Annotated in this window: 42 protein-coding genes and 1 tRNA gene (2 of these 43 running past the window's edge); 24 read left to right on the top strand and 19 right to left on the bottom strand. The window is 42.3% G+C overall.

Features of this window, described 5'->3' with window-relative positions:
- The 4 genes in view from J4E06_RS05280 to J4E06_RS05265 are tightly spaced (at most 53 nt apart) and all read left to right on the top strand, a layout consistent with a single transcriptional unit that may run on beyond the window.
- Positions 1 to 147 carry the end of a LemA family protein gene (locus J4E06_RS05280; RefSeq protein WP_349522990.1) on the top strand. It extends 453 nt beyond the left edge of the window, so 147 of the gene's 600 nt are visible here — the last part of the coding sequence; its start codon lies off the left edge, out of view; the stop codon is at positions 145 to 147.
- Positions 148 to 150: 3 nt separating this feature from the next.
- A complete protein-coding gene (locus J4E06_RS05275; RefSeq protein WP_349522989.1) occupies positions 151 to 588 on the top strand; it encodes a TPM domain-containing protein in 438 nt (145 codons plus the stop codon).
- The gene (locus J4E06_RS05270) at positions 569 to 1,357 is read left to right on the top strand and encodes a TPM domain-containing protein (RefSeq protein ID WP_349522988.1); all 789 of its coding nucleotides are present in this window, start codon (positions 569 to 571) and stop codon (positions 1,355 to 1,357) included. The genes J4E06_RS05275 and J4E06_RS05270 overlap by 20 nt, the downstream gene beginning before the upstream one ends.
- Before the next feature lie 53 nt (positions 1,358 to 1,410).
- A complete protein-coding gene (locus J4E06_RS05265) occupies positions 1,411 to 1,890 on the top strand; it encodes a hypothetical protein (protein WP_349522987.1) in 480 nt (159 codons plus the stop codon).
- Here the strand turns inward: J4E06_RS05265 and J4E06_RS05260 are convergent, their stop codons facing one another.
- Positions 1,891 to 4,674, bottom strand: coding sequence for an outer membrane beta-barrel protein (locus tag J4E06_RS05260; RefSeq protein ID WP_349522986.1), 2,784 nt, complete (start codon positions 4,672 to 4,674; stop codon positions 1,891 to 1,893).
- Between the two features lie 247 nt (positions 4,675 to 4,921).
- On the opposite strand from J4E06_RS05260, the gene J4E06_RS05255 reads away from it, so the two are divergent.
- Both J4E06_RS05255 and pbpC read left to right on the top strand, forming a co-directional pair.
- The gene (locus tag J4E06_RS05255; protein ID WP_349522985.1) at positions 4,922 to 10,480 is read left to right on the top strand and encodes an alpha-2-macroglobulin family protein; all 5,559 of its coding nucleotides are present in this window, start codon (positions 4,922 to 4,924) and stop codon (positions 10,478 to 10,480) included.
- Positions 10,481 to 10,490: 10 nt separating this feature from the next.
- On the top strand, positions 10,491 to 12,863 hold the full coding sequence (gene pbpC, locus J4E06_RS05250) for a penicillin-binding protein 1C (RefSeq protein ID WP_349522984.1): 2,373 nt from the start codon (positions 10,491 to 10,493) through the stop codon (positions 12,861 to 12,863).
- Between the two features lie 324 nt (positions 12,864 to 13,187).
- Here the strand turns inward: pbpC and der are convergent, their stop codons facing one another.
- Entirely contained in the window at positions 13,188 to 14,489 is a 1,302-nt protein-coding gene (gene der, locus J4E06_RS05245) for a ribosome biogenesis GTPase Der (RefSeq protein ID WP_349522983.1), read from the bottom strand.
- A 70-nt stretch (positions 14,490 to 14,559) separates the two neighbouring features.
- Here der and J4E06_RS05240 point away from each other — a divergent pair, with 70 nt between their 5' ends.
- Positions 14,560 to 15,081, top strand: coding sequence for a GTP-binding protein (locus tag J4E06_RS05240; protein WP_349522982.1), 522 nt, complete (start codon positions 14,560 to 14,562; stop codon positions 15,079 to 15,081).
- Here the strand turns inward: J4E06_RS05240 and era are convergent.
- Complete coding sequence (era, locus tag J4E06_RS05235; RefSeq protein WP_349523035.1) at positions 15,078 to 15,959, bottom strand: GTPase Era; 882 nt, start codon at positions 15,957 to 15,959, stop codon at positions 15,078 to 15,080. The genes J4E06_RS05240 and era overlap by 4 nt on opposite strands.
- Complete coding sequence (locus J4E06_RS05230) at positions 15,949 to 17,313, bottom strand: alanine/glycine:cation symporter family protein (RefSeq protein WP_349522981.1); 1,365 nt, start codon at positions 17,311 to 17,313, stop codon at positions 15,949 to 15,951. Before J4E06_RS05230 ends, era begins: the two co-directional genes overlap by 11 nt.
- Positions 17,314 to 17,532: 219 nt before the next feature.
- On the opposite strand from J4E06_RS05230, the gene J4E06_RS05225 reads away from it, so the two are divergent.
- The 6 genes from J4E06_RS05225 to J4E06_RS05200 all read left to right on the top strand — a co-directional run bounded on the left by J4E06_RS05225 (position 17,533) and on the right by J4E06_RS05200 (position 26,165).
- A tRNA-Met gene (locus J4E06_RS05225) sits at positions 17,533 to 17,605 on the top strand.
- Between the two features lie 295 nt (positions 17,606 to 17,900).
- Positions 17,901 to 19,421, top strand: a complete 1,521-nt coding sequence (locus J4E06_RS05220) for a helix-turn-helix domain-containing protein (protein WP_349522980.1) — start codon at positions 17,901 to 17,903, stop codon at positions 19,419 to 19,421.
- Between the two features lie 73 nt (positions 19,422 to 19,494).
- Positions 19,495 to 19,977, top strand: a complete 483-nt coding sequence (locus J4E06_RS05215; protein WP_349522979.1) for a helix-turn-helix domain-containing protein — start codon at positions 19,495 to 19,497, stop codon at positions 19,975 to 19,977.
- 375 nt (positions 19,978 to 20,352) lie between these two features.
- Positions 20,353 to 23,595, top strand: a complete 3,243-nt coding sequence (locus tag J4E06_RS05210) for a SusC/RagA family TonB-linked outer membrane protein (RefSeq protein WP_349522978.1) — start codon at positions 20,353 to 20,355, stop codon at positions 23,593 to 23,595.
- Positions 23,596 to 23,625: 30 nt separating this feature from the next.
- Complete coding sequence (locus J4E06_RS05205; RefSeq protein ID WP_349522977.1) at positions 23,626 to 25,341, top strand: SusD/RagB family nutrient-binding outer membrane lipoprotein; 1,716 nt, start codon at positions 23,626 to 23,628, stop codon at positions 25,339 to 25,341.
- A 23-nt stretch (positions 25,342 to 25,364) separates the two neighbouring features.
- Positions 25,365 to 26,165: a hypothetical protein gene (locus J4E06_RS05200; protein ID WP_349522976.1), complete on the top strand. Its 801-nt coding sequence runs from the start codon at positions 25,365 to 25,367 to the stop codon at positions 26,163 to 26,165.
- Positions 26,166 to 26,168: 3 nt separating this feature from the next.
- On the opposite strand, the gene J4E06_RS05195 is transcribed toward J4E06_RS05200, so the two are convergent.
- The gene (locus J4E06_RS05195) at positions 26,169 to 26,303 is read right to left on the bottom strand and encodes a hypothetical protein (protein WP_349522975.1); all 135 of its coding nucleotides are present in this window, start codon (positions 26,301 to 26,303) and stop codon (positions 26,169 to 26,171) included.
- Positions 26,304 to 26,501: 198 nt separating this feature from the next.
- Here J4E06_RS05195 and J4E06_RS05190 point away from each other — a divergent pair, with 198 nt between their 5' ends.
- Both J4E06_RS05190 and J4E06_RS05185 read left to right on the top strand, forming a co-directional pair.
- Positions 26,502 to 27,704 (top strand): MFS transporter, encoded by a 1,203-nt coding sequence (locus J4E06_RS05190; RefSeq protein ID WP_349522974.1) that lies wholly within the window; start codon positions 26,502 to 26,504, stop codon positions 27,702 to 27,704.
- Between the two features lie 91 nt (positions 27,705 to 27,795).
- Complete coding sequence (locus J4E06_RS05185; protein ID WP_349522973.1) at positions 27,796 to 28,623, top strand: glycoside hydrolase family 16 protein; 828 nt, start codon at positions 27,796 to 27,798, stop codon at positions 28,621 to 28,623.
- 9 nt (positions 28,624 to 28,632) lie between these two features.
- On the opposite strand, the gene J4E06_RS05180 is transcribed toward J4E06_RS05185, so the two are convergent.
- The 6 genes from J4E06_RS05180 to J4E06_RS05155 form a co-directional block, all read right to left on the bottom strand.
- Positions 28,633 to 28,815, bottom strand: coding sequence for a CPXCG motif-containing cysteine-rich protein (locus J4E06_RS05180; RefSeq protein ID WP_349522972.1), 183 nt, complete (start codon positions 28,813 to 28,815; stop codon positions 28,633 to 28,635).
- Positions 28,816 to 28,818: 3 nt separating this feature from the next.
- A complete protein-coding gene (locus J4E06_RS05175) occupies positions 28,819 to 30,144 on the bottom strand; it encodes a TolC family protein (protein ID WP_349522971.1) in 1,326 nt (441 codons plus the stop codon).
- A complete protein-coding gene (locus J4E06_RS05170) occupies positions 30,144 to 33,440 on the bottom strand; it encodes an efflux RND transporter permease subunit (RefSeq protein ID WP_349522970.1) in 3,297 nt (1,098 codons plus the stop codon). Before J4E06_RS05170 ends, J4E06_RS05175 begins: the two co-directional genes overlap by 1 nt.
- Before the next feature lie 12 nt (positions 33,441 to 33,452).
- Positions 33,453 to 34,574, bottom strand: a complete 1,122-nt coding sequence (locus J4E06_RS05165) for an efflux RND transporter periplasmic adaptor subunit (protein ID WP_349522969.1) — start codon at positions 34,572 to 34,574, stop codon at positions 33,453 to 33,455.
- Positions 34,575 to 34,722: 148 nt separating this feature from the next.
- The gene (locus tag J4E06_RS05160) at positions 34,723 to 35,610 is read right to left on the bottom strand and encodes a leucine-rich repeat domain-containing protein (protein WP_349522968.1); all 888 of its coding nucleotides are present in this window, start codon (positions 35,608 to 35,610) and stop codon (positions 34,723 to 34,725) included.
- Between the two features lie 135 nt (positions 35,611 to 35,745).
- Positions 35,746 to 37,662: an ABC-F family ATP-binding cassette domain-containing protein gene (locus J4E06_RS05155; protein WP_349522967.1), complete on the bottom strand. Its 1,917-nt coding sequence runs from the start codon at positions 37,660 to 37,662 to the stop codon at positions 35,746 to 35,748.
- A gap of 66 nt (positions 37,663 to 37,728) precedes the next feature.
- On the opposite strand from J4E06_RS05155, the gene J4E06_RS05150 reads away from it, so the two are divergent.
- Positions 37,729 to 38,115, top strand: a complete 387-nt coding sequence (locus tag J4E06_RS05150; RefSeq protein WP_349522966.1) for a DUF983 domain-containing protein — start codon at positions 37,729 to 37,731, stop codon at positions 38,113 to 38,115.
- 11 nt (positions 38,116 to 38,126) lie between these two features.
- Here the strand turns inward: J4E06_RS05150 and J4E06_RS05145 are convergent, their stop codons facing one another.
- The 7 genes from J4E06_RS05145 to topA all read right to left on the bottom strand — a co-directional run bounded on the left by J4E06_RS05145 (position 38,127) and on the right by topA (position 47,830).
- Entirely contained in the window at positions 38,127 to 39,182 is a 1,056-nt protein-coding gene (locus tag J4E06_RS05145) for an NAD(P)/FAD-dependent oxidoreductase (RefSeq protein WP_349522965.1), read from the bottom strand.
- A 190-nt stretch (positions 39,183 to 39,372) separates the two neighbouring features.
- Positions 39,373 to 40,275, bottom strand: coding sequence for a type IX secretion system ring subunit PorN/GldN (gene porN, locus J4E06_RS05140; RefSeq protein WP_349522964.1), 903 nt, complete (start codon positions 40,273 to 40,275; stop codon positions 39,373 to 39,375).
- 25 nt (positions 40,276 to 40,300) lie between these two features.
- Positions 40,301 to 41,881, bottom strand: a complete 1,581-nt coding sequence (porM, locus tag J4E06_RS05135; protein WP_349522963.1) for a type IX secretion system motor protein PorM/GldM — start codon at positions 41,879 to 41,881, stop codon at positions 40,301 to 40,303.
- A gap of 67 nt (positions 41,882 to 41,948) precedes the next feature.
- Entirely contained in the window at positions 41,949 to 42,605 is a 657-nt protein-coding gene (gene porL / locus J4E06_RS05130) for a type IX secretion system motor protein PorL/GldL (RefSeq protein WP_349522962.1), read from the bottom strand.
- A gap of 85 nt (positions 42,606 to 42,690) precedes the next feature.
- A complete protein-coding gene (gene porK, locus J4E06_RS05125) occupies positions 42,691 to 44,067 on the bottom strand; it encodes a T9SS ring complex lipoprotein PorK/GldK (protein WP_349522961.1) in 1,377 nt (458 codons plus the stop codon).
- A gap of 123 nt (positions 44,068 to 44,190) precedes the next feature.
- Positions 44,191 to 45,348 (bottom strand): formimidoylglutamase, encoded by a 1,158-nt coding sequence (locus tag J4E06_RS05120; RefSeq protein ID WP_349522960.1) that lies wholly within the window; start codon positions 45,346 to 45,348, stop codon positions 44,191 to 44,193.
- A gap of 1 nt (position 45,349) precedes the next feature.
- Positions 45,350 to 47,830: a type I DNA topoisomerase gene (gene topA / locus J4E06_RS05115; RefSeq protein WP_349522959.1), complete on the bottom strand. Its 2,481-nt coding sequence runs from the start codon at positions 47,828 to 47,830 to the stop codon at positions 45,350 to 45,352.
- 189 nt (positions 47,831 to 48,019) lie between these two features.
- Between topA and J4E06_RS05110 the strand changes: the two genes are divergently transcribed.
- Positions 48,020 to 51,157, top strand: a complete 3,138-nt coding sequence (locus tag J4E06_RS05110; protein ID WP_349522958.1) for a WD40/YVTN/BNR-like repeat-containing protein — start codon at positions 48,020 to 48,022, stop codon at positions 51,155 to 51,157.
- A 63-nt stretch (positions 51,158 to 51,220) separates the two neighbouring features.
- Here J4E06_RS05110 and J4E06_RS05105 read toward each other — a convergent pair whose 3' ends face one another.
- Entirely contained in the window at positions 51,221 to 51,949 is a 729-nt protein-coding gene (locus J4E06_RS05105) for a hypothetical protein (RefSeq protein ID WP_100816339.1), read from the bottom strand.
- Between the two features lie 131 nt (positions 51,950 to 52,080).
- On the opposite strand from J4E06_RS05105, the gene miaB reads away from it, so the two are divergent.
- The 7 genes from miaB to groL form a co-directional block, all read left to right on the top strand.
- Positions 52,081 to 53,544: a tRNA (N6-isopentenyl adenosine(37)-C2)-methylthiotransferase MiaB gene (miaB, locus tag J4E06_RS05100; RefSeq protein ID WP_349522957.1), complete on the top strand. Its 1,464-nt coding sequence runs from the start codon at positions 52,081 to 52,083 to the stop codon at positions 53,542 to 53,544.
- 98 nt (positions 53,545 to 53,642) lie between these two features.
- Positions 53,643 to 54,923 carry a sigma-54 interaction domain-containing protein gene (locus J4E06_RS05095; protein ID WP_349522956.1) on the top strand — a complete coding sequence of 427 codons (1,281 nt, stop codon included), beginning with the start codon at positions 53,643 to 53,645 and terminating at the stop codon, positions 54,921 to 54,923.
- A 24-nt stretch (positions 54,924 to 54,947) separates the two neighbouring features.
- On the top strand, positions 54,948 to 55,478 hold the full coding sequence (locus J4E06_RS05090) for an LptE family protein (RefSeq protein WP_349522955.1): 531 nt from the start codon (positions 54,948 to 54,950) through the stop codon (positions 55,476 to 55,478).
- Positions 55,479 to 55,484: 6 nt separating this feature from the next.
- A complete protein-coding gene (locus J4E06_RS05085) occupies positions 55,485 to 56,402 on the top strand; it encodes a DUF8458 domain-containing protein (protein WP_349522954.1) in 918 nt (305 codons plus the stop codon).
- Positions 56,399 to 56,761: a preprotein translocase subunit SecG gene (gene secG / locus J4E06_RS05080; protein ID WP_014032183.1), complete on the top strand. Its 363-nt coding sequence runs from the start codon at positions 56,399 to 56,401 to the stop codon at positions 56,759 to 56,761. The genes J4E06_RS05085 and secG overlap by 4 nt, the downstream gene beginning before the upstream one ends.
- Positions 56,762 to 56,905: 144 nt before the next feature.
- The gene (locus J4E06_RS05075; protein WP_014032184.1) at positions 56,906 to 57,184 is read left to right on the top strand and encodes a co-chaperone GroES; all 279 of its coding nucleotides are present in this window, start codon (positions 56,906 to 56,908) and stop codon (positions 57,182 to 57,184) included.
- A 122-nt stretch (positions 57,185 to 57,306) separates the two neighbouring features.
- Positions 57,307 to 57,671, top strand: the 5' portion of a protein-coding gene (gene groL, locus J4E06_RS05070) for a chaperonin GroEL (protein ID WP_349522953.1). The gene runs 1,270 nt beyond the window's last position; the window shows 365 of its 1,635 coding nt (coding positions 1-365); it begins with the start codon at positions 57,307 to 57,309; its stop codon lies beyond the right edge, outside the window.

Genomic DNA, 57,671 nt, shown 5'->3' with positions numbered 1-57,671 from the left:
AACGAATCTGTAAACATTTATGATGTTCACATCTCAAAATTCCCGAACAAAATACTTGCCGGCTGGTTTGGTTTTGAGGAAATGCCCAGATACTCAGCTGATCCAGGTTCCGAAAATGCTCCTGATGTGAACTTCGAATTTGATTAAATTATGTCGCACGTAGAAGAGTTTTTGACTGCAGAGGAAGAAACTGATATTGTAAATGCCATTGTCGAAGCCGAAAACAATACTTCCGGTGAAATACGGGTTCATATTGAAGGGACCTCAAAAATAGATCACTTTAGCAGGGCACAACAGGTGTTCCACTTCCTTAAGATGGACAACACCAAAGAAGGCAATGGCGTATTGCTTTACGTGGCCGTGGATGACAAAAAATTTGTAATCTATGGCGGCGAAGGGATTGACAAGGCGGTACCCAAAGGGTTTTGGGACACTACCAAAGATGTAATCGCCTCCCACTTTAAAAAAGGAAATTTTAAACAAGGTATCGTTGATGGTATCCTGATTGCGGGCAAGGAATTGCAAGCCCACTTTCCCTGGGACCACGAGGACACCAATGAACTTAACGATGCGATATCCAAAGGGTAGTTTTTTACTATTTTTTTTATGTGCTTCCCTTGCTTGGGGACAATTCACCATACCCGACAAACCGCAAAAAGAGACCAGTGTTTACGATTATGTAAACTTGTTGTCTCCATCGCAGAGCAATGCCTTGGAACAAAAACTGGTTCGGTATTCCGATAGTACTTCAACACAAATAGTGGTTGCCATTATTAGCTCCACCGAAGGTGAACAGATCAACTATTTGGGGGCACAATGGGGACAAAAATGGGGCATTGGACAAGCTGATGAAGACAATGGTGTTCTTATTCTACTGGCCAGGGACGACCGTAGAATTGCCATCAACACTGGCTATGGCGTAGAAGGCAGTCTCACCGATTTGATGTCAAGACGAATTATCGAAACCGTGATCATTCCAGAATTTAAAAAAGGTGATTATTATAGTGGTCTGGACAAGGGTTCCGATGCCATTTTTAAAGTACTTACGGGTGAGTTTACCGAAGACCGTACCTTTGGTAATGGTAAAAAATTCCCTCTTGACGCCCTTTTTCCCATCATCATTTTTATTGTCATTATCATTATTTTATGGAGCCGTAAGAACAAGGGCGGCAGAGGTCCAGGTGGTCGCAGGGGCGGCGGACTTGACATTTGGGATATGATCATCCTCAGCAATATGGGTCGCAGCTCAGGTTCTTCCGGAGGATTTGGAAGCGGAGGAAGCTTTGGCGGTGGCGGTTTTGGTGGCGGCTTCGGCGGAGGTGGCTTTGGCGGAGGCGGTGCTTCTGGTGGGTGGTAATCCAATAAAAAGCAACTAAAGCAGTATTTTTCCATCCGTATAAAAAAGACTTTATGCCTAAAAAACTGCTTGTTTTATTTATTTCCGTATTCGTTTTATCGTGCAATTCAGATGACAACTCAATAGATTGTTCTTTGGTGGATTGTGAGGTTGCTTCAAACACTATCCGCCTAAGGTTTTTGAGTCCTGAAAACGATGAGAATTTACTAGTCAATGGCACTATGGATTCAGAAGACATCCAAGTTTTCAACGAGCAAAACCAAACTGTTACATTTTCCATAGAAGAATACCCTTCCACAGGAATGATTGTAGTGGTACCTGTTTCAATAGAAGAATTCGGCCAGAAATCTTTTACAATAGATATTAAGGGTGAGTCATCGTCTGTAAGTTTCAACACAACTTTTAGGCGAGGTGAACGTTGCGGTCCCTATACCGAGATAGATGATGTTGAAACAATTATTTCCTATGATCATACATTGGAAGAATATGGTAACCTTCCACTGTCCATCACTTTTTATATTCCCAGCAGCTAGTTAAAACCTTATAAACCTGGGACCCCCTCCTTTGTTCGGAGCCCCTTTTCCTCCAAAGGAATCAAACTTGATAGTCAAGCTGCCCATAAAGTAACGTCGGAGTGCGGTTCCTTGGAAATCCTGAACAAAGTCCTGTCCTGTGGTACGTCGGGTATTTATGTTTTGGTTTAGCAAGTCATACGCCAGCACTTTTAGGGTAGCTCTCTTTTTAAACATTTGCACACCCAAACTTACATTCCAAAATATGGCATCCTTATCAAAACCATCACTTAAATTACCGTTGTAGCTATAGGTGATATCGTTTCCAAACACCACATTTTTGGGCCAATAGGAGGTCAGTTTTACTGCAAGATTATGTGTGGTAAAATCGATATCCTCCACATTGTCCAAATTATATCGTGTTGAGTTTATTCCCAAGCGATATTCCGGCTCTATCTCTAACATTTCTTTGTAATTGAACAAAAGTCCAACTCTTGGATTAAAACTGAAGGTTTTCGCCTCCAACCTACTGCCATTGGTAAAACCTACCTGTTTACCAATATTTACGCTTGGCCCGATGGTAAATTTAAAACTGTAGATACTATCCTTTTTGATTTGTTTGGAATAATTTGCTCCCATCCATCCGTTATAATTTCCATCAACATTTTCATAGGTTGTGGTTCGAATAAAATTTTCATCCGTAGTGGTGACCGAAACCACCTTACTTTGTTCAAAGTCAATGCCGGAATATGCAAACAGGCCCGTTCTGTCTTTCCAATTATAATTATTGAAATTCAAATAAACCCTGTGGTTTACCTCTGGATCTAAATTAGGGTTACCTTCGATAATATTTAAAGGATTGCTCACATTGGGCACCGGCTGCAATTGGTTCACCGAAGGCAAATTAAGCCCCGTATTGTATCGCACGCTCAACCTTTTGCTCCCTTTATTATAATTAAAAAAGGAACCTAACAGTATCTTGCTATAATCATTGGAAAAAGAAGTGGACTGAATAAAGTCCTGATTATCCAAAGAAATCTGTTCCAAACGTGCCCGTACATTGAACCTTAACTTTTTTCCATTGGAGCCAATTCTGATTTCCGGTACGTGCTTGTTTACTTTAAAATTAAAGTCGGAACTTAACATCGCGTTGTAAATGTAATCTCCACTCCCCTCATCCAGATTGGAAACAGCACGTTCATTGTTCTGTTCCTGATTCTCATAACCGTATCTAAGGTCCAAATAAAGATCTTTGCCTAAGGGTTGTCGGTAGGCCGCTCCAACTTCGTACCTATCATTGGAGTTGTCGATAATGGTTTCTTGGTCCAATTCCTGGTCACTGGGGTCGTCGCCAAAAATGCTGCTTTGGGAATTGATAAAGGATTCCGAATTGCTTACGGCGTTGTTATTGTTGAAATACAATCTTATGTAACCTCCTACGGTATCCAATTTCTTCATCAGCTCCACCCGATTGCTGAAATTTCTACGGAAACCATCACTTGTCTCCAAGGAATTATTACTGTTGATCAAGTTACCCTCCTCATCGGTTGATACCGTGTTTTCTGTATTGGTGGAATTGGTATTGTTTATATTTAAATTGGGTTGGACTGTAATTCTAGTGGTCTTGTCGATGTCAAACTCCAAATTGGCAGAACCTTGGTTGGAATTGGTATTCCCCACAAAACTGGTCTCTGTATCGGTGAAAAAGCTGCCGTCGGGCAAAATGTTCTCACGGGCTATTTTTTCGTCGTTGAATGAATCGCTGTAGGAGAAAAAATAATTGCCATCTATTCGGTACTTTCCTTTTTCTTGATCCGCATAACTTCCACCGAGTGTGGATGATGTTGTAATCCCCTGCCCAAAACCAAAGGACACATTCCCAATCGAAAAACCGCCATTTCTATTAATATTCATTCCTCCTCCTGCATCCCCGACCATTTCGTAGATTTCATCAAAAGAAAAACCTGGATTGTTAATGTTGTTAGAGCTTCCAAGCACACTGATCCTTTGGGTATCGTTAAAATAATTGACCAATCCATTGGCTTGGTAGCGTTCATCCGTACCATAACCACCGGACAATCGCCCCATATACCCTTTGTTCTTATCCTCCTTTAGGGTTAGGTTGATGGTTTTGTTTTCCCCATCTCCTTCTTCTCCAATAAATTCCTGTTCCTTGGTTTTGGTATCCGTTATTTGAATTTTACTGATAATGTCCTTGGAGAGTGTTTTAGTGGCCACCTTGGGGTCTGTGCTGAAGAATACTTGACCATTCACCAATACCTTATTCACTTCTTTACCATTAACCGTGATAGTTCCGTCGCTGGCAACCTCTACCCCCGGCAACTTCTTGAGAACGTCTTCCACGGTAGCATCCGGCCGGGTCTTAAAGGAATCCGCATTAAACTCCAAGGTATCGCTTTTTACAGTGATCGGGACCCGTTCTCCGATCAAGTCGACTCCTTCCAATTGCTGAGCCTGCTCTTCCATTTTAATGGAGCCAAGTTCCATTTCAGATTCTAGGGCGACTTCTTTGGTTTGTGATTTAAACCCGTTGGAAGAAAAAGCCAATCGGGCTTTTTTGTAGGCAGTTTTACCCTCCAATGCAAAAATTCCTTGTGCATTGGTTATGGTATACGAAATTAAACTGCTGTCTCTTAAAGTTTCAGCGTAAATGGTTGCAGCCTCAATGGGAGCGCCAGTAGTGGCGTCTATAATTTTACCTTTGACCAAAAATTCTTGGCCGAAAACTGAATGGATTGAAAAAAATAAGGAAACAAAAACGAGGTAAGCGTAAAGTCTTTTCAAATGATGGTTAGCTTTTTGATTGGAATGAATTGATGACCAAAATATTATTTTCGATTTTTAAAAACAGAAGGTTTAACGAAACTTTGAGAAAACCCGTACAAGAAATTGAAATGGCCAATAAAAAACGCTCTAACCTTCATTCGTGAACTCAAACCAACTATCCATCAAGTTAGAGGACTCCGCTAATCAATTTTAAGTATCTTGCTTTTGGTTATGTTTTTGTTCATTTTAAAACACTCATTTTCTTATGTCCCGGTCATTCAAAACGCTTTTGGTTTCCCTACTAATTCTTGTAGCATCCTGTAAAAAAAAGAACGGTTCCGAAATCGATAATCTTTTTAAATTCAAGGATTACATAAGTTACCACACCAATGGTAACCAATCTATATCCACTCCCATCACTATTGCTCTAGCCCAACAATTGGAGCAGTTTGAACTGACCCAAGAACTTTCCAAAGAATATTTGGAGATATCACCAAAGGTGGATGGTAATTTATTTATAGAAAATGGTAGGGAACTCACATTCCAACCTTCGGAATATTTAAAGCCCAATACAGAATATACCGTCAATTTGAAACTCAATAAACTTTTTGAGGATATTGATAGTGAATTCAAGACTTACACCTTCAGCTTTAAGACTATTGCCCCCAACTTTAGAATCATTCTGGGAGATTTACAATCCTACAGCAAAGATTGGCAATACCTCACTGGTACCTTGGACGCTTCGGATATTTTGGATGCATCAAAAATAAACTCGGTGCTTTCCGTTAAACAAGGAGACAAAAACATTCCTGTAACGTGGGACAATGCCGAAGGGAATGCGCAATACTTCAGTTTTAAAATTGATAGTATCTCCAGAAAAACAGATGATAGCGAGCTCACTATAAATTGGACTGGCGACGGTTACAATATTGAAAACGAAGGCTCCGAAACCTATCCGATTCCAGGTAAAAACAAATTTGTGATTGTTGATGCCAAAACAACATCCGCTCCAAATGCTGTATTGGCCCTAAATTTTTCCGAACCCTTAAAACAAGACCAAAACCTAAACGGTCTGGTAACCATTGAAAACGCCGAAAGTTTGCGCTACGAAATCAATGGAAACGTTTTGAGTGTTTATCCCTCCAACCGAATTTTGGGAGAGGTTCGTGTCAATGCATTTCAAGGTATTAAAAGCGAATATGGTTTTACTCTGAAGAACAACTTTTCTGAACTGGTCTCTTTTGAGCAATTAAAACCTGCCGTACGACTCATTTCCAAAGGAACCATTTTGCCCAATGCGGCATCAACACCCATATATTTTGAAACGGTCAATCTTACCGCAGTTGAAGTTCGTGTCATCCAAGTATATGAAAACAACATGCTGCAATACCTCCAAAATTATGACTTAACGGAAAATTATAATCCCGATTTCAGGCCTGTGGGTCGAAGAGTAGCATACAAAGTTATTCCCCTGACCGAAGATGACAATAAAAATACCAGTTATTGGCAGGCGCATGGTTTGGATTTGTCCAAATTGATTAAGGTTCATCCCGGTTCGTTGTATCGGGTCGAATTCAGCTTTAAGAAAGAACACACCTCTTACGATTGTGGTGATGGTGCAGAAACCGAAGAATCAAAAACCGAATATGCATTGGAACAAAGTTCTGATGAAGCCTCAGAAGAAGAACGCTATTGGGATAATGAAATCTACAATTACAGAAACTATGATTATAATTGGGAAGAGCGTGACAACCCCTGTCATTCCGCTTACTACAATTACGATAGAATAGCCGCCACCAATCTATTGGGAAGCGATTTGGGACTTATCGTCAAAAAAGGAAGCAATCGCTCCCATCATTTTGCAGTGACCAATTTGCTCACCACCCAACCCGTAGCAGGTGCTAAAATAAAGCTCTACAATTACCAACAACAACTCATTGGCGAGACCACTACCGATACCAAAGGTCTATCCGTTTATGATAGTGATAAGGGCATTGCCTTTGCCGTGGCCGAGCACAGCAACAATTTCGCCTACGCCAAACTTGCAGATGGCAACGCATTATCCCTCAGTAAGTTCGATGTTTCTGGCGAGCAGCTGCAAAAAGGTTTACAAGGCTATTTGTATACCGAAAGAGGAGTGCACCGACCAGGCGATGTTATCCATTTAACCTTTGTTTTGGATGATAATGCCAATCCATTGCCCAAAGGGCACCCCGTAGCATTGGAGGTCAGTGATGCCCGTGGCAAATTGGTGCAACGCAATGTACTCAAAGAAGGAAGCATTCCCGTTTCGGATGGATTCTATGCCAAAAAAGAAAAGAATTTTTACTATTTCCCTATCCCGACCGATGCTAACGCCCCAACGGGAAATTGGTCGGCCAAAGTGATTGTGGGCGGTGCACAATTCAGTAAAACCTTAAAAGTGGCCACGGTAAAGCCCAACCGATTAAAAGTGGATTTTGCTTTTGATGACGAAGTACTGGAAACAAATACTTTCAATCGCGGAAAAGCAACCGTAAAGTGGCTGCACGGTGCTCCTGCCCGAAACCTGAAAATTGATATCAATGCCACTTTGAGCCAAACCTCAACCGCCTTTCCAAACTATAAAAATTATATTTTCCAAGACCCAGCTCGTTCGTTCAATGAGACTGAACTGCAATGGATATCAGCAAATTTGGATGCCAATGGTGAATTGGACATCAATAAAAAAATAGAAGTCAATGGCAATGCACCTGGAATGTTGAAGGCAACCTTCACCACCAAGGTTTTTGAGGGTGGAGGTGACTTTTCCATTGATGTATTCTCCAAGAATTTGGCCCCATTTTCAAATTTTGTGGGACTCCGTTCCCCCGAAGCCAAACAATACGGCTCTTTCTTAACGGATGACAACAACACCTTTGATGTGGTCACTGTGGATGCCCAAGGAAATCCATCATCCAACAGAAAACTAAAAGTACAAGTATTCAAAATTGAATGGCGCTGGTGGTGGAACCGCGGTTCTGATAATTTGTCACGCTATGAAAATGCTACCGTACACCGTCCTTTCAAGGAAATGGAGATTACGACCGGAAGTAATGGAAAGGGCAATTTCAACATCAATGTTCCCGATGAAGAAGGAGGCCGATTCTTGATTCGTGTTATTGATGAAGTCTCTGGACACGCTACGGGACGCACCGCTTATTTTTACCGCAATTGGTGGCGAAGACCCGCATCGGCAGATGCGGAAAGTTCTAAAATCTTGATTTTCGCTACCGACAAAGAAAAATACACCCTTGGGGAAGAAGCAACGGTCACTTTCCCATCAGATAAGGGTGGACGTGCTTTAGTAAGCATCGAAAACGGCACGGAGGTCCTCTCCCAACAATGGATTGAGACCTCGGCCAAAGAAACCAAAGCGACCATTCCCATTACTTCGGAAATGGCCCCGAATGCCTATATCAACATTTCCTTGCTGCAACCGCACAGTCAGGTCAAAAACGATCTGCCTATCCGATTATACGGCGTTGTTCCGCTCTTGGTAGAAAACCCAGCGACCTTTTTGGAACCAGAAATCAGTATGCCCGATGTTTTGGAACCAGAAGAATCTTATAATGTCACCGTTTCGGAGGCCAATAAAAAACCGATGACTTATTCGTTGGCCGTGGTGGACGAAGGCCTTCTGGATTTGACGCGCTTTACCACTCCCGACATTCACAGTTCTTTTTACGCCAGACAAGCTTTGGGTGTAAAAACCTTCGATATTTTTGATGATGTGATGGGCGCCTACTCTGTAAGTGTGGATAATATCTATGCTATTGGTGGCGGTGGCATCGGTGCTGGTGCCAAAAACCGAAAAGCACAACGTTTTAAACCTGTGGTCACCTATTTGGGTCCATTTACCCTAAAGGCAGGGGAAAAAGCATCACATACCATCGATATGCCGAACTATGTAGGTTCTGTCCGGACTATGGTAGTCGCTGGAAATCAAACTAGTGCCTATGGAAATGCAGAAAAAACAACCCCAGTTCGTAAACCTTTGATGGTTTTAACCTCCATTCCAAGAAAATTATCCCCAGGCGAGACCGTGACCATCCCTGTAACGGTTTTTGCGATGGAACCTAAAGTAAAAAACGTAAAGGTGTCCATCGATGCTGGAAAAGCTTTGGAGCCCATAAGTGGCACTTCCAAAAACATCACCTTCAATGCGGTTGGCGAACAAATCGTCAATTTTGATTTTAAGGTCAACCCAACATCATCGTTCCAGACCATAAAAGTTATCGCTACGGGAGCTGGCGAAAGTGCTAGTAACGAAACGGAAATCGATGTGGAAAATCCAAATCCTATAACTACCAAAAGTGAATTGTACACTTTGGATGCCAATGGTTCGCAGACCATTTCGATGGAAACTTTTGGCACATCGGGCACCAACGAAGCGTTTATCGAGTTCTCCACGCTTCCGCCGATGGATTTCTCCAAACGGATGGATTACTTGTTACGTTATCCCCACGGATGCGTGGAACAGACCACCTCCGCGGCATTCCCACAATTGTTCTTGGCAAATGTGCTGGACATCACTTTTGACAAAAAGAAGGACATCGAGAAAAACATTAAAGCTGCCATTGATAAATTGGGCGATTTCCAAATTCCCAATGGTGGATTAAGCTACTGGCCCGGTTATGGCAATGCCGATGATTGGGGCACTTCCTACGCTGGACATTTTATGTTGGAAGCCAAAAAGGAAGGGTATCAGTTACCGTTGACGTTCATCAGCAATTGGCTACGCTTTCAAAAAAATGCGGCAAGACAATGGAGCAATCAGAGCACCTATTACAACGATGATATTTCACAAGCGTACCGATTGTACACCTTGGCCCTGGCCCAACAACCCGAACTGGCCGCAATGAACCGTTTACGGGAAACCGAAAACCTCAGCAACGAGGCCAAATGGAGATTGGCAGCGGCGTATGCCTTAGTAGGTAAAAAAGAGGTGGCCCAAGCCATTGCACAAAAGGCCAATATTAATTTTACTCCCAACAATTACAATTACAGAACCTATGGTTCCGTATTCCGAAACAGGGCCATGGCGTTGGAAACTATGGTGATTTTGGGTGACGCGCAACAAAGGGAATTGGCGGTTTCCTTGGCCAAAAACTTGTCATCCCAAAATTGGTACAGTACCCAAGAAACTGCTTACGCCCTCTTGGCAATGTCCAAAATGGTGATGAAAAATGGAGGTAGGTCCATCGACCTCACCTTTACCAACAACGGAAAAGAGGTTGCTGTAAAAACCGACAGGGCCATTGCACAAAGGGAACTTGCCATTAGCTCGTTAAAAGAGGAGATTGAGGTGAAAAACAACCAGGGAAATACCATTTATGCCACCCTTACCCAAACTGGCAAATTACCAGTTGGTGAGGAATTGGCCCAGCAACAAAACCTAAGATTGTCGGTCAATTACCAAGACCCCATTGGTAATTCCATCAATGTGGATGAACTGAGACAGGGAACAGAGTTTCAAGCTCAGATTACAATATTTAATGGTTCGGATAATTATATCGATAATGTGGCACTCACCCATATTGTGCCCAGCGGATGGGAAATTGTGGATACTTCATTTGCTGGAGGCAGCAACGCTAATGCTTCAAAAGCGGATTATGTGGATACTCGGGACGACCGCACCCATTTGTATTTTGATTTGGATGCGAAAAAATCCAAAACCTTTACCATCAAATTGAATGCATCCTTCTTGGGCGATTATTATTTGCCCGGTACACAGGCCGAAGCGATGTACGATAACACTTATTATGCTAGAAACAAGGGCAATTGGGTCAAAGTTGTTCAATAGTTTGGTGTGGATGAAGTTTTTTTTATCAGCCCTAAAAAAAACCATTTTAAAACATCGAATCAAGGTTGTCCTTTTGTCCATTGTATTGATTTTATGGCTGTTCTGTTTGCCAAAAAATCTGTTCGAAGACCCTACTTCAACTGTTGTGGACAGTTCGGAAGGCTCCCTGATCGGTGCTCGCATTGCTGATGATGGTCAATGGCGGTTCCCGCAAATGGACTCTGTTCCGGAACGCTTCAAGCAGAGTATTTTACTGTTTGAAGACGAGTATTTTTATAGTCATCCCGGGTTTAACCCAATTTCCATTATCAAGGCCATTGGGCACAACCTCACCAAAGAAACCCGAAGGGGCGGCAGTACCATCACGCAACAGGTCATCCGTTTGAGCAGAAAAAATCAAAGCAGAACCTATTGGGAAAAACTCATCGAAGTATTTATGGCCACTCGGCTGGAATTTCGGTACTCGAAAGAGGAAATTTTAACACGCTACGCCTCCCACACACCCTACGGGGGCAATGTGGTGGGTTTGGAGACGGCTGCGTGGCGTTATTTTGGAATTCCTGCCCACGAATTGAGCTGGGGGCAATCGGCTGCCCTGGCGGTTTTACCCAATGCCCCGGCATTGATTTTCCCCGGAAGAAATGAACAAACGTTTCTGGACAAACGAAACCGATTATTGAAAAAATTGTGGGACAAAGAAATCATCGACCAAACTACTTACGAATTGGCCATTGCCGAACCGCTTCCGCAAAAACCTTTTCCTCTGCCCGATTTGGCACCTCATCTTACCGAGCGTATCCGAAACGAACATCCGGGCAAACGTGTGACTACTACGATTCAAAGACCATTGCAGCAACGATTGAATCTTTTAGCAGAACGACATTATCGACAATTGCAAAGCAACGAAATACACAACTTGGCCATTTTAGTGCTTGATGTGGAAACCCGAAAAGTGCTTGGGTATGTAGGAAATTCTCCTTCGGATGAGACACACGCCAATTATGTGGACATCATCACTAAAAAAAGAAGTACGGGCAGTACCTTAAAACCCTTTTTGTTTGCTTCATTGTTGGATGAAGGACAATTACTCCCAAACAGTTTGGTGGAAGATGTTCCAACAGTAATCAACGGATACAATCCACAAAATTTTAATTTGAAACACGTAGGTGCCGTGCCTGCGAGTAAAGCGCTTTCCCGTTCGTTGAATGTGCCCGCGGTTAGATTGTTACGAGAATATGGACTTCAAAAGTTCTATAACAAGCTCCACAAAATGAAGATGGAGTCGTTATACAAGCCCGCTTCCTATTATGGGCTATCGTTGATTCTTGGTGGTGCCGAGAGTTCCCTTTGGGAAGTGACTTCCACTTATGCTTCGATGGCTTCCAGTCTAAACTATTTTCTGACCCATTCCAGTACCTACAGGAACCAAGTATTTACTGAGGCTAGCTATTTGCAAAACGAGACCAAAGATTTTGGGGAAGAACAGTTTGCACCCTTGGTTTATGGTGCAGGGGCCATTTATAGCACATTCCAGTCCATGTATGAGGTTAACCGACCAGAAGGTGATGAAAATTGGCAGTTTTTTGATTCCTCCCAACCCATTGCATGGAAAACCGGAACGAGTTTTGGTTTTAAGGATGCTTGGGCCGTAGGGGTGACGCCAAAATATGCCATTGGGGTTTGGGCAGGCAATGCCGATGGCGAAGGCAGACCCGGGCTTACAGGCATTACGGCTGCCGCTCCCTTACTTTTTGATGTGTTGGATGCACTTCCAGCTAGCGGTTGGTTCCAAGAACCGTTTGATGATCTTGTTGAATTAGAGGTTTGTGCCGAAAGCGGATATAGAGCCTCGGTGTATTGTGATGATGTCAATAAAGAATGGGTACCCACCCACGGAACGCGAAGCGGTCCCTGCCCTTATCATCGGCAATTGTTTTTGGATGCTTCGGAAAAATTTAGGGTCAATTCCGAGTGTTATTCTTTGGAGGATATGGTGGTCAAAAATTGGTTGGTGCTCCCTCCTATTTTGGAATACTATTATGCATCTTCCAATCCCAATTACAAACCTTTACCGCCTTATTTGGAAGGTTGCTATACCTTGGAGGAGAATTTGATGGAATTCATCTACCCCAAAAGAAACGAAGCCGTGCTGCTCCCAAAAGATTTGGGCAACAAAACATCAGAAATCATACTAAAACTGGCCCATCAACAATCCGATGCCGTTATTTATTGGTATCTGGATCAAACTTTTGTGGGCAAGACCGAAAACTTCCACGAGCTCATTTTAGACATAAAATCTGGTAACTATATTTTAACAGCGGTTGACAATCAAGGCAACCGACTAAAGCAGTTGGTGGAAGTGTGTTATGCTTCGGGGAACTAAATGTTCTGCTGACAAACAAAACACGTATTTTATTGACACGAAAGGAAGTGCTAAAAAAGAACAATCAGTTTAAATCAAATCAACCTGTTGTGCCTTTCGATAAAATTCGTCATTTCGAGTGGATTTCACGACAGCATTAGTGAAATCTGTATCGAGAAAAGAATTTTTGTCTAAAAAAGTTCTCGATACGATTTTTCGTTGCTCAAAATCACTCGAACTGACACCTGGACCCAAGTTTTAGGGTCGAAGAAGTTGTTAGACACAAATTTCTTTTCTCAAAACAATCAAACCGTAGTAGAAATACGCTCGGCTTCAGACGAATAATTATTTCTTCCGCATAAAAATGGTCATCGGAACACCTGTAAAGTCAAAATTCTGCCTGATTTTGTTCTCCAAAAATCGTTTATAAGGATCCTTCACATACTGGGGCAAGTTGCAGAAAAAAGCAAATTGCGGGTATGGTGTGGGCAATTGGGTGCAAAACTTGATCTTAACGTATTTCCCTTTGGTAGATGGAGGTGGTGTTTTTTCAATGATGGGAAGCATTATATCGTTCAATTTGCGGGTCGGGATACGTTTTGAACGGTTCTTATACACCTCCACGGCAGTTTCTATCGCTTTGTAAATCCGCTGTTTGTTCAGCACGGAAACAAAAAGAATCGGCACGTCTTCAAAAGGTGAAATTACTTCTTTTATTTTGGCAGTATATTCTTTTACCGAATTGGTTTCCTTTTCCACCAAATCCCATTTGTTAACCAAAATCACAATTCCCTTGTTGTTGCGCTGCGCCAACCAAAATATGTTTTGCACCTGCCCATCAAAACCTCTGGTCGCATCCAACATCACAATACAAACATCGCAATACTCGATGGCCCTAACGGAACGCATAACGGAATAAAATTCCAGATCTTCCTTCACTTTGGCTTTTCTACGGATGCCTGCCGTGTCCACCAAATTAAATTCAAATCCAAATCGATTGTATTTGGTGTCGATACTATCGCGTGTAGTTCCCGCAATATCGGTTACAATATAGCGGTCCTCTCCTATCAACGCATTGATAAAGGACGATTTTCCTGCATTGGGCCTTCCTACCACCGCAAAACGAGGCAATTCGCTTTCCTCTTCTTTTTCTTCTGGAAGCACTTTCACCAAGGCGTCCAACAATTCTCCTGTACCGCTACCATTAATGCTAGACAGGGGGTAGTATTCACCCAGTCCCAAGGAATAGAATTCCACAGCATCGGCCATACGTTTGCTATTATCGACTTTATTTACCGCCAAAAAGGTAGGTTTATCGACTCTTCGTAACAATTTGGCGACATCTTCATCCATTCCTGTTACGCCAGATTCCACGTCAACCATAAAAATGATGGCATCTGCCTCATCAATGGCCAATTCTACTTGTTTGTCGATTTCCTTTTCGAAAACATCGTCGCTGCCCACAACATAACCACCAGTGTCAATCACGGAAAACTCCTTACCGTTCCAATCGCTTTTACCGTAATGACGGTCTCGCGTCACACCGCTAACGGCATCCACTATCGCCTCACGGCGCTGAATGAGTCGGTTAAAAAAAGTGGACTTCCCAACATTGGGTCTTCCTACAATGGCTACGATAGCTCCCATCAGGTTTAATTTTTGGCAAAAATACCATTTATTATGAAGAAAAAATGATACCTTTTTCAATCATTTTCAAATGATTATGAGCGACTTGACCAATGAGATAGTTTTACGGCCCCGTTTTCGTGTCTCCCTAAGAACCAATTTGGAGAAGTTAGAAGCCATTTTTGATAGCGCTACGGCCAATTCTTTTGTCATCAAAAGGCTGGATGAACACATCTTTATAAAATTTAAAAAGGCGGAAATCAACTTTTGGTCCCCTCAACTTCACTTGGAACTTTCTTCTTTTGAGGAAGGTGTGAGCAACATTCGTGGCGTGTTTGGGCCCAATCCTACGCTTTGGACCTTTTTTATGTTCCTGCATTTTGGCGTGGGCACCCTTTTTATCATTTTGGGCATTTTTGCTTATTCCAATTACACTTTGGAAAAGGATGTTACGCTTTTTTTGGTGGGCATGTTCTTTTTGGTAGTGATTTGGTTTGCACTTTACGCCTTTGGTCGCTTGGGAAGAGCTAAGGGAAAAGGCCAAATGGAACAACTGAAGCAATTTGTAAGAGATATCATTGCTCCTTTTGAACAAATCGACAACGGTGCTTAGCCATTATATCCAAAGCGCCTGAGCTGCTGGGAATTGCTGCGCCAGTTCTTGTTCACTTTTACATACAGTTCAATGTGCACTTGCTTGGCAAAGAATTTTTCGAGGTCTTTACGGGCCTCTACTCCCACCTTTTTAATTGCGGCCCCCTTATGCCCTATAATGATTCCTTTTTGGGTATCCCGCTCCACCATGATCACCGAACGAATGCGGATAATGTCCTCATCTTCCAAAAACTCTTCGGTCTCTACCTCCACGGAATAAGGAATTTCCTTTTTATAGTATAGCAAGATTTTTTCACGAATGGTCTCGTTCACAAAAAAGCGTTCGGGCTTGTCCGTGATTTGATCTTTTGGATAAAATGGAGGTGCTTCTGGCAAGAGTTCCAAAATACGGTTGAACACTTCGGTAACATTAAAGTTTTCCAAAGCGGATATGGGATGAATTTCTGCATTGGGCAATTGCTCTTGCCAATATTGCATTTGTTCTTCCAACTTCTGCTGATCGGATTTGTCAATTTTATTGAGGAGCAACAAAACGGGAATCTTGCTGTTCTGTATTTTTTTGAAGAAAGATTCGTCCTTGAGGGCTTTTTCCCCAATTTCCACCATGTACAACAGCACATCGGCATCCTCAAAAGCGGATTTGACAAAATCCATCATGGAGCTTTGCAGCTCGTATGCGGGTTTTATGATTCCAGGGGTGTCGGAGAGAATCATTTGGAAATCATCTCCATTCACGATGCCCAAAATACGGTGACGGGTGGTCTGTGCCTTGGAGGTGATAATGGAAAGTTTCTCACCCACAAAGGCATTCATCAATGTAGATTTACCCACATTGGGATTACCTATAATATTTACAAATCCTGCTTTATGCGCCACCTTTCTTTCTTTTTTCAAAATATTGTTTGGATGCTGCGTTCACCTTTGGTGAAAGATACAACACAGCGATCATATTGGGTATAACCATGAGTGCATAAGAGAGGTCTATCAGGTTTTTTACCAATTTTAATGATGCTATTGCAGCAAAAACTATCATAATGATAAAAAACACATTATACCATTTTCCGATTTTTGCATTCGTCAAAAATGACAAGCTCTTTACTCCATAGTAGGAATACGTGAACAATGTTGACAATGCAAATGCGGCCACAATCACCATCAGCAGTATATCTCCGATGCCATAAAGGGTTGTTTCAAAAGCGGACATTGTCATTGTAATTCCGCTACCATCCTCTAGGTAAGCACCACTCAAAATAATGACTACGGCGGTAAAGGTACATACTAAAATCGTATCAATGAACGGGCCCAACATCGCCACAAGCCCTTCTTTGGCAGGTTCATCATTTCGGGATTGTCCGTGGTACATGGGTGCACTACCCAAACCTGCTTCGTTGGAGAACATAGCTCTGCGGACCCCAACAATCACCAAGCCCCAGAATCCTCCTGTAACCATGGTGTCGAAGTTCCAGGCTTCGACCAATATCATTTTTAGCGCTGGCCAAACTTCACCTGCGTGACTTGCCATCACAAAAATGACCGCCAACAGATAAATACCCACCATAAAAGGAACTATGGCGGATGCGACTTTGGCTATTTTGGTGAGTCCACCAAAAATTACAATGGATGTAATTATCGCCAAGAAAAAACCAATTCCGAGTTTCCAATTATACTCGCTGGTCGCCCAAATCGTTTCGTGAGGTTCAACCACGCCCATAAAGGCCTCGGTAAACTGATTGGCGGTAAACACACCCAAAAATCCGAACAGTCCACAAATACTGAAAAAAATGGCCATGGGCTTTGCCCACTTTCCCATTCCTTGTGTAATGTAGAACATGGGACCGCCCTGCATTTTCCCATCAGAATCGGTTCCTCGATACATAATGGCCAAGCTACCCGAATAATATTTGATGCCCATCCCCAAAAGTGCAGTCATCCAAATCCAAAACACCACACCTGGTCCTCCATCGTGAATGGCAATGGCCACTCCCGATATATTTCCCAGTCCAACTGTAGCAGCTACTGCTGCAGAAAGCGCCTGAAACGAGCTTACATCTCCTTTTGCATTTTTATCATCATATTTTCCGGAAACCACCGCAATGGCATGTCCAAAATGGCGAAAGGGCGCAAATTTGGAATAAAAAGCCAAAAACAGTCCTCCCCCAATAAGGAGGATGAACATGGGCCACTCGGTATAGGGCAAAAGTGAGGATATAAAATCGTTGATTGCGTCCATAAAGTAAAAAGGCCGAATTTATGGAATTTGGGCGGGAATGGTACTAATAGAAAAGGAATATTAAATTTCGTTTGGAAATGACGTAAAAAGCATCGTATATTTGCCGTCCATATCGCGGGGTAGAGCAGTACCCTTCGACGAAGCTCAGGCCAAGGTACCTACACCATCTGAGCATTTTATTGAAAAACGACGTTTCCAAAAGAAACATAAAACATATATCGCGGGGTAGAGCAGTAGGTAGCTCGTCGGGCTCATAACCCGAAGGTCGCTGGTTCGAGTCCAGTCCCCGCTACTATAAAAAGCTCCTTGAAAAATCAAGGAGCTTTTCTTTTTGGATACAACCGAAGTTTATTTTAGTGTCAAGCTACCATACAATCCATGGTGCAGCCACGTATGCAATCCCTGCCATTACGTGCATAAAAACCGGAGAATATTATTTGGTTTTTATTAATCCTTCCAAAAAGCCTAATTTCACTGATACTCCAAAGGTAAACTTTTATCGGGGCTTACCTATTTTAATAGTTCCTTAACAAAATTAACAGCTTATTTCCCTAAATTGTTAAAGCCTAATTCATCATCAATCAAAAATGAGACAATCTACCAACTATATTGTCTTACTGTTTCTATGGCTCAACCTTGCGTTTGCCTATGGCATTACCACAAACAGTGGTTATGGCGGTTTTCCCACGCCCATTGCCGAAACCTTTAAGGATTCCTTGGATTGGGCCGATTATTATTTCAATATTCACCGATTTGAAGATGCGATTCCTTTATATAAAAAGAGTTTAAGGGATACCGACAAAGCAAAGAAAATCCACATTTTAAAAAAGCTAGCGCTGAGTCAGGCTGCATTGGACAATCCTGAAGAGTCCATTGCCCACATCTACGATTATTTTAAAATAGATTTCCAACCCACTTTTTTGTTGCACGAAGATTTTGATGGTATTCGAGATGAGGAAAATTTTGCAAAATTATCAGGAACCGTATTGCCAAAAATTACGGTTTGGTCCGTGTTCTACTTTTTTGTTGCCCTGATTGGCTTTTATGTCACTTTTGTGCTCTTGATCAATAAAAAAATTGACAAACAGGCCAGAATCCTGATTGCCACCTTTGTCTTTATCCATTCCCTTTTCATTTTAAACATTTGCGTCAACCATACCAACTATGTTTTCGAGTTTCCGCATACCTACCTAATGTCTACCTGGTCCTCTCTTTTATATGGTCCCTTACTTTTTTTATATTTTAAAAGAGTCTCAAAACCAACTGATTTAAGCAAAAGTGATCTTTGGCACTTTTTGCCAACTTTAGTACTAACGGTTTACCTTATTTTCAATGTTTATGGTTTTTCCGGGACCGATAAAATAAACCAGATGCTTCAAAGACTGGAAGAAGGTTTAAATGCCGGAGATTCAACAAAATTGGCGTTATTAGTGGCTCTAAAGGCAATTTCACTTGGTTTTTATGCCTTTTTCGTCCATTTGATTCTGAACAAAAACCGCATAAAGTTGAGTAAAAAAACTAGAATCTGGCAGAAAAACATCTATCTGATTCACGTCAGCTATGTGGCAGTATATCTCGTTTATGGCGCCTACATTATTGCAGGCGTAAATAGTGGAGTGTTCTTCCATGCCCCTATAGTTCTAATGAGCGCCATGGTCCTTTACATAGGGTATGCAGCGAACGTGCAACCCGATGTGTTCAGTGGACTTTATTCCTATACAAACCGTTTGTTTCCAAAATATGTCAAGTCGGGGCTAACGGACAGTTTATCGCAAGAACTGAAGCAAAATCTCATCGCCCTTTTTCAAAAGGAAAAATTGTATCGCAACAACGATATAAACCTGGATATGGTTGCTGATAAATTGGGCACTACCCGCCACAATGCCTCCCAACTCATCAACGAACACTTTAACATGAGTTTTAGAGAGTTTGTGAACTCCCATCGCATTCAAGAAGCCAAAGAACTTCTCGAAAAAGAAAACGAATTCAATATTATTGACATTGCTTACGAAGTTGGGTACAACAACAAGGTATCTTTTAACAAAGCCTTCAAAAAAGACACACAAATTACTCCAAGCGAATACCTCGAAAGCCTAAAACAAGGGTAAATTCTTATCGGGAACACCTAAAAACAAGGGTTTTATAGCTAACTAGTAGTCATCAATCAAAAATCATCAATCTATGAAACGGCTATTAAAACAACTCGTTTTTAAGTACGTGGGTCAGGAACGCCAGACGCCTGACCACTTCAACAGTCATGAAAAGTACAAGAAGTCTGGGCTAACAGAGGAAGAAGCCATAGCGATTCGAGGAAAAATCAAAAGAGCTTTTGAGGAGGACAAAATCTATAGGAACAACACGATTTGTCTGGACATCCTTTCGGACCACATCCAAGAAAATCGGTACAAGGTGTCCCAAGTAATCAACACCTATTTCTCCAAAAACTTTTATTCTTTTTTAAACGAATACCGAATAAGAGAGGCTCAGCATCTATTGCTTTCAGAACCTACCCTGAGTGTAAAGGCCGTTATGTACGAAGTTGGCTTTAACAGCAAAAACAGCTTTTACAGTGCCTTTAAGAGAATCACCGGGCTTAGCCCCAACGATTACAGAGCTGCAGCCAACATTGAGTTCGTTGGGCAACAGGAACTGCGTATGGCGTAAGCAGCACCTTTAAATTGTTTTGAGCTTTGCTCGCAAAAAACCTCTTGGCGTGCCAAGAGGTTTTTTTATATCTCGTTATGAAATGATTATAAAACCAATTCTGTTGTGTTAAAAACGGTACTTCCCGGTGGGCTTCACATTTTTTAAGGTTCTTGCCGTTTAAAAAGTACCCCAACCACAAGGCATATCAGTTGATTTGTTATGCAATTGTAAAGGTAGGGCGGTGAGAGGCCTTACTTCTTAAAAAGACAAAATCCATTGAGTTTTGTTCACTTCCCAGAAGTATTATTTGAATTAGCTATCATTTTCCCTAGCGCCGTCCACCTTTCTCAATTGCTCTAACTCATTTCAAACTACTAACAAAACTTTATTCGTATGAAAGTAAAGAAACTGTTTGGAGCACTGGTGGCCATGTGTCTATCGATAACATTTGCCCATGCTCAAGAAAAAACGGTCACCGGAACGGTCACCGACCAGGGAGGAGTTCCTTTGCCTGGTGTAAACATTGTTGTACAAGGCACTGTTCGGGGTACACAGTCCGATTTTGATGGCAATTATGCCATTGAGGCCAGTGAAGGAGACGTACTCGTATTCTCCTATCTGGGCCAAAGAACACAACAAAGAACCGTAGGTGCAGGAAGCACAATCGATGTTCAAATGGAGGAAGACGCATCACAACTTGAAGAAGTGGTGGTGACCGCACAAGGTATCGTAAGGGAAAAACGCTCCTTAGGGTACTCGGTGTCCACTGTGGCATCCGACAAGGTAGAATCCAGGCCAGAGGCAGATGTTGCCCGTGTATTGAACGGAAAAATAGCCGGGGTCAATATCACATCGAATAACGGAATGTCCGGTTCGGGTACCAACATAATTATTCGTGGGTATTCTTCCGCAACACAATCCAATCAGCCACTATTTATCGTGGATGGTATTCCGTTTGATTCCGGAACCAACACCCAGACCAACTTTTTGGATGGAAACACAGAGTCCAGCCGATTTTTGGACTTGGACCCCAACAATATTGAAAGTGTAAGTGTATTAAAGGGATTGAGTGCAACGGTACTATACGGTAACCGAGGTAGAAATGGTGTAATCCTAATCACCACCAAAGGTGCTGCCACGGGTGATACCCCGTCCAAAACCGAAGTTTCCGTTACGCAATCGGTATTTATGTCGAATGCGGTCCTCCCAAAATTTCAAGACAATTATGGTGGAGGGTTCCACCAAGGTTTTGGATATTTCTTTAGCAACTGGGGGCCACGTTTTGACCGTACCGATGATGATGGCATAGCCACCGCAGCACAGTATATCAGAACTGGATCCAATGGCTTAGCGCTGCTTCAACATCCATTCAATTTTATTGCCGACCCCACTTTGATTGCTGGTTACGAAGACTTGTTGGATGATGAATACCCCTATAAACCTTATAACGGTGTGGAGGAATTCTTTAGAACAGGCTATGTGTACAGTACTTCGGTTAACGTAAGGGGCGGTTCGGAAAAAGTAAATTTCAATGCCAACTATGGCCGCACAGAAGATATCGGGGTCACTCCAGGCAACAAATTACTGCGTAACAACTTTAGTTTGGGAGGCAATGCCACTTTATCCAACAACTTTACAGTTTCGGGAGTGTTCAATTTTGCAAGAACAGGCTATAAATCGCCTCCAAATGCTGTAAGTACAGGTAGTGGCGCCGCTTTTAACGGTTCTGCCATATTCGGGGATGTTTTATATACCCCTAGAAGTGTCGACTTGACCAACCTTCCGTTCCAAGCGGTGGATGGTAGGAGTCTTTATTATCGCTCAGGCAACGATATTCAAAACCCATATTGGACGGTGGCCAACTCCAAAACTTCACAGGAAACCGACCGCTTTACTGGAAATGTTTCAATGAGCTATGCCCTTAATGACTGGATGAACCTGACCTATCGTGTGGGGCTGGACACCTACACGGAATTAAACTTGTATGGACAAAACAGAGGTGGAGTCGATGGTCCTACCTTGGGTATTTTAAGAACATCTTCGGTAAGGAACTCCATTTGGAACCATGACTTGATATTAAGTGCAGAAAAAAAACTTTCAGAAGATTTAAGTCTTAATGCAACTTTAGGTGCCAATAGTCGTCGTGATACCTATGCACAAGATGGTATTGAAAGTCAGGGCCAATTAGTTTTTGGAGTTTTGGAACATTTCAACTTTACCACGCCTTCTTCTATTAACTCATTCTCGGGAACCAGTCTAAATCAAAACTTTGAAGAAAATCTTGTGGGTATTTATCTAGATGCTACACTTTCTTATAAAGATTTGCTCTATCTTAATGTAGTAGGAAGAAATGATTGGTCCTCAACCCTCGAAAGAGAAAACAATTCCTTGTTCTACCCAGGTGCCAGTTTGTCGTTTATTCCAACAACAGCGTTCCCTGCAATCCAAGGAAATGTGCTAAACTACGCAAAACTTAGGGTTGGTTACGGGTCTTCTGCAGGTTTCCCAACACCTTTCAACACAAGAGATGTGCTCACTTTAGGTGCCAGAACCTTTGTGGATGCAAATGGCAATGTAGTGTCAGGAAATACAGTTTCCGATGTACTGGGCAACCGAGATTTATCGCCCGAAAGAGTACAAGAGTTGGAGGTAGGTGTGGACACTCGATTGTTCAACAGGCTCAATCTTAATGTGAGTTTGTATCAAAAATCCACGACCGACCTGATCACCAACCGAACCTTGGACAGCTCCACCGGTTTCCGTTCCACTTTTGTAAATATTGGTGAAGTAGAGACCAAAGGTGTGGAGGTAGATTACGACCTGAATCTATTGAGGGAAAGTGAAGCTGGTATAGGATTTAACCTAGCTGGTAACTTTACCGCTAGTGAAACTATTGTAACCGATTTGGCGGAAGGCACAAACAATATCCTACTCACTTTTGCCGTAGCCGGGGAAGCAGCCAACTACGCTGTAGAAGGCAGGCCCTTCGGCGTATTGCTAGGAAGCACTATACAACGGGATGACAACGGCAATAAGGTGGTAGGCCCGAATGGACGCTATTTGGTGAACAACAATATTACTGAAATTGGCGACCCCAATCCAGATTGGACCACTGCGCTTATTCCAACCATTACGTTTAAGAACTTTACCCTATCGGCCAACCTACAATATCGCCATGGTGGAGATGTGTACTCCGTAACCACTGCAGGTTTGATAGGTCGTGGAGTTGTTGATTCTGATGATCCTATCGATAGAGAGTCCAATTACATATTACCAGGTGTTTTTGAAAATGGCAGCCCGAACAATGTTGCCATCTCCTCCACAGAATTTGGGTTCAATACGCTTTTTGCAGGTGGCATAAACGAAGTGAATGTTTTTGACGGTACTACCATCAGACTACAGGAAGCCGCTTTGGGATATTCCATTCCTAAAAAAATGTTGGAAAAAACACCTTTTGGCAGTCTTTCGTTCACGCTTTCAGGGACCAACCTATGGTACAAAGCGGTAAACTTCCCAGATGATGTTCGTTACGATACCAATTCTTCCAGCACCGGTGTTGGCAACGGGCAAGGAATCGATTTCTTCACCGGACCATCCACAAGAAGATATGGACTTACCGTAAGAGCATCATTTTAAAAGCAGCTAACTAGAATCAAAAAATATATTATGAAAAAAATATCAAATATACTAAGTCTTTTAATCGCTGCGCTGACAGTTATGCTGGGCTGTGAGTCCACTTCGTTGGATGTGGTGGAGAGTCCGAACGCATTAAATCCGTCGCAGGCGAGTGTTGATTTCTTTCTGAATCAAATTCAGCTTATGACAGCACAAATCCATTCCGGTGAGGAAGGTCGTGCCGAAAATGGCCTCAGTCAATTTGGAATGGAACCCGTAAGAATGCAACATGGTTTTGGGCCCACTTATCGTGAAAATTATGACCCATCCGATTTTGACCGTGTTTGGGATAATGTCTACGCAAGAGCGTTGATAGACATCAGGACCATGAATCCCTTGGCGGAAGAAGCAGGCCAGTTCACCCATATTGCCATCGGGCAAATATTGGAAGCCTATATTATGATGTCCATGGTCGATTTCTTTGGGGATGTACCCTATTCAGAAGCAGCCAAAGGCGGAGAGGGAATTTTAAACCCTTCCGTGGATTCAGGAGCTTCTATTTATCAAGCAGCAGATCAACTTTTGATTGATGCCATTGCCAATCTGAACAAGGATGAAACTTCTTTGCCGACCAATGACCTGTTCTACGACGGTAACGAAGGTCAATGGAGGAAAGTGGCCAACACCATGCGTTTAAAGCTATACCTGCAAACACGTTTGGCCAGTGCCGATGGATTTGGAGCATCAGCTTCCACAGCGCGTATCAACGAGTTGATCAATGGCGGTCAATTGATTTTGGACCCTTCCGACGATTTCTTGTTCCAATGGGGAACCAATAACGCCTCTCCAGATAGCAGACATCCTTATTTTGATGCGAATTATGATGGTGCTGGGCCTAGCTCAGACTTTTATACCAGCAACTATTACATGAATTTGATGGCCAATCAGTATGGTGAGCCCGATCCAAGAATACGGTACTACTTCTATAGGCAACAATCAGATTTTTCAGGTGCCGATGTAGTAACCAAAGAATGTGTAACCGAAATCTCGCTGCCCGCTTGGTGGGATTCCAGTGAACCCTATTGCTTGGTACCGGCAACCAATGGTTTGAGCGGCTATTGGGGGAGAAACCATTTGGATGATGACGGAATTCCACCAGATGATGCCTTTAGAACCTTGCATGGTACTTACCCTGTTGGAGGACCGTTCGATGACGATTCATTTAGAAATGTATCCGGTTCGGGCGCTATAAACGAAGGTTTGGTAGGTGCAGGTATTTCACCTATTCTAATGTCTTCCTACACCTATTTTATGTTGGCCGAAGCTGCATTGACCTTAAATACAACAGGGAATGCTAGGGATTACTTGGAAACAGGAATCAGACAATCCATAGGCACCGTGGTCGACTTTGGAGCTTCCTTGGCTTCTGGAACCGGATATGAGCCCACAACGGCAGCCATTGACAATCATATTGCCGAAATATTGGCCAATTATGATGCCGGTGATGATACGGACAAGCTTCGCATCATTGTTGAGCAATATTTTATAGCACTTTGGTGCAACGGGATCGAAGCCTACAATACTTACAGAAGAACAGGTCAGCCAGACAACCTGACACCTGCATTCACAACCCCGGACCCGGGCCCGTTCCTAAGGTCCATGTGGTATTCTCAGACGGCGGCGGACAGCAACACGAACATTGTGCAGAAGAGTGCTCCAAGTACTCCAGTGTTCTGGGACACCAATGCTGATGGATTCGTAGATTGATTTATAACCAAAACAAAATACAGATGAAAAGTAATTTTAAATATATATTCGGCCTTGCCCTCCTAACCGTAGGAATCGCGGCATGTGAAGACGAGGACAAAAATCCGCTCAATGTTTTTGAACTGGAGGATTCAGCCGCACCTTACGTTAGAATTGTGATTGATGAAACCATCGTTGCCAAAAGCGATTTGTCCAACTCCACTTTTTCAGGAACGGTTGACGACCCGAGCGATAATGTTGCTTCTTGGGATTTGAGCGTTACCCTGGAATCAGGAGGAGTTTCCACAGACACCGTTGCCTTGACAACCGTAACAACCTTTCCAAGCGACATCACTATCCCTTACACCGATATTGCCAGTGCTCTTGGTATAACCGTGGATGATATCTCCGGAGGGGACTTTATCCGGTTTTTAGGACGGTCCACCGGCATTGATGGTACGGTAACCACAGTGGAAAACTACAGTGCAACTGTAACCGGTCAACCAGAGCAATTGCAAGCCTTTAATTTTATCGTTCTTGTCAAATGTTCACCGATTACGGGAACAACAGTGCCCGGAACTTGGGTCATTGAAATGCAAGATCTTTTTGGCGATGGATGGGATGGCGCCTTTGTCACTTTTGAAATAGATGGTGTTGCCACAGACTATACATTCACCGCAGGAGATGCGGCAACATTTAATGTTGATGTGCCCAATGGCACCAGCGAACTAGTGATTTCATATACCAGTGGAGCTTTTGAAGAAGAACATGTTTACACTATTGAAACACCGGATGGCGAAGTACTTGGACCTTTTGGTCCCAACCCGTCTCCCTGTATCAATTAATTTTTACATATTGTTCAAGAAGAAGGCCCGTTCCAAATGGAACGGGCCTTTTGTTTTTATCCTAAAAATGGTTCCAATACATCGGGAATGGTACTTGTTGTTGAGGATTTCCGAGGGAAAGGAAGTATCAGCGTACATTTAATGTAGTTGAAAAACAGCCTTGAAACCCAAAATATCTTTTCAAAAGTATTTGTTTCATTTTTTGAATGTATTTGAATTAGTCCAATCCTCAAGGCTGTTTTTATTTCTTCAAGACATATTATAATAGAATTAAGTAAATTTCCTTGCTTTGCGTTACTGCAATAGACCTTACCTTTGCGCCCTAACAAGATAAGCTTGAACAACACTTCCAACTATACCAATAAAAAAGCACTTTTATCTCTTGCCATAGGCGGTTTTGGCATAGGCCTTACAGAGTTCGTGATTATGGGAATCCTTCCCAATATTGCAAATTCCATGGAAATTTCTATACCCAAAGCAGGCCATTTTATAGCCATTTATGCCTTGGGTGTGGTCATTGGAGCACCTGTAATGGCCCGTATCACAAACAACCTAAATCCTAAAAAGACTTTATTGTTCTTAATGTTGTGGTTTACGATTTTCAACACCTTATCTGCATTTTCAGGCAACTATTGGGTTATGATGCTTTTCCGGTTTTTATCCGGAATGCCTCATGGCGCTTTTTTTGGTATTGGCGCTGTGGTATCCGGGTATTTGGCAAAACCTGACAAAGCTGCCCGGGCCATGGCCATTATGTTTTCGGGCTTGACCATCGCCAATATTTTAGGAGTTCCATTGGGAACCTACATTGGACAGGAATTACATTGGAGCTATTCGTTTATACTAGTGGGAATCGCAGGGATTGCTACCTTGTCCAGCCTATATTTTTGGATGCCCAAAGAAGATTTGGACGAAGTTGAAGATCCCGAAACCCAAAGTACATCTCCCGGTTTAAGAAATAAAAAATTATGGGCCCTCATTATATTGACCACGGTAGGAACCGGAGGCTTTTTTGCTTGGTATAGCTACATTGCCCCTTTGGCAACATCTGTGGCAAAACTACCGGAAGACAATGTCGGATACATAATGATTGTGGCTGGAATCGGAATGTTTTTTGGAAACTTTCTGGGCGCAAGAATGACGGAAATCTTCAATCCTGTGAAATCAGTTGTGATAAGTATGCTATGTATGACAGCCATACTCCTATTAAACTCGCTTTTTGCCAGTAACGATGTCGTTATATTTATCTTGAGCTTTAGTATTGGTGTTATTACATTTACGATTGCCGCACCCATTCAAATTGCTATAATAAAAGCCGCAAAAGGTGCCGAAAAATTAGGCTCCTCAATGAACCAAAGTGCTTTTAATATGGGAAATGCATCTGGGGCCTATTTTGGGGGACTTCCCATGGTTTTTGGACTGGGGGTCAATTACGCCAGTGTAGTCGGGGCTATTTTGGCATGCATTGGCGCTGGTATTGGAATATCCATTCTCTACTCGATGAAAGCCCAGAAAAAAAAAGAGGCATTACGCTCTTAGGATTTAATCACCCTATTTTTCATTCCATAAGTATAATTGCATAAAAGTCCAATTAGTTCATTAGTTTAGTTGATCATTAAAACTTTAGCTTTTGAGAACCTTTCTATTATTGTTGATTTTTACCGGATTAGTCTACCCAGAGATAGATTTCAATAACAAAAAACCTAAAAATACGTACTCCGAACTTGTATTTTCGGATGAGTTTCAAAACGAAGGAAAACCGGATTCAAGAAAATGGCATCATCAAATTATTCCACCAAACAATGGAAGCTGGCACAATGATGAACTGCAACACTATACGGACAGGGAAGAGAATTCATTTGTAAGCGATGGCACATTAAAAATCCGAGCCATAAAAGAGGAATACACGTATAATGGAAGCACAAAAGAGTATACTTCAGCTAGACTAAACACCAAATTCGCATTTACTTACGGACGTGTGGAGGTAAGAGCAAAACTGGCCAGTAATGCAGGAACATGGCCTGCTATTTGGACTTTGGGAGCCAATATTAACGAAACCGGAAATTATCTCGGGGATCAATACGGAAACGTGGGCTGGCCTCTTTGTGGTGAAATCGATATCATGGAACAAACGGGTTGGGACAAAAACACTACCATATCCCATTTCCATTGGGGGGATTTGAACACCAAAGAATATATGGATACCGGCGGTGAAACTCCTGTGGCAAATGCCTCTACTGAATTTCACATCTATGCTATGGAGTGGGATAACGAAAGTATCAAGACCTATGTGGACGACACGTTGGTATTTGAATTGCCCAACACCGACAACAAGCCTTTGAACCACGAACATTACCTGATTCTAAATATGGCCATAGGCGGAAACCTTGGTGGTGATGTGCCGGTGGACTTTACGAAAGATACTTTTGAAATTGATTACATTAGGATTTATCAATAAAAAGTCAACTTATTGACCCAGTTCCCTGACATTAAAAAAAATAAGCTCCTGATTATTGAATTTGGCCGTGGCCTCTATGGGATTACAACATACTTCGCAGTCCTCCACATAGGTTTGTTGCGGCACGGAACTATCCAATAAAAAAGATATTTCTTCCCAACAATAAGGGCATTGAAAAAAATGCTCGTACATCTATTAAAAATCAACATTGAGTAACTCGCCGCTAACTTGCAACATTTGAAGTTCTGCCAATTTTGCATTGTATTTGGCCTGGCTTTTTGCCAATACAGCATTCAATAAATTCAACTGGGCCTGCCTAAACTCAATGGAGGTAACTTGTCCAAGTTTATACCTTTCATCTGTTCTCGTGAAGTTGTTCCGATTGGTTTGCAGGTTCTTCTCCTGTACCTCCAACACATAGAGGGCATTGGTATAACTATCCCATGCATTACGGATATCCCTTTCAACCTCCAACTGGATTTGTTTTTTGGCAATCTCTTGATTTTTGTAGGCCACCTTTGCGTTCTTGATTCCCGTAATGGTACTCCCCCCATCAAACAAATTCCATGTTAAGTTTACCGCCCCGGTTACTCCTGTGGAGGTGTTCTGTAAAACAAAAGCCAACGGACTGTTATTGTTGGATTCGTTCCAGCCATAGGTTCCAGTCAATCCAATGGTAGGCAAATAACCACTTTTAGCGACCCTGATATCGTTAAGGCCCATATTAAGGTCCTTTTCAACAATTTGAAGTCTCACATTGTTCAATTGTGCTTCGTCGTACATCGCTTCCATTTCCAAGCTTGGAATGAACGTTACTGTTGTATCCGCCAAAAATTGGTCTTCAAGGTCCCTGTTTAGTATCAGGTTAAGATCCCGCATGGTATTTCTGAGTTCTTGCCTGGAATTCAATAGGTTGATACTATCGGTATTGATGTCCACTTCGGCATTCAACACGTCCAACCCTGTGTTCTGACCAAATTCAAATTGATATTGGGCCCTTTTGAGTCGATCTTTGGAAATTTCCAAGGCTCTTTCCAGGTTTGCTGTGTTTTCAGTAAGACGTGCTGCTTCATAATACACCGTGAAAAGCTGTAAAATGGTATTTTCTATCGTCTGTCTGACCTCTAGTTCGGATTGTTCCGATCTTTCCTGAAAACTTTTGTAATTATAATACCTTCCCAAGCCATCGAACAAGGTATAGTTTACATTGACCGCAGCATTGTATCTTCTGGTTTCGGCCCCTTCTGCTGTTCGCACATCACCATTTCCCAATACACCCTCGGAATTTTGCTTGTCGATGCTACCGCTGGCATTTCCTGTTACTGAAGGCAAATAACCCGAGTTAAGAATATTGGCATTGTTTTCATCGATCAACTTGGTATTGCGGGCGACCTGAATATCCAAATTGTTTTCCAAGACCAAATCTATGGCCTCTTCTTTGGTGAGCAATTCATCTTGTGCGTTGGCCAATGGACCAAAAAATAATAGAATCAGGGGTATTGTATAAAAAATGCTTCTCATTACGTAGTCTCTTCTTCTATAACTTTTGAGGTTTCTTCTCCATTTTGTGTCGCGTTTGTACCTTCGGTTACATTAAGACGAGAATCAGTGTCTGCACTCATCTCATCTTCTTCATGTTGCTCACGGATAGCTCGCTCTACTTCCTCTGGTGTCACTTTGTCCCCGGTCCACAATCGTTTTGCAGCAACTTTTACATTGTTTCCAAAGGAAAGTAGCAAGGGCAGCATCAATAACGTCAGAACGGTAGCGAATCCGATTCCATAGGCAATGGAAATAGCCATGGGCTTTAAGAATTGGGCTTGACGGCTTTTTTCCAAGAGAAGTGGTGCCAGACCGGCAATTGTGGTCACAGAGGTCAAGAATATGGCTCTAAAACGAGAGCGTCCTGCCTCAAAGATGGCCTCATCAAACTTCATCCCACTGCGGAGATTGGTGTTGAACTTGCCGATCAATACCAGTCCATCGTTAACCATAATACCAATTAATGCAATGATCCCCAACATGGACAAAACGTTGATCGGAAAACCGTGCAACCAGTGTCCCCATGCCACGGCTGTCAAACTGAAAGGAACCATAAAAATCAAAAGCAATGGTTGACTTATACTCCTAAAAGTGAAGGCTATGACAATAAAAATCAGAAACAATACAATTGGTCCCACAAACCCTAGGGAACCGATCAATTTATTGGCCTCTCTGTTCTGTCCTTCGTAAGATGGGCTGATGGATGGGTATTTGGCCAAAATTTCCGGCATTACCTCATTCCGTATCCAAAGCATGGCATCGGTTCCACTTGTGGTTTCCGGGTCGGTTAAATCTGAAGATACCTGGATTTCCCTCCTACCTTCCAAGTGATTGATGGCCACATCCCCTCTTTCAATGGTATAGCTTGCAATTTCCTTTAATGGAATTCGGTCTCCGCTGGGAGCCAAAATCCGCATTTCATCCAAATCTGAAATGGATGATCTGCCTTCTCTATCGTATCGAACCCAAACCCTAATTTCATCCTGCCCGCGTTGAAAGCGTTGTGCCTGTGCACCAAAGAATCCACCTCGAACCTGGTTCATCACGGTACGAAGGTCAAGGCCAAGCAAATAGGCATTTTCTTTAAGTTCTAAACGTATTTCCTTGATGCCCTCGGGATCGTTGTCGGTCACATCCTTGAGGTTGGCATTTTCTTCCATCGCTTGTTTAAGCTCTTCCTTTGCCGCCTTGAGCTCTGCAATATTATTGCCTAAAAGGGACACCGAAACTGGACTGCCACCAAAGTTGCCTCCGGAGCCATAAATTAAGCTCTCTACGCCAATAACAGGCCCCACGAGTTCCCGTAGCCTAGTGGTCACCATATCGGCACGAATACCATCGGGGCGCTCTTCTCCGGGCAATAGGTTTATCTCCAATTCAGCGGAAGATGATCCAGGGCCTAAGTTTTTGATCATATTTACAAAAAGCATCTTGTCCATTCCTTGTAAATATTGGTCAGTAAGCTCCTGATTTACAATATGGGCTTTTTCCTGAATAAGGCTTATAATGGAATCCGTTACTTTTTCATTGGTACCATTGGGCATGGTCAACTCAATAGATATTTGGTCACTCGCAATCCTTGGAAAGAAAGCGGTCCGTATAACACCTCCACCGATAGATCCCAATGTTAACACCAAGCCCATAAAGAAAAGGGCAAAGGTCAAGATTTTGTAATTCAACATAAAGTTAAGCGCTGGACTGTACCAGTTATCCCTCATGTAGTTCATAAACCTATCACCCATTTTATTGATTATCCTAAGTTTGGCAAAAACCTTGGCAATACCTTTTTTGGGTTTATCGCTCTGCGGATGGAGTGCCTTGGAATGCGCCAAGTGGGCAGGTAAAATAATCAGTGCTTCTATCAAGGAGACGGCCAGTGTCAGAATTACGATTACCGATACTTCACCGAAGAATTCACCAATACGGCTGTCCAAGAACAGAAATATGGAAAAAGCCAAAATTGTGGTGATTATCGCTGAAATAATTGGCGGTATCACTTCCATGGTTCCATCCAAAGCAGCTTGTACCGGCGATTTTCCATCTTCATAATGCTGATAGATATTCTCCGCTATCACAATGCCATCATCCACCAGAATACCAATAACAATAATCATCCCGAACAAGGAGAGAACGTTTATAGTAACATTGAACATGGGTGCAAAAACAAACATTCCCAAAAATGCTATAGGAAGGCCAAAGGCCACCCAAAATGCTAATCGGGTGTTTAAAAAGAGTGATAAAAACACCAAAACCAAAATCATCCCAACGACTGCATTCTCCGTTAACAGTTGAGTACGCTGTGTCAATGTTGTGGATCGGTCGTCTATAACATCCAACCGCACATTGGTGTATTTTTCATTGAAGTCTTCAATGTACTGCCTAACATTTTCGGCGGAGCCCATTAAATCTTCCGTATTTGTGCTGGTAATGGTTATGTTAACGGCCAACTCCCCATTAAAATAGGAGGCATTGGGAGTTTCGGAAAATCGATCACGTACCGTAGCAACATCCTTTAAGCGAATGGTGCGCCCCGCTGCATCGCCTCGAATAACAATGTTGGAAAGTTCATCTCCATAATACGAGCGATTGTTGGCGCGTATCAAATATTCTTCGGTGACGGTTTTTATATTACCCCCTGTCACCAAAATATTGGCGTTGGAAACTGCTTGCGCTACATCGGTGAAAGATAGGTTATACGCCAAAAGACTGTTTTCGTCGACGGCAATCTCTATTTCTTCATCGGGATAGCCCGCTATTTGAATCTGTGAAATACCATCTATGGCCCTAAGGTCATTTTCTATTTGACGCCCAATTTGTTTCAGGGTTCCCAAGGGAATATCTTTCCCGCTTACAGCAAAGCTGATAGTGGGCCTGACCGGTTCTTGCTTGGCAACGATCAAGGGTTCCATGCCCGTTGGAAAGGTCGGCACCCTATCCACTGCATTCTTAACCTCCAACAACATGAAATCCACATTTCGCTCCTTCTCAATTTCAACGTTGATGGTACCGCTGTTCTCCCTGGATGTAGAGGTTACCCGTTCTACCCCTTCGAGTCCTTTTAGGTTGTCCTCAATTTTCAGCACGATTCCTTCCTCGACCTCCTGTGGTGAAGCTCCGGGATAGGTTATGCTTATGGTTATGTTACGAGCCTCGTTAAGTGGAAAAAAAGATGATTTCAAGGAAAGGATTCCTACAACCCCAAAAACAAAAAATGCCAATATAAAGACATTTACTGCCATGTGGTATCTAATAAAGTACGAGATGAGTTTTCTCACGGCTGTGGGGGTTTAGGATTTACTTTCGTCAAATGTTTTCACCAACATGCCCGCGTACGCACCGGTAACCGGTTTTGCTACAATTACTTGTCCATCCGGAACATTCTTGAGGACCACGGTCCTCTCGGTAAAAAATACCGGGTTTACATCCATTAGGTCCAGAATGGAGTCCCTAACCACAAAAATTTGGTTGTTTTCCAACAAAAGGGAACGATCGATCTCTATGGCATCCGGTTCTTCTTTGGCCTCTAGATTTGCTTCCAAATATTGGCCTTCCTTTAAATTTTCTCCTTTTACCTCTATGTAAACCGTAATCGTCTGCGAATTTTGATCAACACTACTGTTCACTCTAGCCACTTTCCCCGTATAGGTTTGGGTCTTTTCCAAATTGGACAACGTCACCTGCTTTCCTTCCCTTAAAAAATCTCCGTAGGTCTTACTAACGGAAACTTCAAGTTCGTACAAACCTGTATCTATGAATTCACCAAGTTTTTGCCCTGACCTTACCAAAGTTCCCTCGGTGACCAAAGCTTCGGTCAAAACTCCCGTGAATGGAGCGGTAATGGTGTATTTGGACAAACGTTGCTCCAAATTCTTCACGTTGTAATAGGTAGTGATGATTTCTCTTCCTGTAATAAAGAACTTCTCTTTTTCCGTATCTAACTTTGGAAGTTCCGGAGTGGTTTTCTCTAAATCAAATCCATTAAGATATTGTTGCCATTTTGGATAAATTTCAGGGTAATCCAGTCGTAAATCCGGCATTATGGATGTAAGTAGGTTGTAGAGATTACTTTTTGCAGATTGCACCGTTGCATAGTATTCGCTGGCATCAATCCGAATAAGTGTTTGTCCCGCCGTGTATTGCTGTCCCGTTCGAAACAATTTGCTTCCTGGTCTAAATACCCCTTGGACCTCTGAGTAAAGTTCCACTCTTTTTTTTGCTTGCAGGTTCCCATTTGCAGGAACCATTATCGGTATGGTAGCGTTCTGTACAGTATCAACAAAAACGGTCTTAACCACCTTTTGAGATGGCGGTCTTCTATTTTCTTTACTATCTGCAATAAGTCCGGCAAAATATAGTGAGGCAAAGATAATAATACCCCCAACCACTGCCGATATTATGAGCTTTCGCATGCGTGAGTTGGTTTAATCGGTGCAAATCTATCCCCTACATTTTTTACAATGGTTAAATATTTCATAAAATACATTTAAAACCAGGTCAAATGCAAAAAGGGGACCCCAAACGGCATCCCCAAACCAAACAAACTAAAGTAATAACTAACTACTCGTTTTCGTTTTCGTCCTCGAACTTGGTGTCTGCCATTCGAGTACGATCTATCTGAATATCCTTGAATTTTGGGTTCAGTGTTCTATCATCCGTATCCAAAACCAAAAATTGCTTAGAATCCATACCATGCAAGACATTGAAAGAATTGAACCTATTGTTTTGAAGTTGTAGTATTTTTAAGCTGGCCAATTGTCCAAATTCGGATGGAATCTCCCCGCCCAATTCATTGTTGGACAAAACCAATTCCTTTAATTGAATCAAATTGCCAATTTCTCTAGGTATCTGTCCCTCCAATTTGTTTTCAAAAAGGCCCAAGGCTTCCAAGTTAGTAAGGTTTCCTATAGATGTAGGTATGATACCCTTAAGGTTATTGCTGGAAAGGTTGAGTTCCTTCAAGTTTTTAAGTTTTCCGAAGGATTCCGGTATGGGTCCCGTTAAAAAGTTGTTGAACATCGAGAAAACCTCCAATTGTTCAAAGTTGCCAACACCTGTGGGAATAGCCCCTTTGATTCGGTTCATCTCCAAACGAAAAACCTTCAACTTTTTGAGTTTTACAATGTCTTTTGGAAGTACGCCCGTAATTTGATTAAAAGCCAGATTTAACTCACTCAAGTGTTTTAAATCCCCGATGCTTTCTGGGAGTGTACCCTCTAAATTGTTCATAAAGAGTGTTAGACCAACCACATGACCTTTTTCAATTTCTACACCTTTCCAAGTGGTCACTGGGGCTGTTACATCCCAAGAAGAATTCCATTCACTCCCATTGGTATTATTATATAAATCAACCAAGGCAGCTTTTTCTTTGGGGGACACCTGTCCGCTGGCGAAAGAAATGCCAGTCGAAAACATCAGGTAAAAGAAAAAAATGGCTACTCGAATCATTTATTACTTATTTAGTTGTACGGAATTTACCTACAAAGTAATAAAAATGAGAAACATCCTACAACTTTAATCGTTGAATTAACCTCTTTTGTTGTGAATTTGCCAAAAACAGATGTGAAAAACTTGAAAAACTATTTAATCCAAGGACTCCAATTCGTGTGACAGGTTTTCCCAATCCTTCATTAGAGCGTCCAAATCCTTTTTTTTGCCCTCATAACTATCAAAAAAGTTAGGCCTGGCAATAGTGGTATCGTAATCCATAAGTAGATCGTGATCGATATTGGCAATCTCTTTTTCCAGTTGCGAAATCTTTTTTTCAACTCCGCTAAGCTTATTTTTTAGGGATTTTTGTTTCTTTTGGGTCTGGTAGTCATTATCCTTGGTTTTCTCTACTACCTTTTCTTCCTTCTTTTTTTGTTCTCCTTTTTCAACACTACGGAAATCCTCCACCTTACGTTGTTCCAAATAAAAGTCGATATCTCCCAAATATTCCTTTATGCCCCCGTCTTTGAACTCATAAACCCTATCCGTTAATCCTTGAAGGAAATCGCGGTCGTGAGAAACTAAAATCAAGGTTCCCTCAAAATTTTGAAGCGCCTGTTTCAATACATTTTTGGATTTGATGTCCAAGTGGTTGGTAGGCTCGTCCATTACAAGTACATTGAACGGTTGCAACAACATTTTGGCCAAGGCCAGTCGGTTACGCTCCCCGCCGGACAATACTTTCACATACTTCTCTACCTCATCCCCCCTAAACAGGAAAGATCCCAAAATATCCCTTACTTTACTACGGTTCTTTTCGTTGGCCGCATCGATCATCGTGTCCAAAATGGTTTTGCTGCCATCCAGATATTCGGCCTGGTTCTGGGCAAAATACCCCACCTGCACGTTGTGACCTATTTTTAAATCGCCTTCGTAATCCAGCTCACTCACCATTATCTTGGCCAAGGTGGATTTACCTTGTCCATTTTGGCCTACAAAAGCGGTTTTACTACCGCGGTCGACCATCAGGTCTATGTCCTGTAGTACCTTTTTGGAACCATAGCTTTTGGATACGCCGTTCAATTCAGCTACTACCTTACCGGGATTCACGGAAATAGGAAATCTCAGATTCATTACGCTATTGTCCTCTTCATCCACTTCGATACGGTCCATTTTGTCCAGTTTTTTGATAAGGGACTGCGCCATTGAGGCCTTACTGGATTTTGCCCTAAACTTTTCTATAAGGCGTTCGGTCTGCTGAATTTGCTTCTCTTGATTTTTTTGGGCACTGAGCTGTTGTTCCTGAATTTCTTTTCGATGCACCAAGAACTGGGAATAGGGTTTATTATAATCGTAAATTCTTCCCAAGGATATTTCAATGGTACGGTTGGTCACATTGTCCAAAAACATTTTATCGTGGGACACAATTACCACAGCCCCGGGAAAATTGCGAAGAAATTGCTCCAACCAAATAATCGACTCAATATCCAAATGGTTGGTGGGCTCATCCAGCAGCAATACATCATTGTTTTGCAACAGCAGTTTGGCCAATTCTATACGCATACGCCATCCTCCGGAAAAAGTTTCGGTCAACTTGTTGAAGTCTTCCCGCTTAAAACCCAATCCAAGAAGCACCTTTTCTGTATCGCCTTCGTAGTTGTAACCGCCCAATATTTCATATCGATGGGTCACATCGTTAAGATCTACCATAAGCTGATGATATCCATCGCTTTCATAATCGGTACGCTCGGCCAAAGCTGTGTTGATTTCGTCCAACCTAAGCTCCATTGCCTTGATTTCGGAAAATGCTTGATAGGATTCTTCCAGAACGGTCCTGCCTTCTTCGAAATCAATATCCTGCTTAAGGAAACCGATTCTTATGTTCTTTTCAGTGGCTATGGCCCCCTCGTCCAAAGGCATTTCCTTTGCCAAGAGTTTGAGCATGGTGGATTTTCCGGCACCGTTCTTTCCGATAAGACCTACCCTATCCCCTCCATTAAGTCGAAATGATATTTCTTCGAAGAGATATTCTCCTCCAAAGGCTACGGAAAGATTATGGATATTTAGCATTTATATGTGACCTTAATTACAAAACATTATATGGCGAATTCATACTTTTGTACAAAAGCCGTGCAAATGTTAAAAAAAGGAACCAAAATGTACAGCATTTTAACAGGAAACTGTCCAAGATGCCAAGAAGAGAGCATGTACGAGAAATCCAATCCTTATGCGTTGTCCAAAATTTTCAGCATGAACGAGCGGTGCTCCCACTGTGGTTTAAAGTATAAGATTGAGCCTTCCTTTTTTTACGGTGCCATGTACGTGAGCTATGGGGTGGGTATTGCTTTCGCGGTTGCGGCTTTTGTAATTTCGTTTTTGTTTCTTGGTGCTTCGTTACCTACGACTTTTATTGCCATTGTAGGTACTTTGGTGGTGTTTATGCCCGTGATCATACGCTTGTCCAGAAATATTTGGATCAACTTTTTTGTGAAATACGACCCCACCTCTGCTAAAAAACATTAAACAATTAAAGGTTAGTTGGCATAATATTTTTTAGTAAATCGTTGGATGTCCATTTCTGGGTCCAAGGCAGTATTCTTTTCAATAAAATCAAATAATTGTCTGGATGCCGAGGGTCCAATAAGCACTCCTCTGGAACCAAAACCATTCAATACATAAAAATTTTTATGCTCTGGATGCCTACCTACCAAAGGTCTGCGATCTACTACGGTAGGGCGAATACCCGCTACGTGGTCCACAACCTCAAAATCACATTTTAAAAAGGTTTTCAGTTTTCCCAAAAGTTCGTTTTTGGATGCTTCCGTAGGTTTGTTGGTTTTGTCTTTCCATTTGTATGTGGCTCCCACCAAATACTTATCATCCTCCATTGGAATGGTAAAAACGGAAGATTTAATCACATTATCCTCTTTGTAATCGGGTGCATGAATGACCAAAAGTTCTCCTTTGGTTCCATTCAAGGGCAAATAGGCGAAATATGGGTTTTGTTTAAGGCCATAACCGCAAGCAAAAACAATATTTTTGGAGGTAATGGACTTATAAGTGACGTATTCTCCATCCGTTGTAAATGCATCAAAATCGAACGATTCCGATACCAATTGACCACTCTTTTCTAGATAGTTTTTATATAATTTGACCAAAGTGCGCGTATCTATTCTACCTGTGTACTTTACTTCGCCAAAACCATGGGGAGCATCGATTGCCGGGTTGTTGTTGGGCAGAATATTGGTGGACAGAAAATAATCCAAATCTGGGCGGTCGGTAGCTTCAAACCACATATTCTGTTCTTCGATGGATGCAAATTTTCTTAGAACAGGTAGTTCATAATCCAATGTCGCGCCTAGTTTTTCTTCTAAGTTAAGGTAAAACGGCTTTGCATTCTCCAGTTGTTCTTTGGCTTTCCAGGCCATGGTAAATCGCTTTAAAATAACGGGATTGTACAACCCTCCAGCCACTTGTGATGCTTGTTGTGAAGCATCTTTGATTACTTTAAAGGATTTACCTTCTTTCTCCAACACCTCACAAAAGGAAATCCCTGCCAAACCCAGACCTACTACTATATAATCCACCATACCACAAAATTAGGCATCTGATTGATCCCACAATCATTCAAATTTTAGATTAATGCAAAAAAACGCCGCACTAGGTGCGGCGTTTGCTGTATTGAATTGGAAAATATTCTATGGGGATTCCGAAACAAGTTCGGAATAATTCAACCATCAACTTTGTCTGCTGCTTTGCAACTTTCAAAGATCGGTTTCATTAATACGCCCACATATCTTGCTCTCTGTCTCGTATGCCCTCTTTGATTCTTTGGGCTTCCAAGAGCTGGAACAATGCATTATCAAAAATATAATCACTTATCTCACGATCTTCGTGAACGTTTTCCTCTTTGTAGATCACTCCATTGAATCGACGCGCGTTCAAAAGCATATCAAAGGAAATGGGTCTTGCGGAGTTTCGTTGGTTGTACACTTTGGCATCGTGCAAAATTTGCCTTGCCGCAGGGTACCACACCCAGAACAATTCTACTTTGTTCTGTCCCGGATCTATAGACTCATCATCGATGAAGTTTACGTCCGGTGCAACAGGTGCAATTCCCAATAAACGATACTTAAGCTCTCCTTGGCGTTTGTCAAAATACCAGATTCCCTTAATGCGATACTCCTCAACATCCGCTGCAGTCAAGTCCCTTTTGTTGATAAACTCCGGGGAAACCTGCTCTCCAGCATTTACCTGCTCGTACCCAAGGTCCGTGGTATCCACCTTGCTCAAGGTTGCCGATAGATCGGATAACTTTCTCTTCTCGGTAAAGTAGGAGTCTGCATAAACCTCGGTAAGGTTTCCATTTCTGATGTTTTTCATCAAAACGTGGTACAGCGACCTTCTGTCCTTTCCAATACCTATGGTATCGGTCGGGTAATAGAGTGGAAAGTTTACTCGCTCGTCAAGATCGATGATTTCCCATACGGTCTTGGACCATAGGATATCCCTATCATCCACGTAACCGTACGCTAAAGGCTCATCAGCATCTTGCTCTATCTGAGCTTGGGTTTTTTTACCTATATCCTCTGGCATCTTGGCATTCAAAATGTTTGCCTGCGCCATGATCGATACCGGCAATATGCCCAACAATCCAATTAATAATGCGTTTTTCCAATTCATGATCACTTGTATACTTTTATACTTCTTAGTTTGTAAGCTCAACCACTACAGGAGATACTTTCTTCAATTTGTAGCTCTTGTTATTTGTGATGTAAGCTTGGATATCGAATATCTGGACAGACTCGCCTCTACCTGCTCTTCTAAGAACAGATTTAGCTCTGTTATCCAATTTGTTTCCGTTTACAACTACCGTAGGCTGACCAGGTACTTTGAACTTAAACTGGCTTACAGCAAGGTTCAAATCAAAGTCAAAGTCTTCCAACATTGCGCTAACTGTTGCAATTTCAAGGTTGTTTTTAGGCATCTTGATGCTACCAGACTCTCCACGAACAGTACCACTTGGCCTTGGAATATCCTTGATACGGAACTCATTTTTACTTGAAACCGGTTTACCATCGGGCAATGTACCTGAAGCGGTAATGGTTACCGATCTTCCTGTACCTGGATTCATGATATATTGGCTACCGCTTCTTCTGGTCAAACCAGGAGCTGAAGCTCTCACCTTATTATCAGGGATACCAGGAATAGAGATAGTCATTGGGTTGGCAACACCTCGGTACACCACATTCATCTTATCAGCGGAGATAACCGCTGCGTTAGGCATTGAGATTGTTGCAAAAGTGTTGTTTACTTCTACAGGCACCTCTTTGCCATCCTGCATATAAGTCATGGTTCCCTTAATGGTATGGTCTCCTGGTGAACCGGCACTGATCAGCATTTTGATACCACCAGCTTCCAATTCATAATCCTCACCTTCAGTCAATGGTCTTCCGTCCAAAGTCAATTCAGCTTTTACAGGAGTGGAAGTCTTGTCAGTTTTACTAACAATGATCTTACCTGTGTACTTTTCTCCCGAATAGTAAGCAGACTTAGGTGCATCCAATGCACTTGCAAAGTTTGTCAAAGAAACCGCTTCGGTCAATTCACCTTCCAAAAGGGTTTTCAACACCTCTTGCTCAGTAGTTTTGATGTCGGCTTGCAACTGGGTCAACTTTGTTAAAGAGGCAACCAATGGGAACCCTTCGTAGTGATAGTTGATCCAATCTTGACGTGTACCATCTCTAGTCTCTACTTTACCGTCGTCCTTTTTACCGTCATTCGTGGCAAAACGTGCATCGACGGCCGATTTCAACGATTGGAAACCTTCTGCTGGCAATGCGTTTTTTACCCCTTCACGGTACTTGTTGATCTGTTCCATAAACTCTTTTCCTTGCGGAGCCAAATTGTCTCCTTGAAAGAATTTTTGGTCCAAGTAATCAGACTTGTCCATAACCACATAATCTTTTGGGTCTTCCAAATCTGCGGTCATCTCTTTCTTCAATCCTTCCAAATAGCTGTAATAACTATCCGAAAGTTGTTTGATTTCTTGAGCGTTTTGATACAGCTCCCCGTACTCCTCTTCGTTTTCGTTGGCTTTTGTTTCCAAGCTGGCCATAAAACTAGAGTTGTTGGAATCCATATTGGTATTGGAAGTTTCCAACTTTTCGTTCATTAGTCCGAAAGCTGCAAGTACTTCCTTGCTCATATTAAGTGCCAACATCGCGATGAAGATCAAGTACATAAGGTTGATCATCTTCTGACGTGGTGTTTGTTTTCCTGATGCCATGTTTTCTAATTAGATTTAATAATTAATTTGATTTGGTGTTGTTTTCTGTTGATCTGAAAACTTCTAATTAGACTTTTCCTCCCATGGCTGTAAGCATACCACCGTACACTCCGTTCAAAGAAGACAGGTTAGTGGCCAAAGACTCCATTTGGTCTTTCAACGCACCTGCGTTCTGTACAACTTCTTCGTTAATAGAAGCTTGTCTGCTAGCACTTTCCAATTGAACTTTGTACAAGCTGTTCAAAGATTCCATTTGAGCTGCAGCATGAGACAATTCCTCAGAGTATTTTTTGGTGTGCTGAATAGCATCTGTAGTAGGAGTGATATTTTTAGCGGCACCTTCAAAACTCTTGATACTTTCACCCAAGTTGGAGAAAAGTTCAGAATCGATTTTTGCTTCTTTAAGAAGACTATCCAATTTCTTGGAAAGCAATCCTTCAGCTTCCTGAGCATCTTTAGCTTGTTGTTTTTTAGAAGCGTCTGCTTCGCCACCGGCCAATTCCGGGTACACCAAAGACCAATCGAATTCATCATCTACTGGTTCAAATGCAGAGATTGCAAAGATCAATGCTTCGGTAATAAGTCCAACTGCAAGAAGAAGTCCACCTGTAAGTGGTCCGAACTCCCAGTGAAGGATCTTGAACAATGCACCAATAATTACTACCGATGCTCCAAGGCCGTAGGCCATGTTAAACAGCTTTTTTGTTGATTTTGACTGCGCCATAATTCTAGTTTTAATTAAGTTATATAAAAAATAAGTATTTGGTTACTACTCTTACTTGTTTATATAATGTTCTCTCGTTTTTTTATTATAATCCGCTTCTTCCGTTGGTAGAATCTTCTTCTCCCATATAATCCTGAACAGTTCTGAATCCGATGTAACTTCTTGCGGAATCTTGGTATTCATAATCCCTGGTACTTACTTGTAGGAAGTAAGCAACATCTTTCCAAGAACCTCCTCGGATTACCTTACGTTTGTTGTCCTGCGAACCAATATTCGGGTTCATAGTGGACAAATATTCGTAAGCTCCCGGATCAAAACTGGAGTTGGTCCATTCGGAAACGTTACCTGCCATATTATACAAGTTGTAATCGTTCGGCTCAAAAGATTTTGCTTCTACGGTATATAGTGCTGCATCGGCCGCGTAATCTCCACGTTGTGGTTTAAAGTTGGCCATAAAGCAACCGGTATCACTGATTACGTAAGGACCGCCCCATGGATATGAACCACCTTCGATTCCACCCCTTGCGGCATATTCCCATTCGGCTTCGGTTGGTAACCTAAACTGGTTCACAAATTGCTTTCCACGGCTTTTTTGATCATCGTTTTTAAATTTTGTCCTCCAGTTGCAAAAAGCCTTGGCCTGCATCCAGTTTACTCCAACCACAGGATAGTCGCTATAAGCATCGTGCCAGAAGTAATCATTGTGCATTGGTTCGTTGTAGCTGTATTCAAAATCTTTAATCCATACGGTGGTATCTGGATAAATCTCCAATTCCTCTTGTTTTATAAAGTCTTTTCTGCTTCCCGATTTTGCGCGGGCAGCCGCTTCAATATCCATCCAGTTGTACTTGTACTTTATTTTGGTAACGTCGATGCTCCTTAAGCCATTGTAGCTCTCTTCTTCTGGAAGGTACATAGAGTCCATTACCTCGGCATAATATTCATCAGGGTACTCGGAAGTATCCCAAACTAGATCAACATCTTTGTTCAAGGCCCTGCCTTCGTAATAGTTATCGCCCATACCAGCATAGTTATCGAGCATATACTTATCATAAACAGAAAGTTCGGTGGTGTCGGTATCTTTAAAACCGTATTCTCCGATACCTTCGTCTTCGGGACCTATGCCCAGTTCATCGGCCAAAATGGCCAATTTGGTTCTTACTATGGAATCTTTGACCCACTCCACAAACTGTCGGTACTCACTATTAGTGATTTCCGTGTCGTCCATATAAAAGGAACGTACGGTAACCGTTCTTGTGGGAGCGTTCATTACTTTGGCCTGATCCTCTTCGGCTTTACCCATAACAAAGGCGCCACGCGGAATAAGCTCCATTCCATAGGGTTTTTCTGGATGCCATTTTTTACCACTGACCCCAACTAGTTCACCTTTCGACCTTGATTTAGAGCCGCAACTGGTAAGCAAAAAAACAAGTGCTATAGATGACAAGAATAGCTTTCTCATACTTTAGGTTAAATTATTCGATTCAAGATTTAAATAACTGTGCTGCACACATTCATTATTCTCAAAACTGATTTTTGAATGAATTATTGTGCAAAAACAATTAATGATCAAAATTTAATTTATTTAGTTTAAGCCTTTTCTGTAGGCCTTAAACCACCTTTCGGGAATGTTCTGGTTGCAAGCATCCAAATAGTCCTCTTCGGTGCAAGGTAATAACGCCACCGAATTTGTTTTAGTATGTTCTGCTAAAATTGTTGGTACTTCTACCCACCATCTTTCTGTGACATGGCTTTTGAAGAAGATCAATTCCTCCGTGTCGGTGGGTACAGTAAACTTTGTGAAGTCTTCGCTCTTAGAGCTCGGGGATTCTTTAATCCTGAAACTCAGGCCCTCTATAAAGTACCAAATGATCTGGGCAATCATCTGGAACGCCTGATGAGAGTTCTCCCCTTCGTAGATACCGAACAGGGATACTTTGTCGCTGATACCTGCATATCGGGCAATGGTACATATCTCTCGACCTGTAAAACCGTTTGGAGAAAAGTTACTTGTCATTCCCATTTCGCTGGCACGGATAGCTCTCAGGTCCAAGCTAACAATATCGCTGCTGCGCAAAACGGGCTCTGCCAATTCTATGTTGGAAGCAATCTCACCTAAGCGATAGGCATCAAAAAAAAGACGCTCCATCAAATCCTTTTCTTCCTGGGCATTGAAATAGCTTTGATACCCTATGTTCGAAAAATTAAAAAGATTGTTGGGCTTGTCGGTAATGATCTTACTCATATAAGAATGTGATGAGATCAATTCATCGTCCTCACCAAAATCAAAACGACTATCGATGGAGACCAGATTCACCATATTCTTTATTTTATCAAAAGCACGATAAGTGGGAAAAGTAATGTCCTGGGTAAGCCCTAATACTATAGGTATGATATTTTCTTCAAGTAACCCGGCCACAATTTCCTTGACCACAAAGTAAGTATCCTCCACGGTGTCGCCTTCCTCCACATCGCCAATATCTATAATGGTGGAGTTCCAATTGCCCATCATTAAACGGTAGAGTTGGATACGGACTTCGTCCAAATCCAGTTTTTCGGGTTTTTTCTCAAAGGCATTTCTGGATTCCAATACGCCAAAAATGGCCACATCGGCATGGGCGAATACCGGAAGCCCATCCTTTTCCGTGTGCATATGGATGTTCTTGCCCAATGCTTGTTCTGGCAACAATTCGGAATGTGCCAATACCTTGTCCTTAACGGGAACCAGAAAATCGAAGGCCATACTATTTCTTAGCTTTTGTCTTGGCTTTTTTCTTTGGTGATTTTTTCTCCAATAAGGCTTGTGCTTCTTCCAAAGTTACTTTTGTGGCGTCCACATCTTTGGAAATTTCAACCTTCACCTTACCTTTTATAATATTATGTCTTCCCCAACGGGCTTTTTCTATCCTGATTTTTTCTTCGGGCCATTCCTGAACGACCTTCTCGGCCTCTTTTTTCTTTTTGGCCTCTATCAGTTCAGCGATATCGCCTTCAGAAAGATTATCAAAGTCATATTTTTTGTTCACATTAATGAACATACCGTCCCATTTGATGAAAGGTCCAAACCTACCTTTACCTTTGGTAACATCCTTTCCTTCATAGGTTGCAATAGGTGCATCGGCCTTTTGTTTTTCTTTGATCAATTCTATGGCACGGTCCATATCCACATCAAAAGCACTTTCGCCTTTGGCCAGGGAAATGAATTTTTTTCCAAATCGAACATAAGGACCATAACGACCCACGTTTGCTTCTACTTCCTCGCCTTCGTACACTCCCAATTTTCGTGGAAGCTCAAAAAGTGTCATGGCCTCTTCAAAAGTAATGGTGCCTATGGATTGGTCTGGCAACAAACTGGCAAACTGTGGTTTCTCATCATCATCCACAGTACCAATTTGAACCATCGGTCCAAAACGACCCAATCTTACGGATACTTGCCTGCCTGATTCTGGATCTGTGCCCAGCACACGTTCCCCACTGGCACGTTCGGCATTTTCCTCGACCTCCAACACATTCGGATGAAAATCTTTATAGAAATTTTTCATCATCTCTTGCCAATCTTCATCACCCGAAGCGATCTCATCAAAATCTTCTTCGACCTGAGCAGTAAAGTTGTAATCTAAAATTTGGGTGAAGTGCGTCACCAAAAAGTCGTTCACGATCATCCCGATATCGGTCGGGACAATCTTTCCCTTTTCAGAACCCACCATTTCGCTCAATTGGCTGTCGGACACTTTTCCATCCTCCAAAACTAATTGCGCATATTTGCGTTCGGAACCTTCAACCGTTCCTTTTTCCACATATCCCCTATTTTGAATGGTAGATATGGTAGGTGCGTAAGTAGATGGTCGACCGATACCCAATTCTTCCAATTTCTTCACTAAAGAAGCTTCCGAATAGCGGTAAGGGGGTCTAGAAAATCTTTCGGTGGCGGAAATAAATACATTTTGAAGCGCCTCTCCAACTTGCATCGCTGGCAACATGCCTTCTTGCTCCTCCCCTTCTTCATCATCTGTTCCCTCCAAGTATACTTTAAGGAAACCATCAAACTTTACCACTTCTCCATTCGCTGAGAATTCTTCGCTGTGGGTGCTCGCTTTTATTTTTACATTGGTACGTTCCAATTGGGCATCGCTCATCTGCGAAGCCAAGGTACGTTTCCAGATTAGTTCGTACAATTTGGACTGGTCTCGCTCCAATTGGGGCGACTGCAATTTCATATCGGTAGGGCGGATAGCTTCGTGCGCTTCTTGTGCGCCTTTTGATTTGCCCGTAAAGTTTCTGGTTTGACTGTATTCCTTGCCATAATTGTCCAGAATCGCATCTTTCGCCGCAGCAAGTGCTTCGTTGGAAAGATTGACACTGTCCGTTCTCATATAAGTAATGAGTCCAGCTTCATAAAGTCTTTGCGCCACTTGCATGGTTCGGCTTACCGAAAAATAGAGCTTTCTTGATGCTTCCTGCTGCAAAGTAGAGGTTGTAAATGGTGCGGCCGGTGATTTCTTAGCTGGCTTTTTGGCCAAATCGGAAACTGAAAAGTCCGCCCCGATATTTTCTTTCAGGAATTTCTCGGCAGCTTCTTTTGTTGGAAATGTTTTGTTCAGCTTGGCCGCGAACGCATTGCCGGCATCTGTTTTAAATTCCGCTTTTATTCGGAAAGACGCCTCTGGAGTAAAACCTTCAATCTCACGTTCACGCTCTACAATCAAACGTACCGCAACGGATTGTACCCTACCGGCAGAAAGTCCCGGTTTTATCTTTTTCCACAGTACTGGTGATAGTTCGTAACCTACCAATCGGTCCAACACCCTACGTGCTTGCTGTGCATTGACCAAGTTATAGTTGATGTCCCTAGGGTTTTCAATCGCCTTTTGAATGGCTGACTTGGTAATGGAGTTAAAAACAATCCGTCTGGTCTTGCTTTTATCCAATCCCAACTCCTCGGCCAAGTGCCAAGAAATAGCTTCCCCTTCACGGTCTTCATCACTAGCGAGCCAAATAGTTTCTGCTTTATTGGCCAAATCCTTGAGCTTTTTCACCAAGGCCTTTTTTTCCTTGTCTACCGTGTATTTTGGCTTAAAATCGTTCTCTACATCAACACCTAATTCTTTTGACGGAAGATCGGCAATGTGCCCAAAACTGGATTCTACTTGAAATTCTTTTCCTAGAAATCGTTCAATGGTCTTCGCCTTTGCGGGGGACTCTACAATAACTAAATTCTTTGGCATGCACGTGGTTTTGTGATAACAAAAGTATATTAAAATTTATACTTCGGTATTCACAAGTTTTGTTTTAACCCTAAAATCCAATAAAAATCATCCCATAAATTTAAAAACCCATATTAATATGGGCCTATTGATGACTTTAGATGAAATAATTGTTATTTTTAAAAGTCTAACACAATAACTCAACTAAAAATGACCAACCGCTACCTGATCATGGTACTTGCCGTACTATGCTTTTATCCTGCGAACGCTCAACGAAAAAAGAACAAGAACAGCATTCCCAAATTTGAGGAATCCCTGTACAGTGGGATGGAATGGAGAATGATAGGTCCACACAGAGGAGGCCGAGCTGGAACCGTTTCAGGAGTAGCCCACGACCCCAATCTCTATTATATGGGTACCGCAGGTGGCGGTGTTTGGAGAACAACCGATGCGGGCAATTCTTGGGAATGCATTTCTGACGGCTATTATGGTGGTTCTATTGGAGCCCTAGCTGTAGCAGAATCAGACCCTAACATTATATATGTGGGCGAAGGCGAGCAGACACTAAGAGGAAATGTTTCCTCGGGCAAAGGACTTTGGAAAAGTATGGATGCCGGTGAGACTTGGGAATTTATAGGTTTGAAAGATTCCGAACATATTTCCCGAATCCGAGTTCATCCCAAAAACCCGGACATTGTTTACGTAGCCGCCATTGGAAACCTATGGAAACCCAATGAAACCCGTGGTGTTTTTCGTTCCATGGATGGAGGGAAAAATTGGGAAAAGATTCTTTATGTAAGTGATAAAGCGGGTGCAGGAGACCTGATCATGGATCCGAACAACAGTAGAATTCTTTACGCTGCAACCTGGCAAATGAAACGAAACGGTTATCGCATGGACAGTGGTGGCCCAGACAGCAAAATGTTTAAAAGTACCGATGGGGGCGATACTTGGAAGGATATTTCAGAACATTCAGGATTGCCCGGTTTTCCATGGGGAATTGTAGGGATAACTGTTTCCCCATTGGATTCTGACAGGGTATGGGCCATTATTGAGGCCGAGGACGGTGGTGTTTTCCGTTCCGATGATGCCGGAACAACTTGGAAAAAAGTCAATGAAAACCGAGGACTAAGACAAAGGGCTTGGTACTACAGTAGAATTTATGCGGACACCCAAAATATTGACAAGGTCTGGGTAATGAACGTGAGCTATGGGGTTTCCACCGATGGCGGGAATACCTTTACGCTAAAAACCGCAGGACATAGCGACCATCATGATCTTTGGATAGACCCGAACAACAATCAAAGAATGATCATTGCGGATGACGGTGGTGCTCAAATCTCTAACGATGGTGGAAATAACTGGACCACTTATTACAACCAGCCGACCATGCAGTTCTATCGTGTTGCAACGGATAGTATTTTTCCTTACAGAATATATGGAGCGCAGCAGGACAATACTGCCTTGCGAGTTTTCCATCGCTCCTCGGGCTCAAGCATCACAGAAGATGACTGGGAACCCACGGCAGGAGGCGAGAGCGCCCACTTGGCACCAGACCCCAAGAACAATCAATTGGTTTATGGAGGAACTTATAAAGGATACATGAACCGTTTGGACCATACCACGGGACAGACCATTTCCACCAACATATGGCCCGATAACCCCGCAGGTTCGGGTGCTGAAGTAATGAAGTACCGTTTCAACTGGAACTATCCTTTGACTTTTAGCCGACACGACCCAAACGTACTCTATGCAGGCTCCAACTATTTGCATGCCACTACGGATGGAGGACAATCTTGGAGAACCATTTCTCCGGAATTGGCAAGAGGTATTCCTGAGACCATTGCATCTTCAGGAGGACCGATTACGCAAGACAACACAGGAGCAGAATTTTATTCCAACGTTTTTGTGATTACCGAATCTATATTAGAAAAAGGCGTGATTTGGACCGGTAGTGATGATGGATTGATTCATGTAACGCGAGACAATGGAGTTACTTGGGAAAATGTGACCCCGCCGGAATCCATGTCGCCCAAATTGAACATGATCAACTGTATTGATGCAAGTCCGTTTGACCCGGGAACTGTTTATGTCGCCGCTACTTCCTATAAATTTGGCAACTACACACCTTACCTGTATAAAACGGATGATTATGGCCAATCATGGAAATTGATAACAGATGGTATCGAGGATACTTATTATACCCGTGCCATTCGTTCCGACAAAGTGAGGAAAGGATTATTGTACGCTGGTACGGAATGGGGCATGTATGTTTCTTTTGATGATGGGGAAAACTGGACACCCTTCCAACTCAATTTACCCATCACCGCAATCCGTGACCTTCATGTTAGGGACAATGATTTGATTGCTGCAACCCATGGAAGAGGTTTTTGGATGATTGACGATTTAACACCACTCCATCAGCTTTCCGAAGAGGTTGCCAACAGTGATTTTTACCTGTACAAACCGGATATGGCCTATAGAATGCATCAGGATCGTGCATGGCGGAAACCCGACACCAAATTGGTGGGAGAAAATCATCCTGATGGAGCCATTATCAACTATTACCTTAAAAGCTTGAAGGAAACCGATACCGTGACCATGGAAATTTTGGAAATGGATGGCAGTGTCATTCAAAAGTTTTCCAATCATGCCAAACCTGATAGATTAAATCCATCTTCAACCCAAAAATTGGAAGTTTCCGAAGGCGGAAACCGATTTATCTGGAATATGCGATACCCAGGCTACCAAGAGTTCGAGGGAATGGTGTTCTATTCCTCACCCAATATTGGCCCAAAAGCGGTCCCTGGAAACTACAAGGCAAGACTCACCATGAATGGAAACTCCTCGGAGCAGACCTTCAGTATTGTAAAAGACCCTAGAGTAGATCTGAGCCAACAAGATTTCCAAGATCAATTTGACTTTTTGATGAAGGTGCGCGAACAAGTTAGCCGTGCCAACAATGCCATCATCAACATCAGAAGCATTAAAAAGGATTTAGCCTATTTAAAGGAGAAAACCAAGGACAATCCCGAAATCCAGAAAATGGCCAAGGATTTTGAAACGGAGCTTTCTGTTATTGAAAACAACATTCATATGACCAAAAATCAGAGTAGACAGGATCCTTTGAATTATGGTATTCGAATCAATAACAGATTGGCATTTTTGATGGTAGATTCGCAACGTGGAGACCAAAAACCGACCAAACAAGCCCAAGAATTTTTTGTGGAAGTCACCAAAGAACTCAACAAGGAAATCAATGACCTGAATGCTCTGGTTGAAAAGCAAGCTACCATGATCAACAAGAAAGTTGATCAAAACCAAATTAAAATGATTTCCACAGAATAAAATCCGATTTCATCAAAATAGAAGCGCCCTCCTAAAAGGGCGCTTTTTTATTTTAAGTTGCAGTTATGCATCCATGGAAATCCCCACTGCATCTTTATAAATAAAGTAAATTGGTATTTTACTGAACATAGCCGTAAACAAGACCCCCACCAAACAGAGTATTGCACCCAATTGTGAGACCAATCCGGCCACTAGAACCAAAAGGAAAATCATCAGCCAGTTTTTATTGCCCAGAGCAAACCCTGATTTCACGATTTCCAAAGCAGTGAGTTCCTTATCAAAAGCAAAAAAAGCTGGAAACAAAGACATGGGAACCAACAAATAAATTATACCCAACCCGCAAGCCAGTAGTCCCAATAACGATAGTCCTATCATTATCAAAGAAAGAATCAAAGCCTTAATCAAATACTCCTTTGTAAAGTAAAAGAAGTAGTCGTCTTTTCCGGATTCATTTAAGTCATATTTTCTACATATCCGCAAAAAAGCAGCGTTCAAACAAATACCGATAGTCATTGCACCCAACGAAGATATAGGGGCAATCAAGCTCATTAAACCAGCAAACGCAGGCGGCAACTCTTGCTCATCAAACACATTGGGATCACTTATGCCCATGGCAATCATTGGGAGATAAATCAGTAAATAAAAAGGTAAGATGCTTACAAAAGTCAGTATAAGAGTAAGAAATCCTTGTAGCCATACTTTTTTGAACAGCTCCACTGAATTATTAAATACGGCCCCGAAGTCAACAGGGGCACTTTGGTTTATTCTTTGGGCAAGGTTGGTAAAATTCATTAGTAAATATGGTTATGTTTTAAGTTTGAAGGTAACACTAACAGGCGATTCCGCAATATATTCTTAAAAATTACTGCCAAATTGTCACTAAATTGTAATAACCATTATCTTTGCACCCCATTGAAACATTTATGATCAAGGATAATACTGTAGAAAAAGTAATAGATGAAAGCCAACAAGGACGTGCTTTGTCGCTAAAAAACAATGAAAAGAACGGCAGAAAGCTATATATAGAAAGCTATGGTTGCCAAATGAACTTTTCCGATAGCGAAATCGTAGCATCCATTTTGGCCAAGGAAGGTTTCAATACCACCCAAAATTTGGATGATGCGGATTTGGTTTTGGTAAACACCTGCTCCATTCGCGAAAAGGCCGAACAAACCGTTCGCAAGCGACTGGAAAAGTTCAATGCCGTAAAAAGAACCAAACCCAACATGAAGGTTGGGGTACTGGGCTGTATGGCCGAGCGATTGAAAAGTAAATTCCTGGAAGAGGAGAAAATTGTGGATATGGTGGTAGGCCCCGATGCTTACAAGGACCTGCCCAACCTTATCCAAGAAATTGATGAAGGTAGAAATGCCGTAAACGTTATCCTATCCAAAGATGAAACCTATGGCGATATAGCACCTGTTCGGTTAAACACCAACGGAATCTCTGCTTTTGTTTCCATTACCCGAGGTTGCGACAACATGTGTACTTTCTGTGTGGTTCCTTTTACTCGTGGAAGAGAACGTAGCCGCGATCCACAATCCATTTTGGAAGAGGTGAACGATCTTTGGGAAAGAGGATTCAGGGAAATCACGCTTTTGGGCCAAAATGTGGACAGTTACCTTTGGTACGGCGGTGGATTAAAAAAAGATTTCGACAAGGCTTCGGATATGCAGAAAGCCACATCCGTAAACTTTGCGGGATTGTTGGAGCTGGTGGCACAGGCCCAACCCAAAATGCGTATCCGTTTTTCCACATCCAACCCACAGGATATGACCTTGGATGTTATCGAGGCGATGGCCAAATATGAAAACATCTGCAAATACATTCACCTTCCAGTACAAAGTGGAAGCAACCGTATTTTAAAGGCAATGAATCGTTTGCACACCCGCGAGGAATATTTTGAACTGATCGACAACATTCGAAAAATTATTCCAGATTGTGCCATTAGCCAAGATATGATCACTGGCTTCCCCACGGAAACGGAAGAAGACCATCAAGATACCTTAAGTCTGATGGAATATGTGAAGTACGATTTTGGTTTTATGTTCGCTTATTCCGAGCGTCCCGGGACATTGGCAGAGCGTAAAATGGAAGACGACATTCCTGAAGCGACCAAAAAAAGACGTCTGTCGGAAATCATTGAAGTGCAGCAAAAGCATAGCCATTATCGAACCCAACAACATTTGGGCAAAACCCAAGAAGTTCTTATCGAGGGAACTTCCAAAAAATCGGATGCCCATTGGATGGGTCGAAATTCACAGAACACCGTTGCAGTTTTTCCAAAGGAACACTACAAAGTAGGTGATTTTGTAAATGTGAAAATCAACGAATGTACCTCGGCCACTCTTATTGGAGAAGCAGTGGGGTATTCTGAAAACAATTAATAATCTTTTGCATCGCGCACGATTGCTGCTGAACGCAGTCAAAGCATGATGCTGAAATAAAACAAAAGATTCCTGCCTTCGCAGGAATGACAATATATATGGAAAGTGTACAATCCATAAAACAGCGTTTCGAGATTATCGGAAACGATGTGAAGCTCAACCGTGCCATAGAAAAGGCCATACAGGTGGCACCTACCGATATTTCGGTCTTGGTGACGGGTGAAAGTGGTGTGGGCAAGGAGTCCATTCCCAAGATCATCCATTCACTCTCTCACCGAAAACACGCCAAATACATCGCCGTAAACTGTGGTGCCATTCCCGAGGGAACTATTGACAGTGAACTGTTTGGTCACGAAAAAGGAGCTTTTACAGGAGCTACCCAAACCCGTAGCGGTTATTTTGAGGTGGCCGATGGCGGTACCATTTTCTTGGACGAAGTAGGGGAACTACCTCTGACCACTCAAGTTCGATTACTTCGTGTTTTGGAAAATGGTGAATTCCTTAAAGTAGGGTCATCACAAGTACAAAAAACAGATGTTCGTATCGTGGCCGCCACCAACATTAATATGTTCGAGGCCATAAAGAAGGAAAAATTCCGGGAAGACCTTTATTACAGGTTGAGTACCGTGGAAATTCATTTACCCCCGCTTAGAGACAGACGCGAAGACATTCACTTGTTGTTCAGGAAATTTGCATCAGACTTTGGACAGAAATATAAAATGCCTACCATCCGGCTGGAAGACGATGCCGTTAACCTGCTCCTTAAATATAGATGGCCTGGAAACATCCGTCAGTTGCGAAATATTGCAGAACAAGTTTCCGTGCTGGAGGAAGAACGGAGTATTTCTGCTTCAACCTTGAACAGTTACTTGCCCAATTCAACTGGGTCCAATTTGCCAGCTGTGGTGGCACAAGCCAAAAAAGAAGGAGATTTCAGCAACGAACGGGAGATTTTATACAAGGTTCTTTTTGATATGAAAGGTGACTTGAACGACCTTAAAAAATTGACCCTGGAACTTTTAAAGGACAACGATTCCAATAAAGTGCAACGTGAAAACGAAGGGTTGATTCGGAAAATATATGGCAATGAGGAGAATGAAGAAGAAATAGAGCACGAGGAAACACCACCGGAATTGCTGCATTTGCCAGAACCCGTTTTGGAGCCATCAGCACCTGCTCCATCGCATCAACCACCAGAAGACAGGTATCATTTTGCCGAAGAGATTGAAGAGGAAGAAACGCTATCTTTGCAGGAAAAGGAAATTGAATTGATTAAAAAATCATTGGAGCGCAACAAAGGAAAACGTAAGGCCGCTGCCGCTGAGCTTGGAATTTCAGAAAGAACACTCTACAGAAAAATAAAGCAGTACGATCTTTAATACAGATTAAAAGTTTTGAAAAAAATGATAAAAAAAAATGAAATAAAGGTTGTATTGCTTGGACTGGTTTTCTTTATGCAGAGCTGTGGCGCATACCAAGGCCATAATTTTTCTGGCGCCGATATTGGAACTGCAGAAAGTTTCCAGGTCAACTTTTTTCAAAATTACGCCGATCAAACCCCAGGTTCCGTTATTGTACCGGGATTAGGTAGGGATTTCACTTTAGCACTCCAGGATATGATAAATGACCTTACCAGTCTATCCCTTACCGGAAGTAATGGTGATTTGTTGTACGAAGGCGAAATTGTGGAGTACAAAGTGGTGCCCATGACGGCCACATCAGACCAGCGAACTGCGCAGAACAGGCTCACAATGAGCGTCAATGTTCGGTTTTACAACACCACAAAGGAAGATGCTGATTTTGAAAGACGGTTTTCTTTCTTTTACGATTTTGATGCCGCAGCCTCATTGACCTCAATACAAGCCACGGCACACGAAGAAATTTTTGAACGACTTACCCAAGATATTTTTAATGCATCTTTGGGGAACTGGTAATATTTTATGAACGTTTCAGATTTTATACATATTCTTCAAAACTCAAATACCATCCTATCCCCAAAACAAACTCGGGAGCTAGAGGGTATTATTGAGGAATATCCCTATTTTCAGGCTGCTCGTGCATTGCACCTGAAAGGGCTAAAAAACCTGGACAGCTACAAATACAATAACGCGCTCAAGGTAACGGCGGCGCACACTGCCGATCGCGATGTGCTTTTTGACTACATTACCTCCAAGGAATTTGTTCAAAACAATATTGCCGATGCCATTGCCGGTAGGGGTTCCAAGCTAGAGGACCAAGAAGCGGTTTCAGAAGAAATTCTTCCCAACCCCCATACGGCAAGTATGCTTTCGGAATCCAACGAACCTGCCCTGCCCCAAAATTTGAACGATGCAGAACAAATTCTGGATCCTAAGCTTTTCGAATCCAGAACACCTGAAAAAAAGATTGAAAAAGTTGAGGAGCCCAAAAAGGAACCGGACACTGATTTAAATTTGGGCAAACCCATCCCGTTTACCAAAAAAGAGAAGCATTCTTTTACCGAGTGGCTTCAATTGACCTCCACCTCTGAAGAACCGGCCGAAGAAGAAGGGAATACGACAGACCATCAGGAAGAAAATGTGATGGACAAGCTGGAGCGTAAAAAGAAATTCGACCTTTTGGACAAGTTTATCGAGAACAATCCCAAAATAGTTCCAAAGGAATCCAACCCAAAAGTCAATATTAAAGAATCAACCAAAATCAACCAAAACGAGTTGATGACAGAGACTTTGGCCAAGGTTTATTTGGAGCAAAAAAAGTATAAAAAAGCCATTCAAGCCTTTAAAATATTGAGTTTGAAATATCCAGAAAAAAGTGGTTTCTTTGCAGACCAAATTCAGGCAGTGAAGAAACTGCAGAGAGAAAAAGATAAGAAATGAGCACGTTTGCAATTTTTTTGGTACTGATAATCATCGTGTGCCTTTTGTTGGTCTTGGTCATTATGGTGCAGAACCCTAAAGGTGGTGGTTTATCCTCATCTTTTGGAGGAAGTGGCAACCAAGTTGTTGGTGGTGTAAAAAAGACCGGGGACTTTCTGGATAAAAGTACTTGGACCCTTGCTACCCTTTTGATTGTTTTGATATTGCTTTCCAACGTTTCCCTTAAAGGGAACTATAGCCAAGCAGATTCCAAACTACTCCAAGGCGACGATACAGAAATACCAGAAACGGTTCCGGAAGAAGTACCTGAACAACTTCCACCTGCCGACACTACAAGTCCAGTAGATACTATTGGGTAATACAAAGTGACAAAGCATAGAAAAATGCCAGCTTAAATGACAAGCTGGCATTTTTGTTTTCCAGAATGTCAGTTTTTGTGCATTGGCACAATTTCTGTCTCCTAGATTCAAGGAATTTTAAACAAACACCTAAATAATTAAAATATGGCTAAAGTAAATATCAAACCATTGGCAGACAGGGTTTTGATCGAGCCTCTACAGGCCGAGACAAAAACTGCCTCCGGTATCATCATCCCGGACAACGCAAAAGAAAAACCACAAAAGGGAACTGTTGTAGCTGTTGGGCCTGGAACCAAGGACGAAAAAGTTACCGTTAAAGTGGGTGATACTGTTCTTTATGGAAAATATGCCGGTACCGAACTTAAGTTCGATGGTACTGACTATTTGATGATGCGCGAAAGCGATATTTTGGCAATAGTGTAACCTACATGTCATTCCCGCAAAAGCGGGAATCCATCAAAAACCTAAAAGTATAATCTAAATTTCCTGCCGGATTTTATGCTGAGCATAGTCGAAGGACAGGAATCACAAAACGAGAAAACAAAATGGCAAAAGATATTAAGTTTGATATAGATGCACGTGACGGACTGAAGAGAGGCGTTGACAAATTGGCCGAGGCTGTTAAGGTAACCTTGGGACCAAAAGGTAGAAACGTAATCATCAGTAAGTCCTTTGGAGCACCACAAGTAACCAAAGATGGTGTTTCTGTCGCAAAAGAAATTGAATTGGAAGACGCCCTGGAAGATATGGGTGCACAAATGGTGAAGGAAGTTGCTTCCAGAACCAACGACCAAGCCGGTGATGGTACCACAACCGCAACCGTATTGGCACAAGCTATCGTAAAAGAGGGTCTTAAAAACGTTGCTGCAGGTGCAAATCCTATGGATTTGAAACGCGGAATCGACAAAGC

The sequence above is a fragment of the Allomuricauda sp. NFXS6 genome (genome assembly GCF_040148835.1).
Classification (GTDB): Bacteria; Bacteroidota; Bacteroidia; order Flavobacteriales; family Flavobacteriaceae; genus Flagellimonas.
This window is presented reverse-complemented; position numbering and strand designations above follow the sequence as displayed.

Coding starts and splice junctions, on each gene's coding strand:
- J4E06_RS05275 (WP_349522989.1), top strand. CDS start 151: ATGTCGCACGTAGAAGAGTTTTTGACTGCAGAGGAAGAAACTGATATT.
- J4E06_RS05270 (WP_349522988.1), top strand. CDS start 569: ATGCGATATCCAAAGGGTAGTTTTTTACTATTTTTTTTATGTGCTTCC.
- J4E06_RS05265 (WP_349522987.1), top strand. CDS start 1,411: ATGCCTAAAAAACTGCTTGTTTTATTTATTTCCGTATTCGTTTTATCG.
- J4E06_RS05255 (WP_349522985.1), top strand. CDS start 4,922: ATGTCCCGGTCATTCAAAACGCTTTTGGTTTCCCTACTAATTCTTGTA.
- pbpC (WP_349522984.1), top strand. CDS start 10,491: ATGAAGTTTTTTTTATCAGCCCTAAAAAAAACCATTTTAAAACATCGA.
- der (WP_349522983.1), bottom strand. CDS start 14,489: ATGGGAGCTATCGTAGCCATTGTAGGAAGACCCAATGTTGGGAAGTCC.
- J4E06_RS05240 (WP_349522982.1), top strand. CDS start 14,560: ATGATTATGAGCGACTTGACCAATGAGATAGTTTTACGGCCCCGTTTT.
- J4E06_RS05230 (WP_349522981.1), bottom strand. CDS start 17,313: ATGGACGCAATCAACGATTTTATATCCTCACTTTTGCCCTATACCGAG.
- J4E06_RS05220 (WP_349522980.1), top strand. CDS start 17,901: ATGAGACAATCTACCAACTATATTGTCTTACTGTTTCTATGGCTCAAC.
- J4E06_RS05215 (WP_349522979.1), top strand. CDS start 19,495: ATGAAACGGCTATTAAAACAACTCGTTTTTAAGTACGTGGGTCAGGAA.
- J4E06_RS05210 (WP_349522978.1), top strand. CDS start 20,353: ATGAAAGTAAAGAAACTGTTTGGAGCACTGGTGGCCATGTGTCTATCG.
- J4E06_RS05205 (WP_349522977.1), top strand. CDS start 23,626: ATGAAAAAAATATCAAATATACTAAGTCTTTTAATCGCTGCGCTGACA.
- J4E06_RS05200 (WP_349522976.1), top strand. CDS start 25,365: ATGAAAAGTAATTTTAAATATATATTCGGCCTTGCCCTCCTAACCGTA.
- J4E06_RS05195 (WP_349522975.1), bottom strand. CDS start 26,303: ATGTACGCTGATACTTCCTTTCCCTCGGAAATCCTCAACAACAAGTAC.
- J4E06_RS05180 (WP_349522972.1), bottom strand. CDS start 28,815: ATGTACGAGCATTTTTTTCAATGCCCTTATTGTTGGGAAGAAATATCT.
- J4E06_RS05175 (WP_349522971.1), bottom strand. CDS start 30,144: ATGAGAAGCATTTTTTATACAATACCCCTGATTCTATTATTTTTTGGT.
- J4E06_RS05165 (WP_349522969.1), bottom strand. CDS start 34,574: ATGCGAAAGCTCATAATATCGGCAGTGGTTGGGGGTATTATTATCTTT.
- J4E06_RS05160 (WP_349522968.1), bottom strand. CDS start 35,610: ATGATTCGAGTAGCCATTTTTTTCTTTTACCTGATGTTTTCGACTGGC.
- J4E06_RS05155 (WP_349522967.1), bottom strand. CDS start 37,662: ATGCTAAATATCCATAATCTTTCCGTAGCCTTTGGAGGAGAATATCTC.
- J4E06_RS05150 (WP_349522966.1), top strand. CDS start 37,729: ATGTTAAAAAAAGGAACCAAAATGTACAGCATTTTAACAGGAAACTGT.
- J4E06_RS05145 (WP_349522965.1), bottom strand. CDS start 39,182: ATGGTGGATTATATAGTAGTAGGTCTGGGTTTGGCAGGGATTTCCTTT.
- porN (WP_349522964.1), bottom strand. CDS start 40,275: ATGAATTGGAAAAACGCATTATTAATTGGATTGTTGGGCATATTGCCG.
- porM (WP_349522963.1), bottom strand. CDS start 41,881: ATGGCATCAGGAAAACAAACACCACGTCAGAAGATGATCAACCTTATG.
- porL (WP_349522962.1), bottom strand. CDS start 42,605: ATGGCGCAGTCAAAATCAACAAAAAAGCTGTTTAACATGGCCTACGGC.
- porK (WP_349522961.1), bottom strand. CDS start 44,067: ATGAGAAAGCTATTCTTGTCATCTATAGCACTTGTTTTTTTGCTTACC.
- J4E06_RS05120 (WP_349522960.1), bottom strand. CDS start 45,348: ATGGCCTTCGATTTTCTGGTTCCCGTTAAGGACAAGGTATTGGCACAT.
- topA (WP_349522959.1), bottom strand. CDS start 47,830: ATGCCAAAGAATTTAGTTATTGTAGAGTCCCCCGCAAAGGCGAAGACC.
- J4E06_RS05110 (WP_349522958.1), top strand. CDS start 48,020: ATGACCAACCGCTACCTGATCATGGTACTTGCCGTACTATGCTTTTAT.
- J4E06_RS05105 (WP_100816339.1), bottom strand. CDS start 51,949: ATGAATTTTACCAACCTTGCCCAAAGAATAAACCAAAGTGCCCCTGTT.
- miaB (WP_349522957.1), top strand. CDS start 52,081: ATGATCAAGGATAATACTGTAGAAAAAGTAATAGATGAAAGCCAACAA.
- J4E06_RS05095 (WP_349522956.1), top strand. CDS start 53,643: ATGGAAAGTGTACAATCCATAAAACAGCGTTTCGAGATTATCGGAAAC.
- J4E06_RS05090 (WP_349522955.1), top strand. CDS start 54,948: ATGATAAAAAAAAATGAAATAAAGGTTGTATTGCTTGGACTGGTTTTC.
- J4E06_RS05085 (WP_349522954.1), top strand. CDS start 55,485: ATGAACGTTTCAGATTTTATACATATTCTTCAAAACTCAAATACCATC.
- secG (WP_014032183.1), top strand. CDS start 56,399: ATGAGCACGTTTGCAATTTTTTTGGTACTGATAATCATCGTGTGCCTT.
- J4E06_RS05075 (WP_014032184.1), top strand. CDS start 56,906: ATGGCTAAAGTAAATATCAAACCATTGGCAGACAGGGTTTTGATCGAG.